Below are 48,192 nucleotides of genomic sequence, written 5' to 3' on the forward strand. Positions count from 1 at the left end.
TTCGGCTTTAGATGCTAATAATGAAAAGGAAATCATGCGAAAACTAGATGTGTTTTTCAAAGATAAAACCGTTGTTGTCATTGCCCACAGGTTGAGTACCGTGATGAACGCCGATCAGATTGTGGTGTTGGATAAAGGTAAAATTATTGAAATGGGGAACCACTCGGCCTTGGTGGAGCAAAAAGGAAATTATTTCGAGTTGGTTAGGAATCAACTGCAATTAGGGAATTAGAAGGATTAGGGATAAGGTTAAGACGTAAATATGATAACAAAATTAGTGCATAGAGCTTTTTCTATTTTGTTATCGGTTTTTCATAGTATGTCTTCTCAGGAAGTTCAAAATAAAAATGGTAAAAGATCATTTTTCGGACATATTTATTCAGAAAATTATAAAATTCCAATTGAAAAAGCAACGGTTAAAATATATTTGGCGAATGGATATAAGACTTTTATAGCTGATGAAAACGGAAAATTTGAAATGTCCAATGAGTATATAAATGAAATTGATCATGTTGAGGTTTCTTCAATAGGTTTTAAAAAGAAGGTAAGTAAAATAGTTTCAGATACTATTTATTTGGATGAGGATACAAATCAATTATCTGAAGTGATAGTTGACTCAAAATCTAAAATCAAATACCAACTTTCCTTTTTTGAGAAACTTAATAGTTTTGAAACTAACCTTAGTTGGAATAGTAAAGCAGCAGTTTATATCCCAAAAAATTATGAAGACAAATGCGTGAAAAATCTTTTATTTGGTGTATCCGATTTTGGACGAGTTAAAAATTTGAAATATTTACCTTTTAAGGTGAATTTGTATACTGTTGATAGTTTGGGGTTTCCATATAAACCTATTCTGGAAAAAGATATTTTGGTGACTAAAACCGATGCTAAAAAATGGACAACAGTTGATGTTTCTAAATTTGGAATAACGGTACCAGACGAAGGTCTTTTCGTTGTATTTATAATTTTAGACCAAAAAGACTATAAAAATGATTTTATTTATTCAAAGTATGGTCCAATAGCAGCGGTCCCTGCATTAAGAGCTTACCGATACGATAAGAATTTTATAAGAAAATCATATTTGTATAGGCCATATTATTATGAACCATTAAATAAAAATAATGTTTGGACTCTTGAAAATTTGCATTATATGGTGGATATAGACTATTAAATTCAGTAAGGTTATTTTTTAGAAACCAATTAACAATTAGGGGGCAAAAGAAAGAGAGATTAAGTGATAGTTTAAAGGGAAGAGTAAAACTGTAAGTCTGCACTGTCTGTATGCCGATTAAAAAATAAAAAATATAAAAAATCTCCGAGCGGTCAATGAAAAAACTAATTATCCTGACTACTATAATTTCTTTTTTACTGTTTGGTTGTAAAACGAACTACACACGTATCGGTGATAAAAATGCCAACTATATTCCATATTATTTAAAAGTATATGAGGCTGATAGTCTGTTTTTAATTGAAAATTATCAGCGTTCGTATGAAATTTTGGATAGTTTGTTTAATAAGTATGAAGTGGTTAATTTACCTGAGTATAATGAATACGGTACTTATTTAGCGTGTTCCTATATGATTAAGGAAAAAAGCACTGGAAGAAAAATTAAAAAGGGATATGCTAAATTTAATAATCTTGGAATCTGGCATAAAAAATACAAAGTAATATACAAAGGGCTTGATTCCTTAATTAGTGAAAAAGAAGTGTTGTCTGCAAAAAATATTTATTATAAAAATATTGATTTCAAACTGAGAGATAAAATAATCTCCATGATACAGAAAGATCAAGAAATCAGAAAAAATAAAGATTTTGAAATGATGGAGTTGTTTTCAAGTAGACATGAAATTAATCTGGATTCAATTTTTCTTGCAAACGGATTTCCGACAAAAGATAAGTTAGGTGTTGGGTTGAATAGAGAAAGTGTTAATTTGAATTTATTGTTATTGCACCTAAACCCTAGTAAAAGACAAGATTTAGTTGTTTTTTTTAAACAAAATTTAGTTAATGGGAAGTATAGTCCAGATGAATATGCTACCATAATTGATAGGGATTTTATTGAGAAAAATAATGAAATGTACTATGGTCAGTATCAAAACGAAGGGTTGAATTTTGCTAAAGATACTTTAACTGTAAATCAAAGAAGAAGAATTATTGGTTTGCCTACGTTGGATTATGATAAATATAGAAGTAAATATATTTCGGAGCTAATGAATGGCAAGTTCTAATTTTATAAACATGAGAAAATTAGTTTCTATTAAAATCTTTGATTTCAGTCGTTTAAAGCTGAATTTTAATGCATTAAATTTGAAATATTATTTTGTTTTCAGCGGAAGTAAAAAATAAAATAGGCTAACGTACTCTCTAAGCATCAATAAAAAAATATAATAAATACAAAAAGTAATGTCCGAACAATCAATGAAAAAACAAACTCCCGACTTCCACCTTCGCAGCGAGGAGGTTCAGGATCTATTAACAAGGGTACCTCATTGGATGATACGCTGGGGAACGGTTTTAATTTTCGGGATTATCGTGATGTTGTTTTTCATGTCCTGGTTTTTGAGATATCCGGATGTGGTGGCTTCCGAGATTGTGATTACCACCAATATTCCGCCTGAAAAATTGGTGGCGAGGGTTTCCGGACGAATTGAAGCCATTCTGGTAAAAGATAAAATGACAATAAAGGAAAATACACCATTAGCTGTGATTGAAAATTCGGCAAATTACAACGATGTTTTTCTGCTCAGCAAACTCATCAATGAATCAGAACAAGGTGCAAAATTTCCGTTTGAAAAATTGAAAAACGCCCAATTGGGCGAAATTGAAAATGCGTTTGCGGTTTTTCAAAAAGATTATATTGCCGAAGGTTTAAATGCCGATTTAAAGCCGTTCCAGGTTGAAGGCAATGCTCAGAAATCGGAGACAGTCCAAATTCAGCAGCGATTAAATTTATTGTTGCAGCAGAAAAGCATCAACGAGCAGGAACTGAAACTTCAAAAGAATGAAATCAATCGTTATACGGCTTTACATGGTAAAGGTGTAATCTCTGATCAGGAATTCGAAACCAAGAAACTGAATTACCTGCAATCGGAAAAGAATTACAAGAACCTGCTGACATCCATTTCGCAATTGCAATCCTCTTTAATTGAAAACAAAAGAGCGGTTAAGGGAACGGAAATTGGCGGAACAAAAGAAGGGGTAACGTTGAGCCGGAATGTTGCGCAGTCGTTTTTCCAGTTAAAGAAAGCCATCAAAGATTGGGAGCTCAATTATGTTTTGAAATCATCCATTGAAGGCGAAGTGGCATTCGCACAGATTTGGGTAGAGAACCAAACGATAACGGCAGGTGACAACGTATTTTCAATTGTTCCGAAAACCGAAATGGGCTATATTGGTAAAGTGAAGGCGCAGGCCCACAACTCAGGGAAAATCAAAGTCGGGCAGCAGGTGAATATCCGTTTGGCGAATTTTCCGGATCGTGAATTCGGAATCCTGAAAGGTGAAGTGAAAAATATTTCATTAGTTCCTGACAAAGAAGGGAATATAATGCTGGATGTTGCCTTGCCTCAAAACCTAAAAACAAATTATAAGAAGGAAATCCCATTTCAACAAGAGATGAAAGGATCGGCCGAAATCATCACGGAAGATTTACGTCTCTTGGAGCGAATTCTATATCAGTTCAGGGACGTTTTTAAACCGAATTAAAGCTTCAGGTAAAAATCCTTAGTCAGTTCAATGTATTCCGGAGTATACTGGTGTCTTGCAGTTTCTATAACCAATTCATCAATAAGCGGAGTTTGTTCAATGCGGCTGAATGCCAGCAAGCTGCGCTTGATTTCGGTAGTGGGAGTGCCTTTAACACGTGTGATTTTTAGAGGAAACAATCCTCTTTCGGCGCAAAGGTTTTTTAATTTTTCTTCCTCTTTGAAAGGAATGATTAAGGAAAAAATACCGTTTTGCGATAAGAAAAAATCAGCGGCTTCGACTAATTCTTCAAAAGGTAAAGAGTCTTCAAAGCGGGCATTGTCACGTTGATTATCTCCGGATTTGTAATCATCAGTGTAAAACGGGGGATTGGAAACGATCAGGTCAAATTCCTCGTCCACTTCGTCTACAAATTCATCCAATCCGGCATGATAACAATATAAACGGTCGTTCCAAGGCGAATTTTCGAAGTTTTCGGTAGCTTGTTCATAAGCGTTGTCATCAATTTCGATGGCATCGATTTGCTCTGCATGACTGCGTTGTGCCAGCATTAGTGCGACCAAGCCAGTTCCAGCGCCAATATCCAGAATGTTGTACGGATTGTTGATAAGCGGAGTCCATGCTCCTAATAAAACGCCGTCAGTGCCCACTTTCATGGCGCAACGGTCTTGTTCTATTTTGAACTGTTTAAATTGAAACATGCTTTTGGGGTTTCTGCCTATTGATACTGAGAGTGTTAACTATCCTAAGTAAAGATCTACTAATCCTTCAGGAGTGTTCAGTATCATTTTTTTGTTGGCTCTGTCAACTTGAACGATGAAATCATCAATCATCGGAACGAGTATTTCTGTGTTGTCTTTCATGATTTCGAAAAGCGGCTGTGCGCTGGAATCGTTGATGGAAACGATTTTTCCGATGTTGCCTAAACGCACATCTTCTACATCAAAACCAATCACTTCATGAAAATAAAATTTGTTGCCTTCCAGTTTTGGCAAGGCGCTTAACGGTAAGTATACAGCAGACCCAATTAAGCGGTCGGCATCTTCTTCACTGTCTACTTCTTCAAATTTAACTCTCAGAAAGTCTCCTTTGTGAAGGGCGCCTTTTTCAATAAAAAAAGGAATCAGGTTTTTGTTGAATTCAACAAAAACCGATTCCAAATCTTCATACATTTCGGGTTCGTCCGTATCCAGATAGATCAGGACTTCTCCTTTGAAACTAAACTTTTTGGCGATCTTGCCTAAATAGAAACAATCTTCTTTACGCATGGAACCGCCTAAAATTATGCTTGAGTTTCTTCGTTGTTTTCTTCGACAGCAGGAGCTTCTTCAGTTGCAGCCTCTTCAGCTACTTCTTCAGTTGCCTCAGCAGCTTTAACAGCTTCTGCCTGAGCAGCAATACGTTTTTCGTTTGCTTCTTTTTCTGCTTTTAAAGCTTTTGCTTTAGCATCAGCTTCCGCTTTAGTTAAACCAGCTTTTTTAGCATCAACTTTACCAGCTTTAGACTCTAGCCAAGCAGCCAATTTAGCTTCAGCTTGCTCTTGAGTTAAAGCACCTTTACGAACACCTCCGTCTAAGTGGTGTTTCAATAAAGCACCTTTGTAAGAAAGGATAGCTCTTGCAGTGTCAGTTGGCTGAGCACCGTTGTGTAACCATTGTACAGCGCTATCAAGGTTTAAGTCGATAGTTGCAGGGTTGGTGTTTGGATTGTAAGTTCCGATTTTTTCTAGGAATCTACCATCTCTTTTCGCGCGAGCATCTGCTGCTACGATCCAGTAAAAAGGTTTCCCTTTTTTACCATGTCTTTGTAATCTGATTTTTACTGACATAATCTAATTTGATTAATTTGAGGTACTCGACCTCGGTTATTTAAGGGTGCAAATATATAAAAATTTCTGATTCGATGTGATTTTAAGATTGTATTTTTAAAAGAGCTACTGTTTTGATTGTCTGAAGGTTGAACTTTGGGAGAAAAAACTTGGATATAATCAATTAAAAGCTATTTTTGTAGTAACAGGTTTAACTTATAATAATAAGATCATTAAAGATGAAAAAAATAGTATCGTTATTTGTTTTGGCAGTGGCATTTGTTTCTTGTGGTGAAGATATTCAATTTAACAGCCCGGCAGTTCAGGCTACTAAAAACGGTGCATTTTGGAAAGCAAATACTATGGATGCTTTTTCAGATGCAGATGGCCTGACGATCACAGCTACGGTAGGGACTGATATTGTGACATTGCATACGAGTTCAGCAGCTCCGGGAACATATGTATTAGGAGAAAGTACCGCGAATAAGGCGACATATGAATCGATTGAAGGAGGAGGGTCATTGTATGAAACGGGTGACGGTATCGGGTCTGGAAAAATTATAATTTCTCCCGGGGGGACTGTAACTGGGAAATTTGATTTTATTGCTGAGGATGAAGAAGGTAATGAGGTGAATTTTACGAATGGTGATTTCTACCAGGTTCCTTCGCGATACTAGGAAAAAATGATTTATGACTGCTTTGTGAGTGGTAGTTTTTTGTTGTGCTGAAAATTATTTTAAAAGAAAACCTTAATATTGAGTGATTTACAAAATTAAAAGGTTACCTTTGACAAAATTATTTAAATAATATATATGAACATTTTTGTAGGAAGTCTTCCGTTCTCAATTGACGAAGCAGATTTAAGAGAATCATTTGGGGTGTACGGAGAAGTGACTTCAGTTAAAATTATTACCGACAAATTTACTGGAAGAAGTAAAGGTTTCGGATTTGTTGAAATGGAAAATGAAGCTGACGCTCAGAAAGCCATTGAAGAATTAAACGGTGCTACTGTAGGTGGTCGTGCGATCGTGGTTAACAAATCAGAGCCGAAACCGGAAGGTGAAAGAAGAAGTTTCAATAACAACCGTTCAGGCGGAGGTTACGGAAACAACCGCGGTGGTGGAAACTACGGTGGTGGAAACAGTCGTGGAGGAAGATATTAAATCTCTTTTATTGTATTGATAAAAATACAAGCCGTCTCATTTTGGGACGGCTTTTTTTATGGAATTTATTTTTTATTTGGAGCTAAAGGCTTGGGCTTTTCAGTAATCCCTATTAGCTACGCTGAATCTTTGATTTCCCGTCTTCGCCTCAAGTCCTGATAAATCGGGAGCTACCGGCTCAACCGGGACTGAAAAGTAAACGCCTTTTGTGTTTGTTAATAACTAAAATTGACATTCAGCTTCTTAAAATGTACTTTTGTTTTTGTCTAAAACAGACTTATAGTCTTTCGCTTACAATCTAAATATCAGCCTGATGTATTTAATTTTCGATACCGAAACCACCGGATTACCACGAAGTTGGTCGGCACCTATTACGGATACCGATAACTGGCCGCGATGTATTCAAATTGCGTGGCAGTTACATGATGAAATGGGGAATCTTGTCGAACATCAGGATTATCTGGTAAAACCTGAAGGTTTCAACATTCCTTATGATGCCGAAAGAATCCATGGGATTTCCACGGAGTTGGCGATGGAACAAGGTATTTCTCTAACGGACGTGCTTGAAAAATTCAATCTGGCCTTGTCTAAAGCGAAATTTATCGTCGGCCAAAACGTCGGTTTCGACGTGAACATCATGGGCTGTGAGTTTCACCGAATGAATGTGGAATCTTCTATGGTGAAAATGCCGGTTTTGGATACCTGTACTGAAGTGACGGCAGAGTTGCTGAAATTACCGGGAGGTAGGGGCGGAAAATTCAAATTGCCTACATTAACCGAGTTGCATCAATATTTATTCGGGGAGCCTTTTGCAGAAGCGCACAACGCGACTGCCGACGTGGAAGCCACCACAAGGTGTTTCCTTGAATTAATCAAACGTGAGGTTTTTACTAAAGAAGAACTCGACGTAACGGAAGATTATTACCGCAATTTCCGTGAAAACAATCCGCAGGAAATTAAGCTGATCGGATTAAAGCACATCAATCTAAAAACGGCTTCCGATGAAATCAGAAAACGCCTGCAACACATTCAGCAGGAAGAATCTGTAACTTCGGTTTCGGAAGAGGTTAAGAAAGATTTAGAACATGCTGCTTTTGCGCATCTGCACAATCATTCCCAATTCTCGGTACTGCAATCTACTATTTCGATTAACGCTTTGGTAAGTGCGGCGGTTAAAAACAAAATGCCGGCAGTTGCCATGACAGATGTGGGGAACATGATGGGGGCTTTTCATTTTGTGAGTGCTGTCCTTAATCATAATAAAGGCGCCGAAGCTAAGAATAAAGCTGCACAAGAAAACGGTGAATCTCCATCGGAAACGATAGTAAAACCGATTGTAGGTTGTGCGTTTAACATCTGCGACGACCATAAAGACAAAACCAAAAAAGACAACGGATATCAGGTAGTGCTTTTGGCTAAAAACAAAAAAGGATACCACAACCTGGCCAAAATGGCATCGATTGCTTATACGGACGGATTTTATTATGTGCCGAGAATTGACCGTGCGGTAGTCGAAAAATACAAAGAAGACATTATTGTTTTGTCGGGGAACCTGTATGGGGAAATCCCGAGCAAAATTTTAAATATTGGCGAAAACCAGGCGGAAGAAGCATTGGTTTGGTGGAAAACTCAATTTGGTGAGGATTTCTATATCGAAGTCATGCGTCACAATCAGGAGGATGAAAACCGCGTAAATAAAACGCTTATCGATTTCGCCCGAAAACACAATGTAAAACTGATTGCAACCAATAATACGTATTACGTTGCTAAGGAAGATGCCAATGCTCACGATATTTTATTATGCGTAAAAGACGGTGAGAAACAGGCTACGCCGATTGGGCGAGGCCGTGGATATCGCTACGGATTGCCTAATCAGGAATACTATTTCAAATCGGAGGCGGAAATGAAAAAGCTGTTCTCAGATTTGCCGGAAGCCATCATCAACATCCAGGAAATCATTGATAAAGTCGAAGCTTATTCGCTGTACCGCGACGTATTGCTTCCCAAGTTCGATATTCCGGAAGAATTCGTGGTAGAGGAAGATAAAGCGGATGGAGGTGTAAGAGGTGAGAATGCTTATTTGCGACATCTTACCATGAAAGGAGCTGAAAGAAGGTATGAAGAAATTACACCCGATATTCAGGAGCGACTGGATTTTGAGTTACTGACTATTTCCAATTCGGGATATCCTGGTTACTTTTTGATTGTACAGGATTTCATTGCGGAAGCACGAAAAATGGGTGTTTCAGTAGGCCCTGGTCGTGGTTCTGCTGCGGGTTCTGCCGTAGCATACTGTTTGGGGATTACCAACATCGACCCGATTAAATACGATTTGCTTTTTGAGCGTTTCCTAAATCCGGATCGTGTGTCCATGCCCGATATTGATATCGATTTTGATGACGAAGGCCGCGGATTGGTTATGGATTACGTAATCAATAAATATGGAGCCAACCAGGTAGCACAGATTATCACCTATGGTAAAATGGCAACAAAATCGGCGATTCGTGATACGGCGCGGGTATTGGATTTGCCTTTATTTGAAGCCGACAGGATTGCTAAACTGATTCCGGCCATGATGCCGGGTAAATGGAATCTGGCCCGTTTTCTTGCGGAAGATGAAAGCGAAGTGAAAAAAGCGCTGAAATCATCGGAAGAATTCGACAGGGTCAAAGAGCTGATAGCAATCGCCAACGAAGAAGATCTTGCCGGGGAAACCATCCAGCAGGCAAAAGTTCTGGAAGGATCGCTCCGAAATACTGGAATTCATGCCTGCGGTGTAATCATTACGCCTAGCGACATTACCAATTACGTACCGGTAACCACTGCCAAGGATTCGGATTTGTATGTAACGCAGTTCGACAACTCCGTAGCGGAAAGTGCCGGTTTGCTGAAAATGGACTTCTTGGGTCTGAAGACGCTAACATTGATTAAAGACACGGTTAAGTTGGTGAAATACCGTTTGGGAATCGAACTCGATCCGGACAATTTCCCAATTGATGACCAAAAAACATATGAGTTGTTCCAAAGAGGAGAAACGGTTGGGGTTTTCCAATACGAGTCGGCCGGGATGCAGAAGTACATGAAGGACCTTAAGCCTACGGTTTTTGGTGACCTTATCGCAATGAATGCGTTGTACCGTCCGGGACCTTTGGAATATATTCCTTCTTTCGTCCGCCGAAAAAACGGATTGGAAGAGATTACCTATGATTTGGATGCCTGTGAGGAATATTTAGGAGAAACTTACGGGATTACGGTGTATCAGGAGCAGGTAATGCTTTTGTCACAGAAGCTTGCGAATTTCTCCAAGGGTGATGCCGACGTACTTCGTAAGGCGATGGGTAAAAAGCAGAAAGATGTCTTGGATAAAATGAAATCCAAATTCATTGATCAGGCAAAGGCCAACGGGCACGATGAAAAAAAACTGGATAAGATATGGACGGACTGGGAGGCGTTTGCGAGTTATGCCTTCAATAAATCGCACTCCACCTGTTATGCGTGGATCGCTTACCAAACGGCTTATCTGAAAGCACACTATCCGGCCGAGTATATGGCTGCGGTACTTTCTAATAACATGAACGATATCAAACAGGTTTCGTTCTTTATGGAAGAGTGTAAGCGTATGGGATTAGCGGTTTTAGGTCCGGATGTAAACGAATCGTTCTATAAGTTTACCGTAAACGAAGAGTATGCGGTGCGTTTCGGAATGGGCGCAATTAAAGGTGTAGGGGAAGGTGCTGTGCGAACTATTGTAGAGTGTCGTAAAGACGGAAAATACAAATCCATATTTGATTTGGCGAAGCGTATCGATTTGCGCGCTGCCAATAAAAAAGCATTCGAAAACTTAGCCCTGGCAGGTGGATTCGATTGTTTTTCCAATACCCATCGCGCGCAATATTTTCATACCGACGGGGATAACAGTACGTTCCTTGAGAAAGCCATGCGTTACGGTTCCAAGTTTCAGGAGAATGAGAATTCGTCGCAGGTGAGTCTGTTCGGAGATACGTCTGAAGTACAGATTCCCGAGCCTGTTGTGCCACCATGTGAAGAGTGGAATACGATGCAGAAACTGGCTCAGGAGAAAGAAGTGGTGGGGATTTATATTTCCGGTCATCCGCTTGACGATTATAAGTTTGAAATGAAATACTTCTGTAATACGAAACTGGATGCTTTAAAAGATTTGAATCCGCATGTTGGAAAAAATATTTCGGTAGGGGGGATTGTTACCAATGTACAGCACCGGGTTGCCAAAAACGGAAAAGGCTGGGCGACTTTCAATTTGGAAGGTTATGACGAGAGTTACGAATTCCGGATTTTTGATGAGGAATACTTAAAGTTCCGTCATTATCTGGGACAAAATCACTTTGTGTACATCCGTTTGAATGTAAAAGAAGGCTGGACGAACAAGGAAACCGGTAAGAAATCCGATCCTCGTTTGCAGTTTATTGACGTTTTACAACTTCAGGATGTATTGCAGAAATTTGCCAAAAAACTCATACTGCAATTTTCTGTGGTTGATTTACGAGAACAACTAATCATGGAACTCAACGAAATTTTCAAAGAAAGTCCAGGTGAAGCTACCGTGACTTTTGAAGTGATGGAGCTGGAACGTGTGAAAAAAATTGTGGAAGTGCCTATAGTGAGTGATATGAATGATGTCGATGAAATTTCAGATTCTGAAGATTCACTTGATGAAGTGGAAATTGATGTTCCGGAAGAAAAAGAAGAAATTAAAGTGGTGACAAAACTCACCATGCCGAGCCGAAAACTCAAAGTTGGTATTTCGAATGCAATGTTGAGTGAGTTAGAGCGTTTGCAGATCAACTTCAAATTGAACTAGCATCCCATGTTTTGCCTTTAATGGTTGAAAGTGTAAGTGTCAGTGATTCAGTGTGATAGAAAAAATAGATAATATCAATTTTATCATAATTAAAACTGATTTTTAATAGGTGAACAATTCAAAATAATGTTCTATTTTTGTCGGACAATTTAAAAAATGAAATTATGGCTTTAGCAATAACAGATGCAACTTTTGATGAAGTAGTATTGAAATCAGAAAAACCGGTATTGGTAGATTTTTGGGCAGCTTGGTGTGGACCATGTCGTATGGTAGCTCCAATCATTGATCAGATCAGTGAAGAGTATGCCGGAAAAGCAGTAATCGGTAAAGTAGATGTAGATGCGAATCAGGAGTTTGCAGCAAAATATGGTGTTCGTAACATCCCAACTGTATTGGTTTTCCAAAACGGTGAAGTGGTAGGGCGTCAGGTAGGAGTTGCTCCTAAAAACACATACACTGAAGCAATCGACGCATTATTATAATCGATCGCATCAAAACATAAAAAAGGCTAACATTTCGTTAGCCTTTTTGTTTTTTATATATTTCTCAGGTTGATGATTTCCTGTTCGGTCAGGAATCTCCAGTTTCCTCTTGGTAAATTCTTTTTGGTTAAACCTGCAAAAACCACACGGTCTACTTTTAAAACATCATATTTTAAATGTTCGAAAATTGAACGCACCACTTTTACGTTGGAGGTTTTCATTTTTAAACCGATTTCACTCTTCGGTTGGTCTTCAATGTAGGACACTTCTTCTACAAAAACACGGTGATTGTCAATGGTCAATCCGCTGGAAATTCGCTCTAAATCTTCGAATTTCAGATTTTTGTCCAAAGTAACCTGATACACTTTTGAAGAGCGTTGGTTTGGAATCGTGAACTTGCGGACAATATCAGTGTCGTTGGTGAATAGCAACAAACCAGTAGTGGTTTTATCCATTCTTCCAACAGGCTGTAATTTGGCTTTTGTCGCACCGCGAACCAAATCCAATACATTGTTGGCATTCATATCTTCTTCTTTGGAAGTCGTGAATCCTTTTGGTTTGTTTAATAAAATGTATTCTTTTTTCTCAGGAGTGATTAGGCTTCCGTCAAAGTTTACAACGTCGTTCGGTTGTACTTTGTAGCCCATCTCCGTAACCACTTCACCGTTTACTTTTACGTTTCCGGATTGGATGTAAATATCGGCATCACGGCGTGAGCAAACACCTGAATTAGAAATGTATTTGTTCAGACGGATTTCGTCCGGATTGGCAGGTTTTTTAGGTGCTTTCGGTTTTTTATCGAAAGCAGGTTTTGCTTTAGGGAACCCCGTTTTTTTATCGTCTTTTTTAAAAGTAGCCTTAGCCGGTCCGCTTGGTTTTTTGGAACCCGAGCCTGGTTTTTTAGACGTAGAACCTTTTTTATTATTTCCTTTTCCGTTGTTCATTTCACTTAAATTTCTACAAAGATAGTATTTCTTTCCTTGACTTGAGAAAAGACTGTCTAACTACTTATTCCATTTTATCTGATAAGGATAGGTTTCATACGCCACATTGTCCTCATTGATTTTATAACCCAGTGCATAATCCTCTTTGGATTCTTTCATCATAGTTTCACATTCCTGTATTTTTCCCAATCGGTACAGACACACTCCTTTGTAATATTTAACATCAGAATAGTTTTTGTATCTGGTCAAAGCCCTGTCAAAAGTAGTTATGGCTTCATCCCAGCGTGCCTGCTCATAGATGGAAATCCCTAGGTAAAATAAAGCGGTATGGTGTACCCAGTCTTCTCCTTTGAGTTTTTGTGTACTGTCTACATAATCCTGAAGTAACACCTCGGCTTTTTTGAATTCATTAAGCTGCAAATAACACAATGCTATATAAAAATTATAGGTATGGTCCATCACATAATTGTTGCCAAACTTCCTCTTGCAATCTTCGAAATCGGTTATGGCATCTTTATAGGTTTTGGCAAAAATACACTTGATAAAAGCACGGTAAGACTGCCATCGTTCAGCGTCGTATTTGACAGCTTTATCAATAAAAACCATCCCTATTTCATACTTTCTGGCTTTAAAATAAGGCATTGCTTTTTGCTGCCATAAATAGGCGATCGTACTGTCTTTTTTCAAACCGGCATCCAGACAGGCTTGCCATTCAGCCATTTGATAAGAGTAATTGTATTTTAGGGCGCAATCTGTTAAGTATTCTTTGACGATTGCTTCCTGAGCTTTCTTTTTATCAGCGTTTAGTCTGTTCTGCTGTTGAGCATAAGTGAAAAGAGTCAATGTCAGAAAAATAAAACTGTAAAAATGCTTCATGATCATATTTTTAAAAGAGTCCTTCCATGAATCAATACAGACGGATCAATCAGGACAATGCTGAATACCCCGGCCACAATAAGTGATTTGAGGATGTTGTGCAATTGCAGATATTCGTCGTGTGTTTGGGATTTCCAGAGTTTTTGCAGGAAGAAAAGCATTACAATCAGGCTGATGTAAAAATAAATGTCCATATAACCCACATCGTATTTGTCGATGAGGATATAAACCGGGAGTGCCGTTGAAATTGTCAAGACCGTGATGAGCTTTTTGGATATTTTTTCACCGAAGCGTACAGGAATGGTTTGGTAATTGTTGGCCACGTCTCCTTTTATGTTTTCCAGATCCTTAATCATTTCGCGAATTAGGATCAACAGGAATAAAAATGTTGCGTGGACAAAAATGACATGGTAGAAATTCTTGAAATACAGTAAAATACCGAAGAAGGGCAAAACAGCTAGTAAAGAAGCTGTCAGATTGCCAATGATGGGATATTTTTTAAGTTTGTGTGAGTAGAACCAAATCAGGAAAATATAAACCGAAAAAAACAAAGCAGCCCGGAATGAAATGATGAATGCCAATGCCGTTGCCAGGAAATTCAGCCCGAAATAAACTTGTAGTTTTGTTTTTTGGCTGACCAATCTGTCCAGCATTGATTTGTTCGGGCGATTGATCAGGTCTTTTTCTGAATCGTAAAAATTATTGATGATATAACCCGAGGCAATTGTTAGTGTTGAAACGAAAACGATAATGAAAAGACGCCAATCGAGTATTACATCCAAAGCTCTTTTTTCGGGAGCCAGAATAAAAATCGAAGACAAATACTGTGCTATGACAATTATTGGAATGTTATAACCCCGTACCACAGAAAACAAACTGAGGATTTTCATCAGTAGTATTTTTGTTTTACGTGTGAGCATGATTTAATATTGAAAGTTAAGCGTTATGTGTTGAAAGCTTTTAAAAACTTAGAACTGATACACTACTTCCAATTTATAGTCTTTTAATGCATTTTTCGCTTTTTCAAGGTCTTGGGTAAATCCTAAAATATACCCGCCACCACCGGAACCGCACAATTTCAGGTAGTAATCATTGGTTTCAATTCCTTTTTGCCAAACCTTATGGAATTGCTCCGGGATCATAGGTTTGAAATTATTCAACACCACTTTGGAAAGTTGCTTGGTGTTTTCAAAAAGGGATTTCATATCGCCATGCAGGAAATTTTCCACACAGGCGTCGGTGTATTTGATGAATTGGGATTTCAGCATTTTGCGGAACCCTTCTTCTTTCAGATTTTCCATGAAGATGCTCACCATCGGAGCGGTTTCGCCTACGATTCCAGAATCAATTAAGAAAACGGCACCTTTTCCTTCGGTACTTTGTGAAGGAATTCCGGTTGGTTCAATATTGTCTTTGGAGTTGATTAAAATCGGCAAACTTAAATAGCTGTTCAATGGATCTAGACCCGAACTTTTTCCGTGGAAAAACGATTCCATTTCCGAAAAAATAGCTTTCAACTGCAATAACTTTTCACGTGTTAAGTTTTCCAGAACCGTGATTTTGTTATTGGCATATTTATCGTAAATCGCTGCTACCAGCGCACCGCTGCTCCCTACACCATATCCCTGAGGAATACTGGAATCGAAATACATACCGCGCTCAACATCGGCTTTTAAAGCTGCCAGATTGAAAGTCACTAACTTGGGCTGTTCACTTTGCAAGTCTTTCAGATAAGACACAAATCGTTTTAAACTTGCATTCGATTTTTGGGCCTCTTCTGACGGATTTTCATCTACCTTCAAAGCTCCGTTATAGAAATTATAAGGAATAGACAAACCTTTGGAATCTTTGATGATTCCGTATTCTCCGAAGAGCAAGATTTTCGAGTAAAAAAGCGGTCCTTTCATTTGGGCTACAGTTTACGATATTCAGTTTATGGGCTAAATATACAAAAATTATATCATTAAAGCCCCCAATCCAATTTCATCACAAATGTACTGACCATTTTGACAATAGCCAACTAATTCGCCCTTAATAAATTGCAGAACTTTTTCTTTGACGTTTTCCGGATACAATACGTGTACATTGGCGCCGGCATCAAGCGTAAAACATACCGGTGTTTGTGTCTCGTTTCTGAATTTCCAGATTTTATTGATGATTTCCAATGTGTTGGGTTTCATCAGGATGAAATACGGCATTGATGTCATCATCATGGCATGAAGCGTCAGAGCTTCACTTTCCACAATTTTGATGAATTGCTCCACATCACCGCTTTCCAAAACGTTTTTTATGGAAGATAAATTGTGGTGTGCCTGAGAAAAACGCTTTTCGGCAAAAGGATGACCAAACATCAAATCGTGTCCCACAGTACTGGAAACCTGTTTTTCACCTTTGTCCACCAATAAAATTGTGTCCTGATAGTTTTTGAAATTGTTGTGAATCGTCGAAGGGAATTCGACTCCAAACAAATCGGAACTTCCTGAAATTTCAGCATGGTTCCCCCAAACCACTACGCTTCCTTTTACGCTTCGGCACGCGCTTCCGGAGCCCAATCGGGCAAGGAAAGAAGCTTTTTGAAAGAAGTATTCTTCTGAAATGGTTGGATTTAAAACTTTTTCCAAACTCATGATATTCATGGCCAAAGCCGCCATTCCCGATGCGGAGGAAGCAATTCCCGAACTGTGCGGAAAGGTATTTTGGGTATCAATCGTAAAATGAAAGTCTTTCAGATAAGGGCAATATTCAAAAATACGCTCGAAAAATTTTTGGATTTTCGGCTTGAAATCTTCTTTCGGTTGTCCTTCAAACAGCAAATTGAAAGAGAAATTACCGTCGTTTTCTTTTTTTGTAAAACCCAGTTTGGTAATCGTCTTGCAGTTGTTCAGTGTAAAACTGATAGAAGGATTGGCTGGAATCTGTTTGTCTTTCTTTCCCCAATATTTCACTAAGGCAATATTACTCGGTGCACTCCATTCAAAATTGCCACTTTCTACGGATGCGGTATAGTTGTTTTGGATAAAATCCTTTTCGGAAATCATAAACTTGAAAAATTTAAGCAAAGATACATTTTTAGTTAGTTCGTAGCTAAAGTGCTTTGGGATCTGTGGTTTTTTTCTATTTTTGAAATCCTAATTTATCCAAATGCAAAAAAATACCCGAATTCTTACCGTTGTTGTAACTTGTTTATGTATAGGTTATTTTTCAAAACTCATAATTGGTAATAGTATTGAAGTTTGGTATTCGAATTTAATAAAACCAGGTTTTACTCCTCCCAATTGGGTTTTTGCTCTTGTTTGGTCGGTGCTTTTTATCATGATGGGAGTGGCTGCTGGCTTGGTGTGGGATCGAATGGAGTTGGATAGAATCAATGCTCGTAAAGGATTGCAGTTTTTTGCGATTCAGTTAGGGTTGAATATTTTATGGACTTATATTTTCTTCGGCCTGCATAATCCGTTATTGGCTTTGGCTGAAATAACACTCCTGTGGCTGATGATTTTCGAAACCTATGTTGTCTTTAAAAGAGTGGATAAAATGGCAGCGATGTTGCTTTTGCCTTATCTGGCATGGGTTGTTTTCGCTGCAGTTTTAAATGCTGCTATTTTTTGGTTAAACCGATAGTTTTTTTGTCGTTTTTTTTTGCATTTCATCTATAACCGCAATTATCTGACGAGCAATAATTTCTTTTATTATTATCTTTACGCTTACCCAAAAAATCTCTCCGGAATCTAATTTTCTTAATGGTTTCTGCATACTTTCTTAACCATGCTATTTGTCAAAATGTTTTTTGAATCAACTTAAAATTTAGAGATATGGGCGCATTTTTAGTTTTGCTTGTAGGCTTAATTGGAGTTTTATTAGGCTACATTATAGGGAAATCAGCATTAAATTCAAATTCTAAAGAGGCTTCTGAGGTCGAAAAACTCAAAAGAAGGGTAGCTGTACTTTTATCGGAAAATGAAGTTTTAAAGGCGAAAATAGCTTCCGGAAGCCATGTTTTGGGATTCTCTCCCGAACCTTTGGTTCATCCTCCATTTGACCATGATTTAGCATCATCGGTTTTAGGCAAAGATGTTGAGGAAAATGACCTGAAAGTGATAGAGGGTGTTGGTCCGAAAATTGAACAATTGTTTAAAACCTCCGGAATTCTGACCTGGAAAGGTTTGGCAGAAATGTCGGTTGACCGCTGCAATGAGATTCTAAATAAAGCGGGGGACCAATTCGCTCGTCATAACCCGTCAACATGGCCACGTCAGGCTCGATTGGCCTATGAAGGAAAATGGCGGGACTTAAAAGTTTGGCAGGAATCACTTCAGGGAGGCTTGGAATAATGAAGCAAATTTTACTTTTCGGAAATGGCTCTTGCCGCTAAGAAACCTCCTGTCCAGGCATTCTGAAAATTGAATCCGCCTGTTATGGCGTCTATATTTAAAATTTCCCCGGCAAAATAAAGGTTGTCGTGGAGTTTGCTTTGCATGGTTTTAAAGTCGATTTCCTTCAGATTGATACCGCCGGCAGTTACGAATTCCTCTTTAAAGGTGCTTTTTCCGTTTACCTGAAACTGTCCGTTGGTCAGCTGATTGGCTAAATCGGTCAGTTGTTTTTTTGTGACGTCGGCCCATTTGGTTTCGGCTGAAATACCCGATGCATTAACCAAGCTCTCCCAAAGTCGCTTCGGAAATTCAAACGGACAGAATTTCACCACCAGTTTTTTTGCGTTTTCTTCTTTTAGGTTTTTCAGAGTATCCAATGCTTCTTCAAAGTCGGTTTCGTGTAGCCAATTGACCTGTAATGTGAATTTGTAGTTTTTAGCTGCTAATTCACGTGCTCCCCAGGCGGAAAGACGTAAAATTCCGGGTCCGCTCATGCCCCAATGCGTGATCAGCAAAGGTCCTGAGGCTTTTAGTTTGGAGTCTTTCACCTTCACGGTTGTAAAAGCGGAAACGCCCATCAGATCTTTAATCCGGTCGTCTTTGATGTTAAAGGTAAATAATGACGGAACAGGTGCTTCGATGGTATGTCCCAGTGATTCCGTCAGCTCCCATATTTTTGGATTGCTTCCCGTGGCCATGACTAATGTTTCGCACTTAAACGATTGATGATTTGTGTCTGCTTTCCAATAATTTTCACCTTTATGAATAGATTGGACGCTTTGACCGGTCAAAATATCTATTCCCATTTTTTTTGTGGCGGTTAAAAAACAGTCGATAATGGTTTGTGAACTGTCTGTTACCGGAAACATTCTTCCGTCTTCTTCGATTTTGAGTTCGACGCCGTGTTTTTCGAACCACTCTATGGTGTCTCCAGAACAAAACTGGTTAAAAGGGCCTTTCAGTTCTTTTTCGCCTCTCGGATAAAACTTTACCAAATCATTCGGAATAAAGCAGGCATGGGTCACATTACAGCGTCCTCCACCGGAAACCTTTACCTTGGAAAGTACTTCTTTTCCGCGTTCGAGTATGGCGATTTTTAACTTCGGATTGTTTTCTGCGATGTTGATGGCTGTAAAAAATCCTGCCGCTCCGCCGCCGATGATAAGTATATCGTAATTTGTAATCATAATCTGTCTGGGAAATCGGATATAATTCCGTCAATAATATGTGCTTCCAAATGTTGGATATCTTCGTAATGATTTACGGTCCACACGTTAATTTTGTATCCTTTCTTTTTGGTTGCGTGAATATTGTCGTCTGTCAGTAAGGAAAAATGCGGATGAATGGCGTAGGCGGAAAGTTCATCGGCCCATTCCAAAGCCTGTTCAACACTTGCTTGAGATAAAGTTGCCAGTCGGATTTTGGGATTAATTGATTTTGCTTTTTCCAATTCTTCTTTTTGGAAACTGGAAACGATGAAATCTTCGTATTCCCATCCTTTTTCACTAATGTATTTTTCAATCAGTTCGCAGGCTGGTTGCGCGGTGCCGTGTCCTTTTAATTCTACGTTGATCCAGCATTTTCGGTTAATCAGGTCGAAGGTTTCGGCTAGAGTAGGGATTTCGAATTCTCCTGCGACTTTAAGTCCTTTTAGTTCGGATAATGTCAGCTTATGGATCTCACCCTTACCGTTAGTCATGCGTTCTACGGTAAAATCGTGAAAGACGACCAGTTCGCCGGAAGCACAAACGTGAACATCGAGTTCGATTCCGTTTACGCCCAAATCCATTGCTTTTTGGAAGGATTCCAACGTGTTTTCTGCTACATGTCCTTTAGCGCCGCGATGTCCAATTTTTTGAACCATGAAAATTTTGACGTATATTTAACTATACAAAGATATAATAGATTGCAGTTCGGTTCGTTAAATAGTAAGGATTAATAATGAAAGGGTATGAAAAATGCAGTTATACTTTTACTGATTGGGCTTTTTGCCTTGGGTTGTTCGTCTAAGAAAAAGGTCGTCGAAGAAAAGAAAGAGCCAGCGGTTCAGTATCGTGATGATTTCAGGTCGGTTTCTGACGCCGCAAAAAAGAAGTTTTTGACGGAAATGAAAGCGACCGGGGAAACGGCATCGGTTTTAATTCTGACAAAAGGCTTCAAAGGAGAAAAGGTTACTGTGGCCAATGAGAAGAAATTGGTGTATTCGGGAACTCCGATAAGTAATTTGAGCACAGGGATTGCGGGTTATATCACCATTGATAATACGGTTGATACAAAAATCACCGATGAATTAAGTAAAAATGAAGCGGTGCTGGATGCCAAAGACACAAAAAAGCACAAGTTTATTTATGTGATGAAAGATCCTTCGCGTCAGGGAAATCCTTATGTGATAACCTATAGCAATAAACTCCGTCCGTTGAAATAAAAGGGTTTTGGTAAATCCAGTAATCTGAATTTTATTTTCAGCTTTCATTTTTTGTTGTTTCGTCAATTTCTTTTGTTTTTTGCACAATCTGGGTTACTGCGGAATCTAAGTTTTCTGTTGCGGTTTTGAGTTTTTCAATTACCTCAAGATTGGCCGGGTCGGAAGGATTGTCAAAATTAATTAAGTTGATTAATCCCTCTATGCTGGCTACGGGGCCTCTTACCATGTGTGATTGGAATTGGGCTATTTCGATCAGTTTTTCGTTTCGGCGTTTTAAGGCTTCTTCCGATTTGATACGGCGTTCGAGTTCTTCCTGGGATTTTGCCAGGGCCTTTCGCAGCGCTTCAACCGATAGGTTCTCCAGAAAACACAGTAAAAAAATTGCTGTTGCTGTGAATGTCCAATGAATTATTGGGCTAAGGCCAAGTGGTTCTTTTCCGGTGAGCAGATTGTTATGCTCGGCAAAAACAAGAAAAAGGCCTCCTAATGCAGCAATAATTCCAAATATCCATATTTCCCGTTTTCCCATGGTTAGGCCGGCAAATAATACGACAATCGGTAAAAGTTTTATACCGTGAGCTTTAATTCCTCCGCCGCTCCAGGAGAACAGTATAATCATGATCAGCAGAAAAGAGATGTAAATAGAGGCAATGACACGTACATTTTGTCTTTTGGCGAGCGATGCCAACATTAAGCTTATAGTCCAAACGATAAAAAGAATTATAGAGTAACGTAAAGCATATTGGCTTAGGACGAACATGGCGATGAAGAGCGAGACTGAAAGTATAAAGAGAAAAATCAGGATGATTTTTACCAGGATTAATCTTTTGTCGTTCAAATCAGTGTCCTGCAGTCCGAAGAATGAAATTATCTTTTGCATGTCTTTACATTTTGTTTTTAGCTGATCTTTTTGAAAGAAAGCTGTATTCTGATGTGTGACAGATATGAGTCTTTATTGTCTCTTAGCTCTCAGTATTGGCTTCTGATTTGATTTACTCTTTTTACTGAAAACATTTATTGAATTTAAAGTTAGTTTAAATTTTCTTTTGAAGGTTGTTTGGGAGATTAATATTTTTTGAATTGCATATTTATGAAATTTTAAAAACTAATATTTTGATGACTACAGTATGTGTTTGATTGGAATAGTCTATCAAACGGTTACCATTGTATCGCAATTGATAAATGTGACATAACCATTAAACACTTATAACCTGTTAATTAATTAACGAATACAAATAAATTCTTAAGAATAAGGCGTAGTATTATTGATTTATTTTTGTTAAATTTAATGGTTTATATGTCTCTTCCTTAATAAGTTATGCATTCTCTTTTCTGTTTTCTGCATTTTTTAATTATAACAAATTAAAGCTATGGGATTAAGAATTGCTTTTTATTATTATCGATAAGTTTTTTGTCTAAGCCGAATTTCTCCAATCTAATTTCTCAAGTAGTATCAACAAGCGTAAAAGCCGTAAATTGTTAAAAGCCAATTAAAATATTTTATCTATTAAATGTGAATTATTGTGAATATTGGTAGAGGGACAGGGCTTATGTGATTAGTTATTACAAAATAAATGTCAATTAAATAAAAGTTTAATATTTTTTAAAAATCCATTACTATGAGAAGAATATACATTTATTTGATTTTTTTGTTTTATACACTTTCGGCTCTGGGTCAAGCGGGAAATTTGGATACAAGTTTTAATCCTAATGATTTGGGCTTCGGCCAAGGTGATGGGGCAAATGGTTCGGTAAAAGCTGTCGCAGTACAGCCTGATGGAAAGATTCTGATTGGGGGAGATTTTACAAAGTATAACGGTACTACACAAAATCATATTGCTCGACTGAACTCGGATGGTACTCCGGATAGTTCGTTCAATTCTGGATTTGGGGCAGATAGTAAAATAAATTCCATAGTTGTGCAGTCAGACGGTAAAATCCTTATTGGGGGTGATTTTTCGTATTATCAGGGTGTGGAAAGAAATAGAATTGCCCGTTTGAATTTTGATGGGAGTTTGGACAGTACCTTTAATCCCGGGACAGGTGCAGATAGTAGTGTTTTGTCTATTGCTATGCAAGCCGATGGGAAGATTTTGATTGTGGGGTCTTTTACTAATTATAATGGTGTAACACAAAATAAAATTGCCCGTCTGAAAACCGATGGAAGTCTTGATAGTTCATTTAATATTGGGACTGGGGCAGATATGGTTATTTTTAGTATTGCTGTTCAGCAAACCGGAAAAATTCTTATTGGAGGTACTTTTTCTTATTATAATGGAATTCAGCAAATGTATTTTGCGAGACTGAATGTGGATGGCAGTTTGGATAACTCGTTTAATTCAGGAACAGTTGTGTCTGGTGATGTGCGTTCCATTGCGTTACAGTCAAGCGGTAAAATTCTAATTGGGGGAAATTTTCTATATAACATAGCCCGATTAAATAGCGATGGGGGTTTGGATGTTTCTTTTGACCCGGGTAACGGGGCAGATCAAACCGTTTTATCAGTGACTTTTCAGCAGGATGGCAAAGTGTTGATAGGCGGATATTTTTCAAGGTATAATGGAATACCATGTAATAGAATCGCCCGATTGAATACTGATGGTAGTTTAGATACTACATTTAACTCAGGCACAGATGCAAATATTGAAGTTAATTCCATAGTTGTGCAGCCCGATAATAAAATCCTTGTTGGCGGAGGTGATTATACTCATTATAGTGCTATTAGAAATTTTATAGTGCGCCTAAAGGCTAATGGCGCTACAGATATTTTTAATCCGGTTACCGGAGCAAATGATACTGTGTATTCAATAGTAATGCAGCCGGACAATAAAATATTAGTCGGTGGTACTTTTACGAATTACGACAATACTAAAGTAAGATCGATTGCCCGTTTGAATGCTGATGGCAGTTTGGATACTACTTTTAATTCAGGTTTAGGGGCAGATAATGCCATTTTTTGTATGGCTCTGCAACCAAATGGTAAAATCCTTATTGGTGGTGGATTTACAATAAATGGCATCAAAGTGAAGGGAATTACTCGATTAAATTCAGATGGGAGTCTCGACAATACTTTTAATTCAGGACCGGGTTCAGGTTCTGAAGTGTATAGTATAGTGTTGCAGTCCGATGGCAAAATTTTGGTTGGCGGGAATATTATGATTAGAAGATTAAATGTGGACGGGAGTCTTGATGATTCTTTTAAATTTAATATTGGACAGGGGGCTAATGGATTTGTTTACGGATATGTTAGTGGTATAGGTGTTCAATCAAGTGGTAAAATCATCATTGGGGGGTCTTTTGAAGTGTCTAACGGTAGTTCATTTGAAGACCATTCAGATGTTCTCCGGTTAAATTCTAATGGCAGCCTGGATGCTTCCTTTAATTCAGGAGCTGCTGGGGCGAATTATGATGTGTTTGCGCTTTCTGTGCAACCGGATGGGAAAGTGTTGATAGGGGGTGAGTTTTCGAGTTACAACGGTATTTTCAGGAATTACATTGCCCGCTTGAATGCAGATGGCAGCCTGGATCTTTCTTTTAATCCCGGGGATGGAGAAATCCGTCGTGTCTCTTCCTTAGCATTACAGCAAGATGGAAAAATAGTAGTTGGCCGCGAATTAGGGTATGATCAAGGAGTTCCGGTTAGTAGAATTACTTGTTTGAATAGAGATGGGACTCTTGATTGTGTCTTTGATCCAGGCACGGGAGCTAATGGTGGTATCACTTCCATTTTTATACAACCGGACAGAAAAATTTTAATAGGAGGTGATTTTACCAGTTATAAAGGGGTGGGAAGAAACCGGATTGCCCGTATTTATGGTAGTAATGCTCTTTGTATACCTATTTTAGGAAATTTGTCAGCCTGCATTGGATTTACTACACAGTTGACAGGGAGCGGAACTCCGGCAGCCTCAAATCCTTGGATTTCTTCCAATACTAACGTAGCTACAGTTAATAATAGTGGAGTGGTCTTAGGGGTTTCAGCGGGGACGGCAGTCATTACATACACAGATAGTAATGGAGATATTGCTTCAACTCTTGTGACAATTGTAGGTGAATTGAGTTTTGCAATTGATTCCAACTGTGAAAACAATCATTTATTATTGAAAGTTGTTGATGAAACTTTTGATCCAAATGTTGTTAATTTCATTTGGAAGGATAGATTCGGAAGTATTATTTCGCGCACTTCTACTTTGGACGTTACTGAATATAGAAATAATAATCCGGGTTTAAGTTTGCCGTTAACATTTACCGTTTCAGTTTCTTTAGGGGGGTGTAGTAATATTGTTACCTATACTGTTTTAGATGATTCTTGTCTATTGTCTGTAGAAACATCTTCATTAAATGCTTTTAAGATCATAGCTTATCCAAATCCATTTAAGGATGGATTTAAGCTTGAAGTGAATACTTTGAGTCAAGATATGTTGGAAATAAAAGTTTATGATATGTTAGGAAAATTGATAGAGCAAAATGAAATGAATCCAAATAAACTTACAACACAAAGAATAGGGAAAGACTATCCTCTTGGAATTTATAATGTTGTTGTAAATCAAGGAAAAGAAATGAAAACATTTCGAGTGATAAAGAGGTAGTTTGCAATCTTTCCATTACATAAAATGTGCTATCTGAAAAGTCAGTCTATTTTAGTATAGTTTTAAACTAAAATTATTCGTTTTTAATTGGAGTGTAGGGATTGTAAAGATAAAATAGGCAAGGTTTATTGAGGTAGTTTTTTAATTGTTGGGCAATTAGTAAAAACAAAAAACTCAGCTATCTTTTATCTTAGATAATTGAGTTTCTTAAGTGTGGGCTCAGGAGCATATCCATTGGGACTACTTCTATTTCGGGGCTAATAATAAGATATTTTCGTGCGAACCCATTTTTGACGGATATGCCATGGAATTGACCGAACAAAAAATGCATATTGATTATGACGAGCCGCTAAATGAATTATCAACGCATAATATGAACGATATGTAGGCGTTAATATTGACAAGAAACAAAATATACTAATTTTCTCATATATTTTGAATTTTAATTTAAAAAAGAAGTCCGAAACATTGTTCGGACTCTACTATAACATTTTGACTTAAATCTAACTTAACATCTTCTATTGAGAATGCATTCTCATAGTAATGATTCCAACTTTCTAGCAGCTCTGAGATTTTTACGCTATTCTCTTTGTTGGAATACTTCTCATATTTCTTCCATTTTTCTTTTAAGACGCCCTCTGACATACTATCAAAGAATTTGTCTATGTAATCCTTACTCATAGCTAGATTGTTTTACAAATACAGTTTTACAAAACTAAAAAATTACATCAGTATCAGTATTAGCGAGAATCTGTGATGATTAATTTGTTTAACGGTGTAAGAACGTAATAAAAATAATTCAAAACAATATTTCATCATTAAAATTATGAAAAAATTACAAAACAGCCCATACAGAGGTGTTGTACAAATGAGGTTTTAGGGTAAAACTGAAACTTTTTTTGTAAAAGTTAACTTAATGATAAAACAAACTAAAAGAACAAAAAAACCTATACAAAGTTGATAACTATTTGATTGTTTGCAAGCGTTGTGAGTTGGTTACAACCCTTTGCAATAGTGGTTGTAAGTACTTTTGCAACCCTTTTCAATCTTTTTTCAACGCTGTTTGCAACCCTTTTCAACCCTCTATTTTATTAGAAGCAACCCGTTTTACATCTTCATGCCTACCATCGGGTCGCTCCCTTTTCGGAATATGTATTCACTATTTATGGCATAAGCCCCTGTAATTACTACCTTTTTTGAAGCATCAATCTCTGATTTAATTTCTATCAATCCATTGGTTTCTATTCCCGTTTCTACCATAAGATTTTCAAATATGCCCGGACTTTTTTCTATCCAAATGTAGGAGGCATATTGTTCTCTGATAACCGCATCCACCGGAATAAAAATCCCTTTTATATTGGATTGATTTAGTTTAACGATGGCCTGCATACCTGGTTTCAATGCAAAATCTTGATTAGGCACTTGCAGGCGTATTAACAGCAGGCGGGAATCCGGATTGATTTCGGGATTGATAAAAACAACTTTCGCATAGATCGTTATATCGGGAAAATCAGTAAAAGAAACTTTGGCATTTTGTCCAAGGTTTATACTTTTTGCATAATTTACATTTACTTGAGCTTCGAGCCAAAGATTGCTTAAATCAGCCAATTTAATTATAGCGGAACCTTCCATCATATAACTTCCCTCTGTTGCCAATATCTCCGAAATATACCCGCTTGTGGGGCTGTAAAAGGTTGTGTAGGGGGAAATTACCTTGTTGTTTTTTATGTTTTCGATTTGAGAATTTGACAGACCAAAGAACAAAAGTTTCTGTTTGGCTGCATTAAGCATATTTTGAGCGTTCTTCCCAAAATCACCCGGCATGGAAAGTTGTTTGTAAGCGGTAAAATAATCCTGTTTGGCTATGGCTATATCTTCACTGTATAAAGAGTACAAGGCATCATTTTTACGAACATATTCGCCAGTTGTTTTATAGTAGAGTTTTTCAATTCGACCCATTGCTCTTGCTGAAACGGTATTAATTTTCTCTTGGTTAATTGTTAAAACTCCCGTATAACTTTGTTCTAAATTGTTTTGCATTGCTGCAATAGTTTGTGTGGTAATGTTTCCCAATTGTATTTGCTGTTTGCTCAAACTTATTTCGTTTGCATTGGTATCGCTGCTTTTTATTGGAGTTAAAGGCATGTGACAAATAGGACATTTTCCGGGTTTGTCTTCTTTAATTTGTGGATCCATGGAACACGTGTAGAAAGTAGTTTCTTTTCCCATGTCATGTCCTGAATGGTCTTCTTTATTTTTAGTAGTGCAGGCCGTTACCACCATGAATAATAGTAGTCCTGTAATACTGTATTTTATTGTCTTTTTCATTTTTACTCGGTTTTAATGAAGCTTTCACTGTCTATTAAATACTGCGCGTTTCGGGCAATTGTATCATTAACAGAAATACCGTTTATGACCTGAATATAATCTCCCATTTCAATTCCCGTTTTTATTTCTTTAGCCTTAAAGCCGTTGTTCATTTTGACAAAAACTATTTTCTTATTTCCGATACTAACGAATGCTTGTTTATGCAACCATATGCTTTTAATCGGGTTTGTTTTTAGCCTTCCCTGTAAACGTAACCCTATAGGTAGTTTTAACGTGCTGTTGCTTAGATATACCCTAATTTTATTGGATTTATCGGTTGCGCTAAGCTGCGTTTCAACAAAGTTTATATGAGCGTTGATACTTTTATTTTCATCTAATTCTGTTGTAATTGTAATGGGTTGATTCACCGTTAGCAATCCGCTATATCCTTGTAAGACATTAAAAACGCCCCATACTTTATTGGTATTCACTAATTTAAACACCGTTTCTCCCTTTTTTATATAATTCCCTTCTTTAAGATTTAATGCTTCAGAGGTGGCACTTGCATTAGACATCGTATTACTATTGACATCCATTGTTTCCGTTGCTCCTATTATTCCATAGGCAGGGCTATAAATTGAAATTACGGGATTTGCCCTTTTTGTTGCGATTAATGCATTAATTTGATTACCACTCATGCCATAAAGCTTTAATTTTTGTTTTGAAGCTTCGACAATTGAAGTATTAGCTGCATCATTTGAAATTAAATAAATGAAGTTTTGCTGTTCCGTTAGTAATTCCGGACTGTATAAATCAAAAAGTTTTTGTCCTTTATTTACCTTTTGGTATTTGTAATTCACATACATTTTTTCAATTCTTCCGCTTGCTCTTGCAGCAATGTTTACAAAAGAATTTGGATCGTAAGCAACAATACCGGGTAAATTAATTTCACTGCTTATCGTTGTGTCTTTTGTAGTTGTGGTTTGATAATTTCCCACAATAAAATTATCTGTTGGCTTTAAAACATTTTCAATTGAATGGTTTTTTTCTGTATGATTATTTGTCATCTTTTTTACTAACGTCATTCCGCAAATTGGACAATTTCCTGGTTTGTCCCGAATAATCTCCGGATGCATCGAACACGTATAAACCACTGCTTGTTTTTCGTGACCGGAATGGTTATCCGATTTGGTTGCAAAATAATAGGTTGCATATCCAATCGTTAAAATCAAAATGCTTATTAAACTGTATTTTAAATATCGGTTCATAATTATTTGATTTCTAAATGTTTTTCAATTTCTACTTGTGTAATCAAAATAGCTTGTAATTTATCTAAAGTGTCTATTTGAGCCATGTTTAATGCCTCCCACGCATCCAATACAACAAACAAATCACCAGTGTTGTTTTGCCAAGCTATAATTGCTGTGTCGTAATTCTTTCGCAGTGTGGGAATGATACTTTTTTCTGCAATTTCATATTGCGCCGTGAGATTGGTAAGTTCGGTATTCATTCCTGAAACCATTCCCCGAGCTTCATTTAGTATCATTTGTTTTTGCCAATTAAGACTTTCATTTTTAATTTGAAAACTACTTATGTTGGCTTTGTTCATTTTGGTTGACCAAGGCATTGGGATGGTAACCATTCCCATTAAAGAGAATTGTTGCGGTTGTTGCCCAAAAGTAAACATATGATCATATTTAACTCCAAATTCCGGCAAAAACCTTGTCTTTTCGGCTTCTATTTTCAGTTGATTTAATGCAATTGTTTGATCAATAGCCTTGACATCACTTCGGTTTTCTACATGCGATGCTGTATGCATTTTTATTAAGTGAAAAACTTTCAATTCATAGCTTGCTTCAATCTCAAACGGGGTGTCTTTATCCCTTGCCATCAAGGTATTAAGCATTATCCGTTTTTGTGAAATGTCATTTTGTAGCATTACTATCATGCTTTGCAGCATACTGTATTGTGATTTTGCCTTGTAATAGGTGGGCAATTTATCCATATTGTATTGGTAGCGTATTTCCATGCTTTTGATCATATATTCCAAAAGCAACAAATTGTCATTGGCAATTTTTATCTTCTTATTTAAAATAAGCCATTGGAAATAGTTTGTTTTCGCCAAGGCTTTGAGTTGATTAACCGTATAGTTTTTGTTTTCCTTTTCCACAGAAGACATTGCAGTCATATAATTAAAATCGGCGTTCAGCTTTTTGTAATTCGGTATCATTTGCGTGACTCCCAACATATAAGATCCCATTCCGGGTGACATTTCATCAGCTTTCCACATTTTGGAATTGTATGGTGTCATAAAGAAACCCGTTTCCACCTGTGGTGGCATCCAACTTTTAGCTCCTTTTGCAGCAGCATCCATACTTTGTATATCGGCATTATACATTTTTATTTGTGGGTTATCTGTTTCAATCTTTTTCAAAACTTCATCCAACGAAAGTGTTTGAGCCCTACTTGAGGTGAAGCTTAAAATCAAACAGCCAATTGCGATATAAAGTTTATTCTTTAACATCTATCAGGTCTATTTTACCTTTTGTTTTTAATTCACGAAGTTTTACGATTTCAAAAACAACTGGTGTTACTAATAAAACATAAATAGTAGAGCTAATTGTTCCACCAATAAGCGGGACAGTAATAGGAAGCATCACATCGGCTCCTGTTCCTGTCGCCCAAAGAATAGGTATCAAACCAAATAATGAAACGGAAACGGTCATTAGTTTTGGTCGCAATCTTTTCGCCGATCCATCAATAATATATTGTCTTAATATTTCTTCCGTGATAACCTCTTTGCTGTTTCCGTATTTCTCCACCATTTTGTTCATGGATTCATTTAAATAAATCGTCATTAACATTGCCGTTTCTATGGCCATTCCAAACAGTGCAATAAAACCGACAGCCACCGCAACCGACAAATTGATACCATAAAAATAGACCATAAAAATTCCTCCAATTAAAGCAAATGGTACTGTTATCATGGTGATTAATGCTTCTTTCATGGAACGATAGGTGAAAAACAGAATAAGAAAAATAATAACTACTACTATTGGCAATATCAAACTCAATGTTTTGTTGGCTCTGATTTGATTTTCCCATTGTCCGCTCCATTCTATATAATATCCTTTGGGCATTTTAGTCATCATGGCGTTTAATTTTTTCTGCGCCTCTTTTACCGTACTTCCTAAATCACGTTCTCGAACATTAAACAATACGCTCCCCCTCAGCATCGCGTTTTCACTGTTTATCATGGGAGGTCCATCGCTTATCTTAACATCGGCAACGGTTTCTAAAGGAATGGGACCATATTGCATCGTTTGAACTTGTAATTTTTTTAAAGCATCGAGGCTATTTCTGTATTCCTGAGCATATCTTGCATTTACAGAGAACCGTTGTCTTCCCTCAATGGTTGTGGTTAATTTCATCCCGCCAATAGCTGCTTCGACAACGTTATTGATATCATCGATGGAAAGTCCGTATCGCCCAATAACGTCTCGTTTTGCTTCAATATCTATATATTTACCACCTGTGATGGGTTCTGAATATAAATCTTTGACTCCGGAAGTGCCTTCCAGTGTTTTCTTGATTTTTTGAGATAACACATCGATAGTATCTAAACTTGCACCGTAAATTTTTATTCCGACATCCGTTCGGATACCGGTTGAAAGCATGTTGATACGATTGATAATAGGCTGTGTAAAGCCGTTTGTTACTCCCGGAATTTGGAGTTTATTATTTATTTCAGTGATAATGTCATTTTTTGTCTTGCCTTCTCTCCATTCATCTTCGGGCTTTAGCAAAATAATGGTTTCAATCATGCTTATCGGACTGTTATCGGTTGCCGTGTTAGCCCTGCCCGCTTTTCCTAAAACGTGATCTACTTCGGGAACTGATTTTATTAATTTATCCTGTACCTGCAAAATTCTTTTTACTTCAGAATTTGACACATCGGGTAATGTGACCGGCATAAATAAAATGGAACCTTCATCTAATGGAGGCATGAATTCTGACCCTAAACGGGTAAACATCAACAATCCAATCAGTAATGCAACAATATTCAAACCTAATACTGTTTTACGCCATTTCAGGCAAAAGGCTAGTATGGGTGTGTAGATTGTTTCAAGTTGGCTATTGATTGGATTTTTTTCTTCCGGACGCAGTTTTCCTTTGAGCAAAAAGCTAATTAGTACTGGTGTTAGTGTGATTGCCAAAAAAGCATCAACAATAAGAATAAAGGATTTTGTGTATGCTAATGGACTAAAAAGTTTTCCTTCCATTCCCGTGAGAAGAAAGACAGGTAAAAAAGATGCAATTACAATTATTGTTGAATAGAAGACACCAGGCCCCACCAATTTAGATGATGATTCAATTATCTTGAGTTTTTCTTCTGAAGATAATGGATCCTGTTCTTTTTTGAATATTTTTAGTAGTTTCTCTTTCATCTTATTCGGATTCTTTACCGTTAACCATTTCTTCCTGTTTCTCCGAAATATTGCGATATGAATTTTCCACCATTACAATGCCATCATCAACAACCACCCCTATAGCCAGAGCGATACCCGTTAATGACATAATGTTGGAAGAGATACCGAAAGCCTCAAGCAAAATAAAGCCCACTGCTACTGATATAGGAAGCTGTATAAGAATAATTAAAGCGCTTCTCCAGTGAAATAGAAAAATAAGGATGACAAGAGAAACAGCAATCATTTCTTCTATTAGCGTTCCCTTAACGGATGCAATGGCTTTTTCTATCAGTTCACTTCTGTCGTAGGATGTTTTAAAAGAAACGCCTTCCGGTAAACCTTTTTCGACTTCCTTTATTTTTTCTTTTACAGCATGTATTACTTTGTCGGCATTTTCGCCGTAACGCATCACTACAATGCCACCAACAACTTCTCCCTTTCCATTTTCGTCAAATATTCCCAATCGTAAATCGCCACCCATTTGTACCGAACCAATGTCCATTACTTTCACGGGAACAGCGTTATAATTTTTAATGGCAATATCCTCTACATCTTTTATATTTTTAATATAGCCTAAACCTCTTACGATGTATGACATATTACTCAATTCAAATTTTCGCCCTCCAACATCATTGTTATTTGATTTTACAGCATTCATGACTTCCATTATGCTGACGTTATAATATTGCATTTTGAGCGGATCTAACACCAGTTGGTATTGTTTTTCAAAACCTCCAAAAGAAGCTACTTCGGCTACACCTGGAACTGTTTGCAATGCAAATTTTACATACCAGTCTTGTAAAGCGCGTTGTTCTCCTAAGTCCATTCCGTTTGTTTCAAAATGATACCAAAAAATATGACCTACTCCTGTACCATCAGGGCCCAAAGTTGGAACAACATCTTGCGGAAGTAAACGTTGGGCATAATTTAATCTTTCCAACACACGGGTTCTTGCCCAGTAGGTATCTACATTGTCTTCAAAAATGATGTATACAAAGCTCATCCCAAACATCGAGGCTCCCCGTATATTTTTAATTTTTGGTATACCCTGAAGATTAGAAACCAAAGGATAGGTTACTTGCGCTTCGATTACCTGTGGGCTTCTTCCCATCCATTCCGTAAAGACAATAACTTGATTTTCTGATAAATCAGGGATGGCATCAATTGGATTTTGCTGAACACTGTATATTCCCCAACCAAATAAACCGGCCGCCACGAGCAGCACAATAAATCTGTTTTTCAATGAAAATGAAATCAATTTTCGGACCATACTATTTTCGTGTTTGACACTTAGGAAGACTTACAAAATCCCTGAAGCTTTTGGAGGTCTTATTTGACTAACTGTGCTGATTTACAGGCTATTTTGTAACTTCTTCAGTCAAGTCCATGCCACATTTCGTGCATTTGTCGCCTTTTTTGCCGATAACTTCCGGGTGCATTGGACAGGCATACATTTTTGAATCACTTTCCATCGTTTTAGAGTCATGATCCACCATTGTGGAATCGTGATGCATCGCTTCTGAATTATTGGTATCCATGTCTCTATTTTTTTGGTTACAAGAAGTCATTACGAATGTTATTAGCGCAACAGAAAAGATTATGTTTTTCATATTCTTATTAGATTTAAATTATGTGTTATTTTTATTATTAAAAGTACAAATATTTTTTGATAAAATGGCTGAGCAATCCATTGTAGCTTAGCTTCTTATATTAAAAATAATTAATTATCTCAACCGTTTTCCATAGCTTAACATCATGAAGCCATAATAAGATTCCGGATTGCTATTTCTTGTCTTAATTTGGTATTTGTTTTTGCGTTGCCGCTTAATATTGCACATGACAATACATGATTGTCGTAATGATGATGAAATCAAAAAAACTGGCAGGCAAAAAAAAGTTTGAACATGATTAATTAATCAAACAAAAATAAGGACGGGTTGGGGGAATGTTAGGGGAATGGTAAAAATGAAAAAACCCTAAACACTTTATTTATAAAGGTTTAGGGTTTTGTAGTTGTGCGGGTGATAGGACTCGAACCTACACACCGTGAGGCACCAGATCCTAAGTCTGGCGTGTCTACCAATTTCACCACACCCGCGGGCTTATAAAACAAGTAGTTGTTTCAGTAAGTGGGTGCAAATATAGGCATATCTTTCAATATTGCAAATTTTCAAAACAGAAAATCAGTAAAAATTTAGCATATAAAAGGTAATTGTTTTAGTATTAGAGGTTTGTGTTTTTTTTATTTTTTCATGCGAAATACAAATTTAGTATTGAATTTTTCAATTTGTAATTTTCCTTTTGATTTTTTGTACATTTGGCTTTCATCATTTTAAAAACATAATGGACAATATTAAACAGTACGTTCAGGAAAATAAAGAACGTTTTCTTAATGAGTTAATTGAATTATTAAAAATACCTTCAGTAAGTGCTGACAGTGCTTACTCTCAAGACGTAATCGATACTGCCAATGCCGTAAAGACAAGCCTTGAAAAAGCAGGCTGTGATTTCGTAGAATTGTGTGAAACGCCTGGTTATCCTATCGTTTACGGTGAAAAAATCATCGATGCAAGTTTGCCAACTGTTTTGGTGTACGGACATTACGACGTACAGCCGGCAGATCCGATTGAGTTGTGGACTTCACCTCCTTTCGAACCGGTTATCAAAGCTACAGAATTACATCCTGAAGGCGCTATTTTCGCTCGCGGCGCTTGTGATGACAAGGGCCAGATGTACATGCATGTTAAGGCTTTTGAATACATGATTCAGAACAATTGCCTTCCTTGTAACGTGAAATTCATGATCGAAGGGGAAGAGGAAGTAGGTTCGGCTAGTTTAGGTTGGTTCGTGGAACGCAATCAGGCAAAATTGGCGAACGACGTAATTCTGATTTCCGATACGGGAATGATTTCCAACCAACAACCATCCATCACAACGGGTCTTCGTGGCTTAAGTTATGTGGAAGTGGAAGTTACCGGTCCGAACCGTGACTTGCATTCCGGATTGTACGGTGGGGCCGTTGCGAATCCAATCAACATATTGACCAAAATGATTGCTTCATTGCACGATGAGAATAATCATATCACGATTCCGGGTTTCTATGATAAGGTAGAAGAGCTTTCTATAGCGGAAAGAGAAAAAATGGCACAGCGTCCATATTCTGAAGATGCTTACAAAAAAGCATTGGATATCGAAGAAGTGTATGGGGAAACAGGTTATACAACTAACGAAAGAAACTCCATTCGTCCTACGCTTGACGTAAACGGAATTTGGGGCGGTTATACCGGAGAAGGCGCTAAAACAGTTATTGCAAGCAAAGCTTTCGCTAAAATCTCAATGCGTTTGGTTCCGAATCAGGATTGGGAAGAAATCACCAAGTTGTTCACAAAACACTTTGAAAGTATTGCTCCTAAAGCCGCAAAAGTAAAAGTGACGCCACACCACGGAGGTCAGGGGTATGTGACTCCGATTGACTCTGTAGGGTATCAGGCTGCCGCTAAAGCTTATGCCGATACTTTTGGGATACAGCCGATTCCGGTGCGTTCCGGAGGAAGTATTCCAATTGTAGCTTTGTTCGAAAAAGAACTGAAATCAAAAACCATCATGATGGGCTTCGGATTGGATAGTGATGCAATTCACTCACCAAACGAGCATTTCGGGGTTTTCAATTATCTGAAAGGTATCGAGACGATTCCGTTGTTCTATAAATATTTCACAGAACTTTCTAAATAATACAAAAAGGCGCCTTCTTGGGCGCCTTTTTATTTTGCGTAAGCCACTCATAGCCCTGTTTAAGAAAATAGTCTATTTGGGAACCATTACTTTGATTAATTCGGGGACGGAGCGATAAATGTAGTCTCCGTGTTGACCGGTAAAATATTTGCCCATTTTTTTCTCGAATTCATTCTGGCTTTTTTCGTCTTTCCATTTGGCTTTAAATAATTCTTCTTCTTTCTTCCAGGCATTTTCAAGGTCGCCCAGATTTTCCACCACGAAAACTTCCACAAAATCTAAATTATTAGAGCCCCATGCATGTCTATGAGGGTAATAGGCTTTTATTACATCGTTTTTCATGTAAAGATTATCAAAGACCTGTTTGCTTAAATCGTCGAATTCTTTGTCGGTTCCGTCTTTCGGCATGGCCAATTCGCTTTTTCGGACATAATAGACCATTGGCTTGTCTGGAGTTTTAGCAAAATTTTTAGGATTGCCATAGCTTGAATAGATTTCATCGGAATGATTAGGTTTGTAATACTTGTTTCTTTTTTCAAAATAAGACTTTCTGGCTTTTTCGTCGGGCCAGGCCTGTTTAACAAGTTCCTCATTTTTATCCCAGGCTTTTTTAATCGCATCCCAGCTTTCGTAGACAAATACAAAAATAACTTCGTCGTTATTGGCGGTATAATAATGGTTTAGAACATTTGTTGCCACGATGAGATCATTCTTTTTGATGACCTTGTCGAAGTATTCTTTCTCCAAAGCCAGCCAATCCTCGGCTTTCCCTTCTTTATGATCAAAATTTCTGTGCATGGTAGTCACCGTCAAATAATACTTTTTATTCTCTTGAGCCAGAAGGGTAAAGTATTGTGTGAAAAGTAACAGGATGAGTGCGAAAAATTTGTAATGGACAGTTTTCATAATTTCAAAATTTATGTTGGTGAATCAGTGAAAATTCAACTTTGAAATTTGAGGCGCTGTAGAATTCGAAATCGTAGGGTGTTTGATACAAATTTACGATTATTTTAACATAAAACATTGGTTGTGAGTTAAATGTGTCGAAATCTGCCTTTTGAAATTAGCAAGAAGATAAAAATGAATAGATTTTTTGCCTAATTGTTTTGTAGGATTATTTTTTATTCTACATTTGTAGAGTTAATTCTAAATTTGTAGAACATATGGCGTTGTCTAATACCGAAGAACAATTGATGGAACATTTATGGAAACTTGAAAAAGCCTTCATGAAAGATTTGCTTGAAAGTTATCCGGAGCCTAAACCGGCAACAACGACCATTGCTACGCTTTTGAAGCGAATGACTGATAAAGGATTCGTTGGGTACAATGAGTTTGGGAATTCAAGAGAATATTATCCCTTGGTTAAAAAGAACGATTATTTCTCAAAACAGGTCAAGGGATTGATTAAGAATTTCTTTAACAACTCGGCTTCTCAGTTTGCTTCGTTCTTTACCAAAGAAACCAATTTGTCTGAAAAAGAATTGGAAGAGTTGAAGAAAATAATAGATGCAGAACTTCAAAAAAAGAAAAAATGACCGACTTTTTAATCAAATCATCCATCAGTTTAGTGGTGCTGCTTGTATTTTATCATCTACTGTTGGAAAAAGAAAAAATGCACCTTTTTAACCGTTTTTATCTTTTGGTTTCTCTGGTGGTTTCAATGATTATTCCTTTCTTGACTTTTGAAATCAGAGAAGATATCCCCGCACAGAGGTCAGTTCCTATCAATCTTCCACACTTTGAAGAGGTTAAAGACATCTCTATCCCTGTGAAAGAAGTAATCGACTATACACCCATTATTTTTTGGGGTCTCTTCGGGTTGATTACCTTACTGATGTTATTACGCTTTGCGAAAAACATCTGGAAAATACATATAAAATCCAAATCAAATCAATCAATACAATATGGCGGAGCAAGGTTGGTTTTGTTAAAGGAGAAAACACTTCCGCACACTTTTCTTAATACAATTTTTGTAAACGAAAAGGATTACTACACGATGGATATCGAAGAAGAATTATTTACCCATGAATTGGTCCATGTGAATCAGAAGCACACATTGGATGTCTTATTTATTGAATTTTTAAAAACAATTTTCTGGTTCAATCCAGTGTTTTTTTTCTATAAAAAAGCGATTCAGCTTAATCATGAATTTCTCGCAGACCATGGAGTTGTAAACGCTCATAACGATGTTCCGTTTTATCAGAATCTGCTTTTGCAGAAGGGAAGGAATGACCAAACGATTTATCTGGTCAGTAATTTAAATTATTCAATAACCAAAAAACGACTACTTATGATGACGAAAAACACCTCTAATGGGTTGATTGTTTTAAAAAAAGCTGCTATTCTGCCTTTATTGGCAGGCTTAGTCACTTTCTCTTGCGTTGAAACTGAAGAGCAGGAAAAAACAAATTCGACTGTACCAAAGAATTATAATAATAGTCCCGCTGCAGATAAACGAAGAGACGTATATTATGCCGGTGTACGGGTGATTGTAGACAACCAAAGGGATGGAATAAAATTCGATAAAGTTTATGAAGAGCTAACCTTGGCTGAAAAAAGAAAGTACTTGGGACTTCCTTCCCGATTTAAGAAAAAAGAACTGTATCAAGGAGCTTTTGACGGTTATGAAAATTCAAAAGAATACGCTATTTGGATTGACGGGAAAAGTGTTGCTAATAAGGTCCTGAACAATTATAAACCAACAGATTTTGCTTATTACATCTCTTCTTATGTTTATAAAAAAAATAGAAGTGAGAAATTTCCGCAACCTTATCAGTGTCAGTTGTATACTAATACCTATTTTGATAAATATCTTAAAAACAAACATTTAAAGTGCGATAGGGACACTATGAGAATTGTTTTTTATAAACCAGGAGTACGTGTTGTAGATTCGGTTGCAATGAAAGAAATGATAGAGGAGCATAATGATGAAATGGAAAGAATTGCCAAAAGATATGAAAAAGCCCAAACGATACAGGAAATTAAAGATGAAATGATAAGAAATACTAGGAAGGAACTGGAAAGTAAATAAAACTTCAGGGGTTGATATTCTTTAAATGAATTTTATATATTTTCAGGCATGTGAAAACCACTCTAAAAAAAAGTGTTTTTTTCTATAACCGAATTTATATCAATTTGTTACATCGAAAAATGAAATTTGGCGTTAACTTTGCAGTATCATCATCAATCAAAAATCATCATCATGTTAAAACGCTTTTTTATTCTGTGCTCCGGCGCAGATAGATCGCTGCTCGACTCCTGTAGCGAAGGTGAACAAACCAAGTATGTAGGTGTAGGCGCCACAGTTTTCTTTACGGCCGTTATGGCATTTATTGCCGGAAGTTATGCGCTGTTTACCGTTTTCGATAATGTTTATTTTGCGGTTTTCTTCGGGATTGTCTGGGGTCTGCTTATCTTTAATTTAGACCGATTCATAGTTTCCACCATCAGAAAAAGAGACAAGTTTCGTAGTGAATTACTTCAGGCGTCCCCTCGAATTGTATTGGCTATGATTATTGCTATTGTAATTTCAAAACCGTTGGAAATCAAAATCTTTGAAAAAGAAATCAATACCGTTTTGCTGAAAGAGAAAAACGAAATGGCCATCGCCAACAAAAATCAAGTGACCAATTATTTCAAAGGCGATGTAACGAAGAACCAATCTGAAATCGACAGCATCAAGTCAAGTATCAAGGTCAAAGAAAAAGAAGTTGCCGATTTGTATCAATCCTATATTACCGAAGCTGAAGGAACCGCCGGAACCAAAAGAATGGGGAAGGGGCCTATTTATAAAGAAAAACGTTCAGCTCACGATTTGGCGCTGAAACAACTGGATTCTTTAAAAACAGCATCGGCTAAAGCTATTGCAGAAAAAGAAGCACGATCAAAAACCCTGCAAGCCGATCTGGATAAAAAAGTGGCCGATTCCAAACCGATCATCGAAGGCTTCGATGGCCTGATGGCACGAATCAATGCCTTGGATAAATTGCCTTGGCTACCGTCATTTTTCATCATGCTGTTGTTTCTGGCTGTGGAAACCTCTCCGATTATCGCTAAATTACTTTCGCCCCGCGGAGAATACGATTTCAAGTTGGAAGACAATGAAACAGCTCTAAAAGTGCAAATTGAGCAAAACGTGTACCAACGCAATCTGCAAAAACAAACAGATGCAGCGATTTATGATAAAGTTTATGCTGATATACGCGAAGACAAAGAAATTTACGATTATAAGCGAGAAGCCGCTGCGGAGCTGTTAAAAATGCAATCCGATGCTTATGCTGAGAAACAGAAGAGCGTGATGTAATAGAACATAGGGAAAAGTAAAAAGCAAAAAGCAAAAAGGGATAAGTGTAATGAAACCGCTTATCCCTTTTCTCTTATCCCTTTTTTTACATGTACTGTAAAATTTCCGCTTTCAGTTTATCATATTCACCCTGAAGAATCAATCCGTTGTCCAGCAGTTTTTTGTAATTCTGCAATTTGGAAAACAGTTCATCGTGGCTCATTTCGCTTAATTTTTTCTCGCCGCTCGGTTGTTGTACCGATTCTGAAATGCTTTCCTGAACAACAGGAGTCGAAGGCATGATTTCGGCAAATGACGTTACTTCTTCGGTTTCCATTTCTTCAACTGTTTCTTCAGCCGGGATTTCCGCTTTTGTTTCTTCTGTAATTGGAGCCGCCGTAATTGGAGCTGCTGATGAAGGATTCTTTAATAAATCCAATTGTTCTTTAGAGAATGTATATAATTTTCGAGCCTGATTTTTTGGTAAATAATCAACAGTGTGCGTAAGTTCCGATTTAGTGCTGAACGTAAATTCGGCACCTAAAATACCTTCCTTTACAAACGCGGCCGCGATGTCGTCCCAGTCGTAATCCGTGAATTCCATTGACAAACCTAAATTTTTAGGTTTACAAAGGATGATTCGCTTGTTGGTCACCACAATGCTGTCCGGTAAGATGGTTACTGCCGGTTTTTTCTGAACGGCGATATAACCCACTTCTTCGTTGGACATTAATAAATTCTCCAGTTTGGAAGTGATTTTTTCAATCGCTTTCGGATCCTGGTCTTCGTTCAATATTTTCTTTAAATTGTCAATCATCGTTTTTTGATAAAATTTGTCGTGAAATCGGCATCAAAAGTAATGCCTATTTTTAAGATTCGTTAATTTCCTGCTGTTGTTTTTTCGTTAAAGTCTTAAAAACCAAATCATAAGAATGGTTGATTAGTTCTTTTACAAACACATCAGTAACCGATTCGTTTATCTTAACGGTATTCCAATGTACTTTACTCATGTGATAGCCGGGCTGAATGTCGTCATACTGTCCGCGCAATTCCAAAGCCCAATCCGGATCGCATTTCAAATTTACTGAAGGTGTTCCATTTTCCCATTCCTGCAGTGATGACAATGCAAACATTTTTCCGCCTACCTTAAACACCAGTGTGTCTTCATCAAACGGGAAATGTTCGGTGACGCCTTTCTTTGCAAGACAGTAATCGTAATATACGTCGATGGTCATACTACATTATTTTATACAAAATCGGTTTGCTTGGACTCGCATCGTTTTCAAACGAAGCAATTTGCAGGTTTAGTATGTAACTGCCGTCAGCAATTTGGTCTTCCACATAAATTAGTTCGGAGATAGTGCAATTCATTCGGGCATCAGAATTCAGATTGTTCACGTCTTTTACATTCCAGAAAGCTTTGTGTGCCAATAATTTACCTTCGTCGTGTTCTTTGTCTACACTTGGCAAATCGATTAACAGATGTTTGATATCGCTTTCGCGGATGAAAGTTGCCGCTTCTTCCAGCAGATAAGCCCAATTCGTATTCGAATATTTCTTTGAGGTTTTTTCATCAGAATTTGGCAATGTTCTGATAATGATGGCTTCCGGAGATTTTCCCTGTAATGCCTTTTCAATCTGTGCTTTGGTGATTACATAATCTTCGCCATCCGCTTGTGGTTGGACAGAGATTACTTCCGCAGTAAAAAAGAATTGCTTCAGAGATTGATTGATGCTGTAAAAATCACGTGTGATGTGCCCCAAACATTCGGTATGCGTACCATGTCCGTGCGGGTTAAAAAAAATGTTGTTGAAATTCGTAGACGAACTCCCTTCGGCTACTTTACCTACCCAATCCCCAAAACGAACGGGTTCAATTTCCGGTTTTTCGATGTACCAGGCAATCGGATTTTGATCTGTATTGGATAGGGGCAGGGAAATATCAATCGGTTTTGATAAGTCGATTTTGAATTCGTTGTTGTTATGAAAAATCGTAGCTAACATTAAATAGGAAGTATTTATTCCTCCAAATTTAAATAAAATAAATCCGACGCAATTCCGTCGCAAAAGAATTTTCCTTTTTTTGTGGTCCGAAGCACCTTGTTTTCCAGAATTAGTTTTTCATTGTCGAGATGACGCTGCGCATTTTCAAGTAGGTAATGCAGCATGTTTTCACCGAATTCGGTTTCGATTTTGTCTAAAGAAACGCCCCAAATGGTACGCAAACCAGTCATGATGTATTCGTTATAACGGTCGGTTATTGTCAGTGTTTCGGTTTCACTAGGTAATTTGTTTTCCGCTAACGATTTAAGGTAAATGGCGTTGTTGGCGATGTTCCAGCTTCGGTTAGTTCCGTCGTAACTGTGTGCGGACGGACCTATGCCAAGGTATTTTTTTCCCAGCCAGTAGGCCGAATTATTTAGTGAAAAATGGCTTTCCTTTCCGAAATTCGACAATTCATAATGAATGAATCCGTTGGCTTCAAGGATGTCCACAAGTATCAGGAATTGTTCGTGTGTAACAGCATCATCAGGTTGAGGAACGAGTCCCTTTTTAATGAATTTCTGCAATGCGGTTTTCGGTTCAACTGTTAAGGCATAACTCGAAATATGCGGAATATTCAAATCCAGAAGTGTTTGAATGTTTTGAAGCCAATGCTCGTTGCTCAATCCCGGAATTCCGTAGATTAAATCGGCAGTAATATTGTCAAAGTATTTGGTAGCTATTTCGAGGCATTTTTTCGCTTCCGCAGCATTATGGGCGCGGTTCATCAGCTTTAAATCATCTTCAAAAAAAGACTGGATTCCGATGCTTAAACGATTGATTTTGGTTTCGGAAAGTTCAATGATCCTTTCTTCCGATAAATCGTCCGGATTGGCTTCTATCGTAATTTCGGGGTTTTCAGCGACCGAGTAATTTTCGTAGACTTGGCCAATCAGCATGTTCAAATCGGCAATTGGTAAAATGCTCGGTGTTCCACCACCGAAATAAATGGTCTCAACTACTTCATCTGCAAATTCATCTTTGCGCAGGCGGATTTCTTTGGCTAAAGCCATGACCATTTCGTCTTTCTTCTTCAGTGAAGTCGAAAAGTGGAAATCGCAGTAATAACATGCCTGCTTGCAAAAAGGAATATGGATGTAAATGCCCGACATAAATTTGAAAATTATTTAATTTGAAAATTTGAAAAATTAATGCCATTTGAGAATCATTTTCAAATTGGCACATTTTTAAATTATCTAATTCTATCCTCATTCTGTTTTACAAAAGCATCCCAACCGGAATAGCTTTTTCCTACTTCAACTCTGCCTGAATTGAAAAAATGACAGACAGCTGCTGCGAGTCCGTCGGTAGAGTCCAAATTTTTGGGAAGTTCTTTTAATCCAACCAATTGCTGAAGCATTTTGGCCACTTGTTCCTTGCTGGCATTTCCGTTTCCGGTGATAGCCATTTTTATTTTTTTGGGTTCGTATTCGGTTATCGGGATACCTCGGGACAAACCGGCGGCCATAGCCACTCCCTGAGCGCGTCCCAGTTTTAACATTGACTGTACGTTTTTTCCAAAAAAAGGAGCTTCAATGGCAATTTCATCAGGATGATAAGTATCGATTAGTTCAATGGTCCGTTCGAAAATTCGTTTCAAACGCATGTAATGATCATCCATTTTATTGAGCTGCAATTCGTTCAGCTGAATGAATTCCATCTTTTTATTCACGACACGAATGAGTCCGAAACCCATAATTGTCGTTCCCGGGTCAATTCCTAATATGATGCGTTCGTTTGCCAATTTTAATTTGTTATTTTGCGCCGATGATTTCCGTACCCCACAAAGCTAAGCAATTCCTCGTTCTTCTGATCAAACTTTTGGTTGTGGGCGGCGCATTTTATTTTATTTATGATCAATTGGCCGGTAACGACAAACTGGATTGGATAAAGTTTCGGGATCTGGTGATGGAAAAGAAGTCCTTCGGGAACATAACTTTTATTTTATTTCTGACGTTTTTAAACCGTTTTCTCGAGATTTTGAAATGGCAGAATTTAGTGGGAGTCATCCGAAAAAATAAATTGGGAGAGGCCTCGAAACAGGTTTTGGGAGCGCTAACTGCCGGATTGTTTACGCCTAATGGAATTGGGGAATACGCAGGCAAAGCCCTGTTCTTTGAAAAATCTCTGGCGAAAAAAATTGTCTTTCTGAATCTTATCTGCAACGGAATTCAAATGCTGCTTACCATTGTGTTCGGAATTTTCGGTTTGATGTATTTCAATGCGAAATTCGGCATTATTACAGGGAAAACGGTCGGGATTCTGTTTGGGATTTTACTATTAATTCTGATTGTTCTCTTTTTTACGAAGAAGATCAATGTGAAAGGATATTCGATCGAAAAACTGATTCACAAAATTAACGGGATTCCCAAGCGCATCCATCAGAAAAACATTTTATTGGGTCTTGGGCGTTATTTGGTTTTTTCGCATCAGTATTATTTTTTATTTTTAATTTTCGATGTGGAAATTCCCTACTTATTGTTAATGGCTGCCATCGCCAGTGTTTATTTTCTGGCTTCGTCCTTGCCTACGTTCCAGTTTTTGGATTTCGCGGTCAAGGGTAGTGTGGCCGTTTATTTCTTCGGATTATTGGGCGTAAACGAATGGATTGTGGTTTTTATCAGTACGCTCATGTGGTTTTTGAATGTGGTAATCCCGGTGGTAATCGGAAGTTATTTTGTTTTAAATTTTAAAGCGCAATGGAAATCGTAAATTTACTCTTCGTACTAATTTTTATCAATTACGTATTTTTTATCGGATTGCTGATTTGGGGATTTTCAAAAGTGAACTATTTTCATAAATCGAATAGTTCCGAAAACAAGACTGGATTCTCCATTGTGATTCCTTTTCGTAACGAAGAACATAATCTTCCTGATTTATTACAGTCGCTATCACAGTTGAATTATCCGAAAGATCAGTTCGAAGTTATCTTTGTTGATGATGAATCCAAAGACAATTCGGTTCGCGTCATTAACAACTGGCGCATGGAAAACCCTTGGGTGCATCTGACAATTCTGGATAATGTACGGATTTCCAAATCGCCTAAAAAAGATGCAATTACCCGTGCAGTTACCATCGCAAAGCATCCATGGATTATTACTACTGATGCGGATTGTGTGGTTCAGCCGGAATGGCTTTCTGTTTATGATGTTTACATTCAGAATAACAATGCAGAAATGATTGCCGGAGCGGTTAAGTTTCCAACTAAAGGAGGCTTGTTGTCACATTTTCAGCAGATGGATTTATTGAGTCTGCAGGGAGCTAGCATTGGCAGTTTCGGTTTGCATGAAGCATTTATGTGTAACGGAGCTAATTTTGCTTATACAAAGGAGATTTTCTCCGATTTGAAAGGATTTTACGGTAATAATCATATTGCCAGCGGAGACGACGTTTTCCTGTTACAGAAAGCCATTGCCAAATTCCCTGAAAAAGTGCACTATCTGAAAAATAATGATGCGATAGTAACTACAAAGCCCGAGAAAAGCTGGTTTAAATTGTTTAAGCAAAGAGTACGTTGGGCTTCAAAGGCATCGGCCTATCAGAGTGATTTTGCCAAAGGATTGGCAATAATGGTTTTTGTGGCCAATTTTATTCTGGTTTCCGGTTTATTGCTGGTGGTTTTCAATCTGATGAACTGGCAATTCCTTTTGGTTTTGTTTTCGGTTAAGTTTATTGTCGATTTTATTCTGATGTGTCAAAGCAACCGATTTCTTAAAATGTGTATGTATTCCGCAGTGATTAGCAGTTTGATTTATCCTTTCTTCAGTACCTGTGTAGCTTTGTATTCACTAGTAGGAGGCTTCGAATGGAAACGTGAAAATATCAAATAACCTATTTGGTTTTTAAGATAACCGGCAGTACAAATTGTGTTTTTACCGGGATTCCGCGTTTTATGGCTGGGTTTACTTTCGGTAAGTCTACCAGTTTGGCTTGTAGGATGCTGTCGATTTTTATTTTGTCGTAAGCCACGCTGTCTTTCGGGAATTGCGGTTCGAATTCTAGACGGGAATCAGGAAATACGGTTACTTTTACTTCGATCGTATCGATTTCGGGATAAAGTATGGCTAAAGTGTCAACGCTCAATTTTTCCTGAATGGTTTGTGTTAAATACTCAAAGAAACATTGTTTGCGTTGGGCTTCATCGGTCAATACATCACAAGCGTCTACAGAGGGGAAAGCATCTACTTTTTTCCAGTCGATTTTTTCCAGTTCTTTTTGCAGTAATTCGTCTTCGGACGGCGCTTTCTTGTCAAAAAGTTGACAGGAAATTACCGTTAGCGAAAAGATAGTCAGTGCAAAAAGTTTTTTAGACATCGTAAAAGTGTAATTTTAAGTGCCAAAAATAGTAAAAAAATAGATGGAATACTTTTTATTAATTACAGGTTTCGTTTTAATGGCTGTCGGACTATTGGGGAGTATTCTTCCGGTATTGCCCGGACCTCCCGTCAGTTGGGTGGGTTTGCTTATGTTGTATCTCACTAAAGCTGTACCTGATAATTATTGGGTTTTGGGTGTCACATTGGCTGTTGCGGTATTGGTTGGTATTTTGGATTACATTATTCCTGCAAAAGGGACTAAAAGGTTTGGAGGGAGTTCCTATGGTGTCTGGGGGACGAATATCGGTTTGGTTATTGGTCTTGTTGTGCCGATTCCTTTAGGTGTTGTAATCGGGCCATTTGTCGGTGCTTTGATAGGTGAATTGCTTTACGACAGGGATCATAAACGGGCTGTTAAGGCGGCCACGGGTTCTTTTGTTGGTTTTCTGGCTTCGACTTTCGTAAAATTTGTCGTTTGCGTGATTTACTTCGGATTGTTTCTTGCAAAAGTGTGGGAATACCGAAATTTCTGGTTTTAAGTTTGGTTACTTTTGCGGAAGGTAATCCCGATTCCCAATAAAATGATTATCCCGCCAAGTATCATTTGGAGGGTAATTGTTTCTTTCAGGAAAATCCAAGCCATTATTGAAGTTATTAATGCCTGACTGAGAAGGCTGAGCGAAACGCGGTTGGCTTCCATTTTTTGCGTCGCATAACTGATCAGTGTCCATGCAATCAATTGACACAAAATCCCCTGAACAAACAAAACATTCCAAACCGTGTTTGAAAATCCGTAAAAAGGTTGGTTGAAAATTAGGCATATTATTGCAAGAAATACACTAGAAACCAACATGCTGTAAGTCATGAAACTTGTGGGTTGTAATTGGTTAAGAACGTATTTGCTTAATAGGATGTAGACAGCATAGAAAACTCCGGACAGGACTCCAAATGCAAATCCGATGTCGAATTTTAACTGGTAAAAAGTTTCATAGCCAATCAAGATAATCATTCCGGTAAGGGCCAAACATGCGCCAATCCAGAAATTTCGTGTGGGTTTGTTCGGAAGAAAGAGAAACATGCCCAGGCCTACCCAGATAGGGGCTAAATTGGTTAGTAGGGTAGCCTGTGTGGCTGAAGATTGTTGAATGGCAATGTTCCAAACGGCGATATCCGAGCCAAAACAGATTCCGCCAAGTACTATAATTAGTGCGGTTTTTTGATTTGGCATTTCAAGTTTCTTTCGGAATAACATAACCGGTAGGGCAATAGCGGCGGCAATGGCCATTCTGTAAAATGCCGAACTTAGGCCGGAAACCGGTGTCCATCTCACCAGGATCGGAAAAACAGAGATGCAGAAAATACCGATGAGTAATGCCAGCCGTGGATTTTTCATAGCGTTTGAATTGCAGGCAAATGTAGTATAAAATAAAAAAGCTCCGATTTCTCGAAGCTTTTTTGTTACTGGTCTCGTCTAATGACGAGAGGACTCGAACCGGTCTCGTCCTCAAGACAAGACGACAGGGATGTATTCTAACTTTTTTCGAGTAATCTTTCTATGGATTTTCGATTTAATTTTTTTAATCTTTTTTCTTCAATCAAGGCTTCTTTTTTTGTTTCAAACTCTTTGGAATACACTAGTATCCAGACTCCTTTTGATGCGGTGAAATTGCTTTTCTCGGAATTATGCTCTTCTAAACGTCTTTCAATGTTGGTTGTGTAGCCTTTGTAGTAGATGTCAGATTCTGCTGAGTATAGAATATAGACGTAAAACATGTGGTGGATGTAAAATAAAAAAAGCTTCGATTTCTCGAAGCTTTTTTGTTACTGGCGGTCTGGACGGGACT

General features: G+C 37.7%; 48 protein-coding genes and 1 tRNA gene (1 of these 49 running past the window's edge). 20 read left to right on the forward strand and 29 right to left on the reverse strand.

Annotated features, from left to right (window positions below; translation table 11 throughout):
• From FEDK69T_RS04590 to FEDK69T_RS04605, 4 genes are all read left to right on the forward strand, one after another.
• Positions 1-232: the final stretch of a peptidase domain-containing ABC transporter gene (locus FEDK69T_RS04590; protein ID WP_023572983.1), read on the forward strand. Its footprint begins 1,961 nt before the window's first position; 232 of the gene's 2,193 nt are visible here — the last part of the coding sequence; its start codon lies off the left edge, out of view; the stop codon is at positions 230-232.
• Between the two features lie 30 nt (positions 233-262).
• Positions 263-1,171, forward strand: coding sequence for a peptidase associated/transthyretin-like domain-containing protein (locus FEDK69T_RS04595; RefSeq protein WP_023572984.1), 909 nt, complete (start codon positions 263-265; stop codon positions 1,169-1,171).
• 155 nt (positions 1,172-1,326) lie between these two features.
• The gene (locus FEDK69T_RS04600) at positions 1,327-2,229 is read left to right on the forward strand and encodes a hypothetical protein (RefSeq protein WP_023572985.1); all 903 of its coding nucleotides are present in this window, start codon (positions 1,327-1,329) and stop codon (positions 2,227-2,229) included.
• Between the two features lie 175 nt (positions 2,230-2,404).
• Positions 2,405-3,706 carry an HlyD family secretion protein gene (locus FEDK69T_RS04605; protein ID WP_023572986.1) on the forward strand — a complete coding sequence of 434 codons (1,302 nt, stop codon included), beginning with the start codon at positions 2,405-2,407 and terminating at the stop codon, positions 3,704-3,706.
• Here the strand turns inward: FEDK69T_RS04605 and FEDK69T_RS04610 are convergent.
• The 3 genes from FEDK69T_RS04610 to FEDK69T_RS04620 are packed head-to-tail and all read right to left on the reverse strand — an operon-like array spanning position 3,703 to position 5,534.
• Positions 3,703-4,407 carry a tRNA1(Val) (adenine(37)-N6)-methyltransferase gene (locus FEDK69T_RS04610; RefSeq protein WP_023572987.1) on the reverse strand — a complete coding sequence of 235 codons (705 nt, stop codon included), beginning with the start codon at positions 4,405-4,407 and terminating at the stop codon, positions 3,703-3,705. The genes FEDK69T_RS04605 and FEDK69T_RS04610 overlap by 4 nt on opposite strands.
• A gap of 39 nt (positions 4,408-4,446) precedes the next feature.
• The gene (gene rimM / locus FEDK69T_RS04615; protein ID WP_023572988.1) at positions 4,447-4,974 is read right to left on the reverse strand and encodes a ribosome maturation factor RimM; all 528 of its coding nucleotides are present in this window, start codon (positions 4,972-4,974) and stop codon (positions 4,447-4,449) included.
• A 14-nt stretch (positions 4,975-4,988) separates the two neighbouring features.
• Complete coding sequence (locus FEDK69T_RS04620) at positions 4,989-5,534, reverse strand: 30S ribosomal protein S16 (RefSeq protein WP_023572989.1); 546 nt, start codon at positions 5,532-5,534, stop codon at positions 4,989-4,991.
• 218 nt (positions 5,535-5,752) lie between these two features.
• Here FEDK69T_RS04620 and FEDK69T_RS04625 point away from each other — a divergent pair, with 218 nt between their 5' ends.
• From FEDK69T_RS04625 to trxA, 4 genes are all read left to right on the forward strand, one after another.
• Positions 5,753-6,190, forward strand: a complete 438-nt coding sequence (locus tag FEDK69T_RS04625; protein ID WP_023572990.1) for a DUF6252 family protein — start codon at positions 5,753-5,755, stop codon at positions 6,188-6,190.
• Between the two features lie 135 nt (positions 6,191-6,325).
• Positions 6,326-6,676: an RNA recognition motif domain-containing protein gene (locus FEDK69T_RS04630; protein ID WP_023572991.1), complete on the forward strand. Its 351-nt coding sequence runs from the start codon at positions 6,326-6,328 to the stop codon at positions 6,674-6,676.
• Positions 6,677-6,989: 313 nt separating this feature from the next.
• Complete coding sequence (dnaE, locus tag FEDK69T_RS04635) at positions 6,990-11,513, forward strand: DNA polymerase III subunit alpha (protein ID WP_023572992.1); 4,524 nt, start codon at positions 6,990-6,992, stop codon at positions 11,511-11,513.
• A gap of 164 nt (positions 11,514-11,677) precedes the next feature.
• Positions 11,678-11,995, forward strand: a complete 318-nt coding sequence (gene trxA, locus FEDK69T_RS04640; protein ID WP_023572993.1) for a thioredoxin — start codon at positions 11,678-11,680, stop codon at positions 11,993-11,995.
• A gap of 53 nt (positions 11,996-12,048) precedes the next feature.
• Here the strand turns inward: trxA and FEDK69T_RS04645 are convergent, their stop codons facing one another.
• Genes FEDK69T_RS04645 through FEDK69T_RS04665 form a run of 5 tightly spaced genes read right to left on the reverse strand, consistent with a single transcriptional unit; the run spans position 12,049 to position 16,853 of the window.
• Positions 12,049-12,939, reverse strand: a complete 891-nt coding sequence (locus FEDK69T_RS04645; RefSeq protein WP_023572994.1) for a pseudouridine synthase — start codon at positions 12,937-12,939, stop codon at positions 12,049-12,051.
• 60 nt (positions 12,940-12,999) lie between these two features.
• Positions 13,000-13,815 carry a tetratricopeptide repeat protein gene (locus FEDK69T_RS04650; protein WP_023572995.1) on the reverse strand — a complete coding sequence of 272 codons (816 nt, stop codon included), beginning with the start codon at positions 13,813-13,815 and terminating at the stop codon, positions 13,000-13,002.
• A 2-nt stretch (positions 13,816-13,817) separates the two neighbouring features.
• Positions 13,818-14,735 (reverse strand): geranylgeranylglycerol-phosphate geranylgeranyltransferase, encoded by a 918-nt coding sequence (locus FEDK69T_RS04655; protein ID WP_035630820.1) that lies wholly within the window; start codon positions 14,733-14,735, stop codon positions 13,818-13,820.
• Positions 14,736-14,783: 48 nt separating this feature from the next.
• Positions 14,784-15,722: a mevalonate kinase family protein gene (locus tag FEDK69T_RS04660; RefSeq protein ID WP_023572997.1), complete on the reverse strand. Its 939-nt coding sequence runs from the start codon at positions 15,720-15,722 to the stop codon at positions 14,784-14,786.
• 48 nt (positions 15,723-15,770) lie between these two features.
• Complete coding sequence (locus FEDK69T_RS04665; RefSeq protein WP_035630818.1) at positions 15,771-16,853, reverse strand: diphosphomevalonate/mevalonate 3,5-bisphosphate decarboxylase family protein; 1,083 nt, start codon at positions 16,851-16,853, stop codon at positions 15,771-15,773.
• A 103-nt stretch (positions 16,854-16,956) separates the two neighbouring features.
• Between FEDK69T_RS04665 and FEDK69T_RS04670 the strand changes: the two genes are divergently transcribed.
• Positions 16,957-17,433, forward strand: coding sequence for a TspO/MBR family protein (locus FEDK69T_RS04670; protein ID WP_035630817.1), 477 nt, complete (start codon positions 16,957-16,959; stop codon positions 17,431-17,433).
• Here FEDK69T_RS04670 and FEDK69T_RS15805 read toward each other — a convergent pair.
• The gene (locus tag FEDK69T_RS15805) at positions 17,422-17,565 is read right to left on the reverse strand and encodes a hypothetical protein (RefSeq protein WP_023573001.1); all 144 of its coding nucleotides are present in this window, start codon (positions 17,563-17,565) and stop codon (positions 17,422-17,424) included. The genes FEDK69T_RS04670 and FEDK69T_RS15805 overlap by 12 nt on opposite strands.
• Positions 17,566-17,624: 59 nt before the next feature.
• Here FEDK69T_RS15805 and FEDK69T_RS04675 point away from each other — a divergent pair, with 59 nt between their 5' ends.
• Positions 17,625-18,143: a hypothetical protein gene (locus FEDK69T_RS04675; RefSeq protein WP_023573002.1), complete on the forward strand. Its 519-nt coding sequence runs from the start codon at positions 17,625-17,627 to the stop codon at positions 18,141-18,143.
• Positions 18,144-18,154: 11 nt separating this feature from the next.
• Here FEDK69T_RS04675 and FEDK69T_RS04680 read toward each other — a convergent pair whose 3' ends face one another.
• Both FEDK69T_RS04680 and FEDK69T_RS04685 read right to left on the reverse strand, forming a co-directional pair.
• Entirely contained in the window at positions 18,155-19,372 is a 1,218-nt protein-coding gene (locus FEDK69T_RS04680) for a BaiN/RdsA family NAD(P)/FAD-dependent oxidoreductase (RefSeq protein WP_035630816.1), read from the reverse strand.
• Positions 19,369-20,049: a glycerophosphodiester phosphodiesterase gene (locus tag FEDK69T_RS04685; RefSeq protein WP_023573004.1), complete on the reverse strand. Its 681-nt coding sequence runs from the start codon at positions 20,047-20,049 to the stop codon at positions 19,369-19,371. The genes FEDK69T_RS04680 and FEDK69T_RS04685 overlap by 4 nt, the downstream gene beginning before the upstream one ends.
• An 87-nt stretch (positions 20,050-20,136) precedes the next feature.
• Between FEDK69T_RS04685 and FEDK69T_RS04690 the strand changes: the two genes are divergently transcribed.
• Complete coding sequence (locus FEDK69T_RS04690; RefSeq protein WP_023573005.1) at positions 20,137-20,610, forward strand: hypothetical protein; 474 nt, start codon at positions 20,137-20,139, stop codon at positions 20,608-20,610.
• Between the two features lie 37 nt (positions 20,611-20,647).
• Here FEDK69T_RS04690 and FEDK69T_RS04695 read toward each other — a convergent pair whose 3' ends face one another.
• Positions 20,648-21,490 carry a hypothetical protein gene (locus tag FEDK69T_RS04695; protein WP_023573006.1) on the reverse strand — a complete coding sequence of 281 codons (843 nt, stop codon included), beginning with the start codon at positions 21,488-21,490 and terminating at the stop codon, positions 20,648-20,650.
• A gap of 739 nt (positions 21,491-22,229) precedes the next feature.
• Here FEDK69T_RS04695 and FEDK69T_RS04700 point away from each other — a divergent pair.
• Together FEDK69T_RS04700 and FEDK69T_RS15810 are read left to right on the forward strand one after the other, a co-directional pair.
• Positions 22,230-25,199 carry a T9SS type A sorting domain-containing protein gene (locus FEDK69T_RS04700; RefSeq protein ID WP_023573007.1) on the forward strand — a complete coding sequence of 990 codons (2,970 nt, stop codon included), beginning with the start codon at positions 22,230-22,232 and terminating at the stop codon, positions 25,197-25,199.
• Positions 25,200-25,410: 211 nt separating this feature from the next.
• Positions 25,411-25,587: a hypothetical protein gene (locus tag FEDK69T_RS15810; RefSeq protein ID WP_023573008.1), complete on the forward strand. Its 177-nt coding sequence runs from the start codon at positions 25,411-25,413 to the stop codon at positions 25,585-25,587.
• Positions 25,588-25,646: 59 nt separating this feature from the next.
• Here FEDK69T_RS15810 and FEDK69T_RS04705 read toward each other — a convergent pair whose 3' ends face one another.
• From FEDK69T_RS04705 to FEDK69T_RS04740, 8 genes are all read right to left on the reverse strand, one after another.
• Positions 25,647-25,880: a hypothetical protein gene (locus FEDK69T_RS04705; RefSeq protein ID WP_035630812.1), complete on the reverse strand. Its 234-nt coding sequence runs from the start codon at positions 25,878-25,880 to the stop codon at positions 25,647-25,649.
• Between the two features lie 426 nt (positions 25,881-26,306).
• Positions 26,307-27,527, reverse strand: coding sequence for an efflux RND transporter periplasmic adaptor subunit (locus FEDK69T_RS04710; protein ID WP_023573010.1), 1,221 nt, complete (start codon positions 27,525-27,527; stop codon positions 26,307-26,309).
• A gap of 2 nt (positions 27,528-27,529) precedes the next feature.
• Entirely contained in the window at positions 27,530-28,774 is a 1,245-nt protein-coding gene (locus tag FEDK69T_RS04715) for an efflux RND transporter periplasmic adaptor subunit (protein ID WP_023573011.1), read from the reverse strand.
• Between the two features lie 2 nt (positions 28,775-28,776).
• A complete protein-coding gene (locus tag FEDK69T_RS04720; RefSeq protein WP_035630809.1) occupies positions 28,777-30,030 on the reverse strand; it encodes a TolC family protein in 1,254 nt (417 codons plus the stop codon).
• On the reverse strand, positions 30,017-31,954 hold the full coding sequence (locus FEDK69T_RS04725) for an efflux RND transporter permease subunit (RefSeq protein ID WP_023573013.1): 1,938 nt from the start codon (positions 31,952-31,954) through the stop codon (positions 30,017-30,019). Before FEDK69T_RS04725 ends, FEDK69T_RS04720 begins: the two co-directional genes overlap by 14 nt.
• Position 31,955: 1 nt before the next feature.
• On the reverse strand, positions 31,956-33,245 hold the full coding sequence (locus FEDK69T_RS04730) for an efflux RND transporter permease subunit (protein ID WP_023573014.1): 1,290 nt from the start codon (positions 33,243-33,245) through the stop codon (positions 31,956-31,958).
• Between the two features lie 88 nt (positions 33,246-33,333).
• The gene (locus FEDK69T_RS15375; protein WP_131494767.1) at positions 33,334-33,585 is read right to left on the reverse strand and encodes a heavy metal-binding domain-containing protein; all 252 of its coding nucleotides are present in this window, start codon (positions 33,583-33,585) and stop codon (positions 33,334-33,336) included.
• Positions 33,586-33,991: 406 nt separating this feature from the next.
• Positions 33,992-34,073: transfer RNA gene (locus tag FEDK69T_RS04740), tRNA-Leu, on the reverse strand.
• A 245-nt stretch (positions 34,074-34,318) separates the two neighbouring features.
• Here FEDK69T_RS04740 and FEDK69T_RS04745 point away from each other — a divergent pair.
• Positions 34,319-35,707: a dipeptidase gene (locus FEDK69T_RS04745; protein WP_023573016.1), complete on the forward strand. Its 1,389-nt coding sequence runs from the start codon at positions 34,319-34,321 to the stop codon at positions 35,705-35,707.
• Between the two features lie 72 nt (positions 35,708-35,779).
• On the opposite strand, the gene FEDK69T_RS04750 is transcribed toward FEDK69T_RS04745, so the two are convergent.
• Positions 35,780-36,613, reverse strand: coding sequence for a hypothetical protein (locus tag FEDK69T_RS04750; RefSeq protein ID WP_035630808.1), 834 nt, complete (start codon positions 36,611-36,613; stop codon positions 35,780-35,782).
• Positions 36,614-36,870: 257 nt separating this feature from the next.
• On the opposite strand from FEDK69T_RS04750, the gene FEDK69T_RS04755 reads away from it, so the two are divergent.
• The 3 genes from FEDK69T_RS04755 to FEDK69T_RS04765 all read left to right on the forward strand — a co-directional run bounded on the left by FEDK69T_RS04755 (position 36,871) and on the right by FEDK69T_RS04765 (position 40,010).
• Complete coding sequence (locus tag FEDK69T_RS04755; RefSeq protein WP_023573018.1) at positions 36,871-37,242, forward strand: BlaI/MecI/CopY family transcriptional regulator; 372 nt, start codon at positions 36,871-36,873, stop codon at positions 37,240-37,242.
• Positions 37,239-38,738: a M56 family metallopeptidase gene (locus FEDK69T_RS15380; RefSeq protein ID WP_051385066.1), complete on the forward strand. Its 1,500-nt coding sequence runs from the start codon at positions 37,239-37,241 to the stop codon at positions 38,736-38,738. The genes FEDK69T_RS04755 and FEDK69T_RS15380 overlap by 4 nt, the downstream gene beginning before the upstream one ends.
• A gap of 171 nt (positions 38,739-38,909) precedes the next feature.
• On the forward strand, positions 38,910-40,010 hold the full coding sequence (locus tag FEDK69T_RS04765; RefSeq protein WP_023573020.1) for a DUF4407 domain-containing protein: 1,101 nt from the start codon (positions 38,910-38,912) through the stop codon (positions 40,008-40,010).
• Positions 40,011-40,095: 85 nt separating this feature from the next.
• Here FEDK69T_RS04765 and FEDK69T_RS04770 read toward each other — a convergent pair whose 3' ends face one another.
• The 5 genes from FEDK69T_RS04770 to ruvC all read right to left on the reverse strand — a co-directional run bounded on the left by FEDK69T_RS04770 (position 40,096) and on the right by ruvC (position 43,776).
• The gene (locus tag FEDK69T_RS04770; RefSeq protein WP_023573021.1) at positions 40,096-40,806 is read right to left on the reverse strand and encodes a PH domain-containing protein; all 711 of its coding nucleotides are present in this window, start codon (positions 40,804-40,806) and stop codon (positions 40,096-40,098) included.
• Positions 40,807-40,858: 52 nt separating this feature from the next.
• Entirely contained in the window at positions 40,859-41,224 is a 366-nt protein-coding gene (locus tag FEDK69T_RS04775; protein ID WP_023573022.1) for an MmcQ/YjbR family DNA-binding protein, read from the reverse strand.
• A 1-nt stretch (position 41,225) separates the two neighbouring features.
• A complete protein-coding gene (locus FEDK69T_RS04780) occupies positions 41,226-41,993 on the reverse strand; it encodes a cyclase family protein (RefSeq protein WP_023573023.1) in 768 nt (255 codons plus the stop codon).
• A gap of 14 nt (positions 41,994-42,007) precedes the next feature.
• Positions 42,008-43,144 (reverse strand): radical SAM family heme chaperone HemW, encoded by a 1,137-nt coding sequence (gene hemW, locus FEDK69T_RS04785; RefSeq protein ID WP_035630807.1) that lies wholly within the window; start codon positions 43,142-43,144, stop codon positions 42,008-42,010.
• Between the two features lie 80 nt (positions 43,145-43,224).
• Positions 43,225-43,776: a crossover junction endodeoxyribonuclease RuvC gene (gene ruvC / locus FEDK69T_RS04790; protein WP_023573025.1), complete on the reverse strand. Its 552-nt coding sequence runs from the start codon at positions 43,774-43,776 to the stop codon at positions 43,225-43,227.
• A 23-nt stretch (positions 43,777-43,799) separates the two neighbouring features.
• Between ruvC and FEDK69T_RS04795 the strand changes: the two genes are divergently transcribed.
• Positions 43,800-44,744, forward strand: coding sequence for a lysylphosphatidylglycerol synthase domain-containing protein (locus FEDK69T_RS04795; RefSeq protein ID WP_035630806.1), 945 nt, complete (start codon positions 43,800-43,802; stop codon positions 44,742-44,744).
• Positions 44,732-45,862 (forward strand): glycosyltransferase family 2 protein, encoded by a 1,131-nt coding sequence (locus FEDK69T_RS04800; RefSeq protein ID WP_023573026.1) that lies wholly within the window; start codon positions 44,732-44,734, stop codon positions 45,860-45,862. The genes FEDK69T_RS04795 and FEDK69T_RS04800 overlap by 13 nt, the downstream gene beginning before the upstream one ends.
• A gap of 1 nt (position 45,863) precedes the next feature.
• Here the strand turns inward: FEDK69T_RS04800 and FEDK69T_RS04805 are convergent, their stop codons facing one another.
• On the reverse strand, positions 45,864-46,346 hold the full coding sequence (locus FEDK69T_RS04805; protein WP_023573027.1) for a hypothetical protein: 483 nt from the start codon (positions 46,344-46,346) through the stop codon (positions 45,864-45,866).
• A gap of 43 nt (positions 46,347-46,389) precedes the next feature.
• On the opposite strand from FEDK69T_RS04805, the gene FEDK69T_RS04810 reads away from it, so the two are divergent.
• Positions 46,390-46,887 (forward strand): DUF456 domain-containing protein, encoded by a 498-nt coding sequence (locus FEDK69T_RS04810; protein ID WP_023573028.1) that lies wholly within the window; start codon positions 46,390-46,392, stop codon positions 46,885-46,887.
• Here FEDK69T_RS04810 and FEDK69T_RS04815 read toward each other — a convergent pair.
• Positions 46,884-47,741 (reverse strand): DMT family transporter, encoded by an 858-nt coding sequence (locus tag FEDK69T_RS04815; RefSeq protein WP_023573029.1) that lies wholly within the window; start codon positions 47,739-47,741, stop codon positions 46,884-46,886. The two genes, FEDK69T_RS04810 and FEDK69T_RS04815, sit on opposite strands and share 4 nt — an antisense overlap.
• A 137-nt stretch (positions 47,742-47,878) precedes the next feature.
• Positions 47,879-48,121 (reverse strand): GIY-YIG nuclease family protein, encoded by a 243-nt coding sequence (locus tag FEDK69T_RS04820; RefSeq protein WP_023573030.1) that lies wholly within the window; start codon positions 48,119-48,121, stop codon positions 47,879-47,881.
• Between the last annotated feature and the right edge of the window lie 71 nt (positions 48,122-48,192).

It is taken from the genome of Flavobacterium enshiense DK69 (assembly GCF_000498495.1).
GTDB classification, from domain to species: domain Bacteria; phylum Bacteroidota; class Bacteroidia; order Flavobacteriales; family Flavobacteriaceae; genus Flavobacterium; species Flavobacterium enshiense.

Excerpts from the sequence above, each read along its gene's own strand:
- FEDK69T_RS04595 (WP_023572984.1), top strand. The coding sequence starts at position 263 with ATGATAACAAAATTAGTGCATAGAGCTTTTTCTATTTTGTTATCGGTT.
- FEDK69T_RS04600 (WP_023572985.1), top strand. The coding sequence starts at position 1,327 with ATGAAAAAACTAATTATCCTGACTACTATAATTTCTTTTTTACTGTTT.
- FEDK69T_RS04605 (WP_023572986.1), top strand. The coding sequence starts at position 2,405 with ATGTCCGAACAATCAATGAAAAAACAAACTCCCGACTTCCACCTTCGC.
- FEDK69T_RS04610 (WP_023572987.1), bottom strand. The coding sequence starts at position 4,407 with ATGTTTCAATTTAAACAGTTCAAAATAGAACAAGACCGTTGCGCCATG.
- rimM (WP_023572988.1), bottom strand. The coding sequence starts at position 4,974 with ATGCGTAAAGAAGATTGTTTCTATTTAGGCAAGATCGCCAAAAAGTTT.
- FEDK69T_RS04620 (WP_023572989.1), bottom strand. The coding sequence starts at position 5,534 with ATGTCAGTAAAAATCAGATTACAAAGACATGGTAAAAAAGGGAAACCT.
- FEDK69T_RS04625 (WP_023572990.1), top strand. The coding sequence starts at position 5,753 with ATGAAAAAAATAGTATCGTTATTTGTTTTGGCAGTGGCATTTGTTTCT.
- FEDK69T_RS04630 (WP_023572991.1), top strand. The coding sequence starts at position 6,326 with ATGAACATTTTTGTAGGAAGTCTTCCGTTCTCAATTGACGAAGCAGAT.
- dnaE (WP_023572992.1), top strand. The coding sequence starts at position 6,990 with ATGTATTTAATTTTCGATACCGAAACCACCGGATTACCACGAAGTTGG.
- trxA (WP_023572993.1), top strand. The coding sequence starts at position 11,678 with ATGGCTTTAGCAATAACAGATGCAACTTTTGATGAAGTAGTATTGAAA.
- FEDK69T_RS04645 (WP_023572994.1), bottom strand. The coding sequence starts at position 12,939 with ATGAACAACGGAAAAGGAAATAATAAAAAAGGTTCTACGTCTAAAAAA.
- FEDK69T_RS04650 (WP_023572995.1), bottom strand. The coding sequence starts at position 13,815 with ATGAAGCATTTTTACAGTTTTATTTTTCTGACATTGACTCTTTTCACT.
- FEDK69T_RS04655 (WP_035630820.1), bottom strand. The coding sequence starts at position 14,735 with ATGCTCACACGTAAAACAAAAATACTACTGATGAAAATCCTCAGTTTG.
- FEDK69T_RS04660 (WP_023572997.1), bottom strand. The coding sequence starts at position 15,722 with ATGAAAGGACCGCTTTTTTACTCGAAAATCTTGCTCTTCGGAGAATAC.
- FEDK69T_RS04665 (WP_035630818.1), bottom strand. The coding sequence starts at position 16,853 with ATGATTTCCGAAAAGGATTTTATCCAAAACAACTATACCGCATCCGTA.
- FEDK69T_RS04670 (WP_035630817.1), top strand. The coding sequence starts at position 16,957 with ATGCAAAAAAATACCCGAATTCTTACCGTTGTTGTAACTTGTTTATGT.
- FEDK69T_RS15805 (WP_023573001.1), bottom strand. The coding sequence starts at position 17,565 with ATGCAGAAACCATTAAGAAAATTAGATTCCGGAGAGATTTTTTGGGTA.
- FEDK69T_RS04675 (WP_023573002.1), top strand. The coding sequence starts at position 17,625 with ATGGGCGCATTTTTAGTTTTGCTTGTAGGCTTAATTGGAGTTTTATTA.
- FEDK69T_RS04680 (WP_035630816.1), bottom strand. The coding sequence starts at position 19,372 with ATGATTACAAATTACGATATACTTATCATCGGCGGCGGAGCGGCAGGA.
- FEDK69T_RS04685 (WP_023573004.1), bottom strand. The coding sequence starts at position 20,049 with ATGGTTCAAAAAATTGGACATCGCGGCGCTAAAGGACATGTAGCAGAA.
- FEDK69T_RS04690 (WP_023573005.1), top strand. The coding sequence starts at position 20,137 with ATGAAAAATGCAGTTATACTTTTACTGATTGGGCTTTTTGCCTTGGGT.
- FEDK69T_RS04695 (WP_023573006.1), bottom strand. The coding sequence starts at position 21,490 with ATGCAAAAGATAATTTCATTCTTCGGACTGCAGGACACTGATTTGAAC.
- FEDK69T_RS04700 (WP_023573007.1), top strand. The coding sequence starts at position 22,230 with ATGAGAAGAATATACATTTATTTGATTTTTTTGTTTTATACACTTTCG.
- FEDK69T_RS04705 (WP_035630812.1), bottom strand. The coding sequence starts at position 25,880 with ATGAGTAAGGATTACATAGACAAATTCTTTGATAGTATGTCAGAGGGC.
- FEDK69T_RS04710 (WP_023573010.1), bottom strand. The coding sequence starts at position 27,527 with ATGAAAAAGACAATAAAATACAGTATTACAGGACTACTATTATTCATG.
- FEDK69T_RS04715 (WP_023573011.1), bottom strand. The coding sequence starts at position 28,774 with ATGAACCGATATTTAAAATACAGTTTAATAAGCATTTTGATTTTAACG.
- FEDK69T_RS04720 (WP_035630809.1), bottom strand. The coding sequence starts at position 30,030 with ATGTTAAAGAATAAACTTTATATCGCAATTGGCTGTTTGATTTTAAGC.
- FEDK69T_RS04725 (WP_023573013.1), bottom strand. The coding sequence starts at position 31,954 with ATGAAAGAGAAACTACTAAAAATATTCAAAAAAGAACAGGATCCATTA.
- FEDK69T_RS04730 (WP_023573014.1), bottom strand. The coding sequence starts at position 33,245 with ATGGTCCGAAAATTGATTTCATTTTCATTGAAAAACAGATTTATTGTG.
- FEDK69T_RS15375 (WP_131494767.1), bottom strand. The coding sequence starts at position 33,585 with ATGAAAAACATAATCTTTTCTGTTGCGCTAATAACATTCGTAATGACT.
- FEDK69T_RS04745 (WP_023573016.1), top strand. The coding sequence starts at position 34,319 with ATGGACAATATTAAACAGTACGTTCAGGAAAATAAAGAACGTTTTCTT.
- FEDK69T_RS04750 (WP_035630808.1), bottom strand. The coding sequence starts at position 36,613 with ATGAAAACTGTCCATTACAAATTTTTCGCACTCATCCTGTTACTTTTC.
- FEDK69T_RS04755 (WP_023573018.1), top strand. The coding sequence starts at position 36,871 with ATGGCGTTGTCTAATACCGAAGAACAATTGATGGAACATTTATGGAAA.
- FEDK69T_RS15380 (WP_051385066.1), top strand. The coding sequence starts at position 37,239 with ATGACCGACTTTTTAATCAAATCATCCATCAGTTTAGTGGTGCTGCTT.
- FEDK69T_RS04765 (WP_023573020.1), top strand. The coding sequence starts at position 38,910 with ATGTTAAAACGCTTTTTTATTCTGTGCTCCGGCGCAGATAGATCGCTG.
- FEDK69T_RS04770 (WP_023573021.1), bottom strand. The coding sequence starts at position 40,806 with ATGATTGACAATTTAAAGAAAATATTGAACGAAGACCAGGATCCGAAA.
- FEDK69T_RS04775 (WP_023573022.1), bottom strand. The coding sequence starts at position 41,224 with ATGACCATCGACGTATATTACGATTACTGTCTTGCAAAGAAAGGCGTC.
- FEDK69T_RS04780 (WP_023573023.1), bottom strand. The coding sequence starts at position 41,993 with ATGTTAGCTACGATTTTTCATAACAACAACGAATTCAAAATCGACTTA.
- hemW (WP_035630807.1), bottom strand. The coding sequence starts at position 43,144 with ATGTCGGGCATTTACATCCATATTCCTTTTTGCAAGCAGGCATGTTAT.
- FEDK69T_RS04795 (WP_035630806.1), top strand. The coding sequence starts at position 43,800 with ATGATTTCCGTACCCCACAAAGCTAAGCAATTCCTCGTTCTTCTGATC.
- FEDK69T_RS04800 (WP_023573026.1), top strand. The coding sequence starts at position 44,732 with ATGGAAATCGTAAATTTACTCTTCGTACTAATTTTTATCAATTACGTA.
- FEDK69T_RS04805 (WP_023573027.1), bottom strand. The coding sequence starts at position 46,346 with ATGTCTAAAAAACTTTTTGCACTGACTATCTTTTCGCTAACGGTAATT.
- FEDK69T_RS04810 (WP_023573028.1), top strand. The coding sequence starts at position 46,390 with ATGGAATACTTTTTATTAATTACAGGTTTCGTTTTAATGGCTGTCGGA.
- FEDK69T_RS04815 (WP_023573029.1), bottom strand. The coding sequence starts at position 47,741 with ATGAAAAATCCACGGCTGGCATTACTCATCGGTATTTTCTGCATCTCT.
- FEDK69T_RS04820 (WP_023573030.1), bottom strand. The coding sequence starts at position 48,121 with ATGTTTTACGTCTATATTCTATACTCAGCAGAATCTGACATCTACTAC.